General features: G+C 69.8%; 43 protein-coding genes and 1 tRNA gene (1 of these 44 only partly in view). 22 read left to right on the top strand and 22 right to left on the bottom strand.

Annotated features, from left to right (window positions below; genetic code table 11):
• Positions 1-150 precede the first annotated feature (150 nt).
• Both AB0H32_RS02780 and AB0H32_RS02775 read right to left on the bottom strand, forming a co-directional pair.
• Positions 151-486 (bottom strand): hypothetical protein, encoded by a 336-nt coding sequence (locus AB0H32_RS02780; RefSeq protein WP_361113140.1) that lies wholly within the window; start codon positions 484-486, stop codon positions 151-153.
• Position 487: 1 nt separating this feature from the next.
• On the bottom strand, positions 488-679 hold the full coding sequence (locus AB0H32_RS02775) for a hypothetical protein (protein WP_361113137.1): 192 nt from the start codon (positions 677-679) through the stop codon (positions 488-490).
• Positions 680-783: 104 nt separating this feature from the next.
• On the opposite strand from AB0H32_RS02775, the gene AB0H32_RS02770 reads away from it, so the two are divergent.
• The 5 genes from AB0H32_RS02770 to AB0H32_RS02750 are packed head-to-tail and all read left to right on the top strand — an operon-like array spanning position 784 to position 5,833.
• Positions 784-1,821: a helix-turn-helix transcriptional regulator gene (locus tag AB0H32_RS02770; protein ID WP_361113134.1), complete on the top strand. Its 1,038-nt coding sequence runs from the start codon at positions 784-786 to the stop codon at positions 1,819-1,821.
• 25 nt (positions 1,822-1,846) lie between these two features.
• Complete coding sequence (locus AB0H32_RS02765) at positions 1,847-2,863, top strand: helix-turn-helix transcriptional regulator (RefSeq protein WP_361113131.1); 1,017 nt, start codon at positions 1,847-1,849, stop codon at positions 2,861-2,863.
• Positions 2,860-3,864, top strand: a complete 1,005-nt coding sequence (locus AB0H32_RS02760) for a helix-turn-helix transcriptional regulator (protein ID WP_361113128.1) — start codon at positions 2,860-2,862, stop codon at positions 3,862-3,864. The genes AB0H32_RS02765 and AB0H32_RS02760 overlap by 4 nt, the downstream gene beginning before the upstream one ends.
• The gene (locus AB0H32_RS02755; protein WP_361113125.1) at positions 3,861-4,850 is read left to right on the top strand and encodes a helix-turn-helix transcriptional regulator; all 990 of its coding nucleotides are present in this window, start codon (positions 3,861-3,863) and stop codon (positions 4,848-4,850) included. Before AB0H32_RS02760 ends, AB0H32_RS02755 begins: the two co-directional genes overlap by 4 nt.
• Entirely contained in the window at positions 4,847-5,833 is a 987-nt protein-coding gene (locus AB0H32_RS02750; RefSeq protein WP_361113122.1) for a LuxR C-terminal-related transcriptional regulator, read from the top strand. Before AB0H32_RS02755 ends, AB0H32_RS02750 begins: the two co-directional genes overlap by 4 nt.
• Here AB0H32_RS02750 and AB0H32_RS02745 read toward each other — a convergent pair.
• Both AB0H32_RS02745 and AB0H32_RS02740 read right to left on the bottom strand, forming a co-directional pair.
• Positions 5,796-6,848 carry a LuxR C-terminal-related transcriptional regulator gene (locus AB0H32_RS02745; RefSeq protein WP_361113119.1) on the bottom strand — a complete coding sequence of 351 codons (1,053 nt, stop codon included), beginning with the start codon at positions 6,846-6,848 and terminating at the stop codon, positions 5,796-5,798. The genes AB0H32_RS02750 and AB0H32_RS02745 overlap by 38 nt on opposite strands.
• 627 nt (positions 6,849-7,475) lie before the next feature.
• A complete protein-coding gene (locus AB0H32_RS02740; protein ID WP_361113116.1) occupies positions 7,476-8,582 on the bottom strand; it encodes a substrate-binding domain-containing protein in 1,107 nt (368 codons plus the stop codon).
• 388 nt (positions 8,583-8,970) lie between these two features.
• Between AB0H32_RS02740 and AB0H32_RS02735 the strand changes: the two genes are divergently transcribed.
• Positions 8,971-9,114, top strand: coding sequence for a hypothetical protein (locus tag AB0H32_RS02735; RefSeq protein ID WP_361113113.1), 144 nt, complete (start codon positions 8,971-8,973; stop codon positions 9,112-9,114).
• 190 nt (positions 9,115-9,304) lie between these two features.
• On the opposite strand, the gene AB0H32_RS02730 is transcribed toward AB0H32_RS02735, so the two are convergent.
• From AB0H32_RS02730 to AB0H32_RS02710, 5 genes are all read right to left on the bottom strand, one after another.
• Entirely contained in the window at positions 9,305-9,757 is a 453-nt protein-coding gene (locus AB0H32_RS02730) for a helix-turn-helix domain-containing protein (RefSeq protein ID WP_361113110.1), read from the bottom strand.
• Between the two features lie 5 nt (positions 9,758-9,762).
• Complete coding sequence (dnaJ, locus tag AB0H32_RS02725) at positions 9,763-10,932, bottom strand: molecular chaperone DnaJ (protein ID WP_361113107.1); 1,170 nt, start codon at positions 10,930-10,932, stop codon at positions 9,763-9,765.
• 36 nt (positions 10,933-10,968) lie between these two features.
• Positions 10,969-11,631, bottom strand: coding sequence for a nucleotide exchange factor GrpE (gene grpE / locus AB0H32_RS02720; RefSeq protein WP_361113104.1), 663 nt, complete (start codon positions 11,629-11,631; stop codon positions 10,969-10,971).
• Positions 11,628-13,472, bottom strand: coding sequence for a molecular chaperone DnaK (gene dnaK, locus AB0H32_RS02715; protein ID WP_361113101.1), 1,845 nt, complete (start codon positions 13,470-13,472; stop codon positions 11,628-11,630). The genes grpE and dnaK overlap by 4 nt, the downstream gene beginning before the upstream one ends.
• Positions 13,473-13,566: 94 nt before the next feature.
• Positions 13,567-14,595: an MraY family glycosyltransferase gene (locus AB0H32_RS02710; protein ID WP_361113098.1), complete on the bottom strand. Its 1,029-nt coding sequence runs from the start codon at positions 14,593-14,595 to the stop codon at positions 13,567-13,569.
• A gap of 193 nt (positions 14,596-14,788) precedes the next feature.
• Between AB0H32_RS02710 and AB0H32_RS02705 the strand changes: the two genes are divergently transcribed.
• The 3 genes from AB0H32_RS02705 (at position 14,789) to AB0H32_RS02695 (ending at position 19,613) form a co-directional block, all read left to right on the top strand.
• Positions 14,789-17,071: a (Fe-S)-binding protein gene (locus AB0H32_RS02705; RefSeq protein ID WP_361113096.1), complete on the top strand. Its 2,283-nt coding sequence runs from the start codon at positions 14,789-14,791 to the stop codon at positions 17,069-17,071.
• Between the two features lie 236 nt (positions 17,072-17,307).
• Positions 17,308-17,739 carry a hypothetical protein gene (locus AB0H32_RS02700; RefSeq protein ID WP_361113093.1) on the top strand — a complete coding sequence of 144 codons (432 nt, stop codon included), beginning with the start codon at positions 17,308-17,310 and terminating at the stop codon, positions 17,737-17,739.
• 101 nt (positions 17,740-17,840) lie between these two features.
• A complete protein-coding gene (locus AB0H32_RS02695) occupies positions 17,841-19,613 on the top strand; it encodes a DUF4012 domain-containing protein (protein WP_361113090.1) in 1,773 nt (590 codons plus the stop codon).
• A 20-nt stretch (positions 19,614-19,633) separates the two neighbouring features.
• Here AB0H32_RS02695 and AB0H32_RS02690 read toward each other — a convergent pair whose 3' ends face one another.
• Complete coding sequence (locus tag AB0H32_RS02690; protein ID WP_361113086.1) at positions 19,634-20,173, bottom strand: low molecular weight phosphatase family protein; 540 nt, start codon at positions 20,171-20,173, stop codon at positions 19,634-19,636.
• Positions 20,174-20,180: 7 nt separating this feature from the next.
• The gene (locus AB0H32_RS02685; protein ID WP_361113083.1) at positions 20,181-21,632 is read right to left on the bottom strand and encodes a polysaccharide biosynthesis tyrosine autokinase; all 1,452 of its coding nucleotides are present in this window, start codon (positions 21,630-21,632) and stop codon (positions 20,181-20,183) included.
• A gap of 327 nt (positions 21,633-21,959) precedes the next feature.
• On the opposite strand from AB0H32_RS02685, the gene AB0H32_RS02680 reads away from it, so the two are divergent.
• The gene (locus AB0H32_RS02680) at positions 21,960-23,213 is read left to right on the top strand and encodes a glycosyltransferase family 4 protein (protein WP_361113080.1); all 1,254 of its coding nucleotides are present in this window, start codon (positions 21,960-21,962) and stop codon (positions 23,211-23,213) included.
• Between the two features lie 67 nt (positions 23,214-23,280).
• Here the strand turns inward: AB0H32_RS02680 and AB0H32_RS02675 are convergent, their stop codons facing one another.
• Positions 23,281-24,657, bottom strand: coding sequence for a UDP-glucose/GDP-mannose dehydrogenase family protein (locus AB0H32_RS02675; protein ID WP_361113077.1), 1,377 nt, complete (start codon positions 24,655-24,657; stop codon positions 23,281-23,283).
• A gap of 218 nt (positions 24,658-24,875) precedes the next feature.
• Positions 24,876-25,889, bottom strand: a complete 1,014-nt coding sequence (locus AB0H32_RS02670) for a UDP-glucuronic acid decarboxylase family protein (RefSeq protein WP_361113074.1) — start codon at positions 25,887-25,889, stop codon at positions 24,876-24,878.
• A 350-nt stretch (positions 25,890-26,239) separates the two neighbouring features.
• Between AB0H32_RS02670 and AB0H32_RS02665 the strand changes: the two genes are divergently transcribed.
• Positions 26,240-27,730, top strand: coding sequence for a lipopolysaccharide biosynthesis protein (locus AB0H32_RS02665; protein WP_361113071.1), 1,491 nt, complete (start codon positions 26,240-26,242; stop codon positions 27,728-27,730).
• A 47-nt stretch (positions 27,731-27,777) separates the two neighbouring features.
• Here the strand turns inward: AB0H32_RS02665 and AB0H32_RS02660 are convergent, their stop codons facing one another.
• On the bottom strand, positions 27,778-29,244 hold the full coding sequence (locus tag AB0H32_RS02660; RefSeq protein ID WP_361113068.1) for a sugar transferase: 1,467 nt from the start codon (positions 29,242-29,244) through the stop codon (positions 27,778-27,780).
• Between the two features lie 412 nt (positions 29,245-29,656).
• On the opposite strand from AB0H32_RS02660, the gene AB0H32_RS02655 reads away from it, so the two are divergent.
• The 4 genes from AB0H32_RS02655 to AB0H32_RS02640 all read left to right on the top strand — a co-directional run bounded on the left by AB0H32_RS02655 (position 29,657) and on the right by AB0H32_RS02640 (position 34,086).
• Positions 29,657-30,817, top strand: coding sequence for a glycosyltransferase family 4 protein (locus AB0H32_RS02655; protein WP_361113065.1), 1,161 nt, complete (start codon positions 29,657-29,659; stop codon positions 30,815-30,817).
• A gap of 148 nt (positions 30,818-30,965) precedes the next feature.
• Entirely contained in the window at positions 30,966-32,225 is a 1,260-nt protein-coding gene (locus AB0H32_RS02650) for an O-antigen ligase family protein (RefSeq protein ID WP_361113182.1), read from the top strand.
• A complete protein-coding gene (locus tag AB0H32_RS02645) occupies positions 32,222-33,295 on the top strand; it encodes an NAD-dependent epimerase/dehydratase family protein (protein ID WP_361113062.1) in 1,074 nt (357 codons plus the stop codon). The genes AB0H32_RS02650 and AB0H32_RS02645 overlap by 4 nt, the downstream gene beginning before the upstream one ends.
• Positions 33,292-34,086, top strand: coding sequence for a WecB/TagA/CpsF family glycosyltransferase (locus tag AB0H32_RS02640; RefSeq protein WP_361113059.1), 795 nt, complete (start codon positions 33,292-33,294; stop codon positions 34,084-34,086). Before AB0H32_RS02645 ends, AB0H32_RS02640 begins: the two co-directional genes overlap by 4 nt.
• A 14-nt stretch (positions 34,087-34,100) precedes the next feature.
• Here the strand turns inward: AB0H32_RS02640 and AB0H32_RS02635 are convergent, their stop codons facing one another.
• Positions 34,101-34,424: an antibiotic biosynthesis monooxygenase gene (locus tag AB0H32_RS02635; protein ID WP_361113056.1), complete on the bottom strand. Its 324-nt coding sequence runs from the start codon at positions 34,422-34,424 to the stop codon at positions 34,101-34,103.
• 428 nt (positions 34,425-34,852) lie between these two features.
• Between AB0H32_RS02635 and AB0H32_RS02630 the strand changes: the two genes are divergently transcribed.
• Both AB0H32_RS02630 and AB0H32_RS02625 read left to right on the top strand, forming a co-directional pair.
• On the top strand, positions 34,853-36,334 hold the full coding sequence (locus AB0H32_RS02630; RefSeq protein ID WP_361113053.1) for an FG-GAP and VCBS repeat-containing protein: 1,482 nt from the start codon (positions 34,853-34,855) through the stop codon (positions 36,332-36,334).
• A gap of 250 nt (positions 36,335-36,584) precedes the next feature.
• Entirely contained in the window at positions 36,585-37,655 is a 1,071-nt protein-coding gene (locus AB0H32_RS02625) for a YIP1 family protein (RefSeq protein WP_361113050.1), read from the top strand.
• A gap of 511 nt (positions 37,656-38,166) precedes the next feature.
• On the opposite strand, the gene AB0H32_RS02620 is transcribed toward AB0H32_RS02625, so the two are convergent.
• From AB0H32_RS02620 to dcd, 3 genes are all read right to left on the bottom strand, one after another.
• Positions 38,167-39,651 (bottom strand): protein kinase, encoded by a 1,485-nt coding sequence (locus AB0H32_RS02620; RefSeq protein ID WP_361113047.1) that lies wholly within the window; start codon positions 39,649-39,651, stop codon positions 38,167-38,169.
• A 288-nt stretch (positions 39,652-39,939) separates the two neighbouring features.
• A complete protein-coding gene (locus AB0H32_RS02615; protein WP_361113044.1) occupies positions 39,940-40,437 on the bottom strand; it encodes a phosphoribosyltransferase in 498 nt (165 codons plus the stop codon).
• 13 nt (positions 40,438-40,450) lie between these two features.
• Positions 40,451-41,026, bottom strand: coding sequence for a dCTP deaminase (gene dcd / locus AB0H32_RS02610; protein ID WP_067299435.1), 576 nt, complete (start codon positions 41,024-41,026; stop codon positions 40,451-40,453).
• 549 nt (positions 41,027-41,575) lie between these two features.
• Between dcd and AB0H32_RS02605 the strand changes: the two genes are divergently transcribed.
• Positions 41,576-41,649: transfer RNA gene (locus tag AB0H32_RS02605), tRNA-Gly, on the top strand.
• Between the two features lie 117 nt (positions 41,650-41,766).
• Here AB0H32_RS02605 and AB0H32_RS02600 read toward each other — a convergent pair.
• The gene (locus AB0H32_RS02600; protein WP_361113040.1) at positions 41,767-42,315 is read right to left on the bottom strand and encodes a DUF4232 domain-containing protein; all 549 of its coding nucleotides are present in this window, start codon (positions 42,313-42,315) and stop codon (positions 41,767-41,769) included.
• Between AB0H32_RS02600 and AB0H32_RS02595 the strand changes: the two genes are divergently transcribed.
• Together AB0H32_RS02595 and AB0H32_RS02590 are read left to right on the top strand one after the other, a co-directional pair.
• Positions 42,314-42,475, top strand: a complete 162-nt coding sequence (locus tag AB0H32_RS02595) for a hypothetical protein (RefSeq protein ID WP_361113037.1) — start codon at positions 42,314-42,316, stop codon at positions 42,473-42,475. The two genes, AB0H32_RS02600 and AB0H32_RS02595, sit on opposite strands and share 2 nt — an antisense overlap.
• A gap of 395 nt (positions 42,476-42,870) precedes the next feature.
• The gene (locus tag AB0H32_RS02590) at positions 42,871-45,012 is read left to right on the top strand and encodes a PQQ-binding-like beta-propeller repeat protein (protein ID WP_361113034.1); all 2,142 of its coding nucleotides are present in this window, start codon (positions 42,871-42,873) and stop codon (positions 45,010-45,012) included.
• Here the strand turns inward: AB0H32_RS02590 and AB0H32_RS02585 are convergent.
• Positions 44,922-45,707, bottom strand: coding sequence for a hypothetical protein (locus AB0H32_RS02585; protein ID WP_361113031.1), 786 nt, complete (start codon positions 45,705-45,707; stop codon positions 44,922-44,924). The two genes, AB0H32_RS02590 and AB0H32_RS02585, sit on opposite strands and share 91 nt — an antisense overlap.
• On the opposite strand from AB0H32_RS02585, the gene AB0H32_RS02580 reads away from it, so the two are divergent.
• Entirely contained in the window at positions 45,706-46,974 is a 1,269-nt protein-coding gene (locus AB0H32_RS02580) for a bifunctional GNAT family N-acetyltransferase/ATP-binding protein (RefSeq protein ID WP_361113029.1), read from the top strand. The two genes, AB0H32_RS02585 and AB0H32_RS02580, sit on opposite strands and share 2 nt — an antisense overlap.
• A 38-nt stretch (positions 46,975-47,012) precedes the next feature.
• On the opposite strand, the gene AB0H32_RS02575 is transcribed toward AB0H32_RS02580, so the two are convergent.
• Positions 47,013-47,510, bottom strand: coding sequence for a DUF5994 family protein (locus tag AB0H32_RS02575; RefSeq protein ID WP_361113027.1), 498 nt, complete (start codon positions 47,508-47,510; stop codon positions 47,013-47,015).
• A gap of 68 nt (positions 47,511-47,578) precedes the next feature.
• Entirely contained in the window at positions 47,579-47,851 is a 273-nt protein-coding gene (locus tag AB0H32_RS02570) for a hypothetical protein (RefSeq protein WP_361113179.1), read from the bottom strand.
• 922 nt (positions 47,852-48,773) lie between these two features.
• On the opposite strand from AB0H32_RS02570, the gene AB0H32_RS02565 reads away from it, so the two are divergent.
• Positions 48,774-49,604 carry the beginning of a SpoIIE family protein phosphatase gene (locus tag AB0H32_RS02565; RefSeq protein ID WP_361113025.1) on the top strand. It continues 951 nt past the right edge of the window, so only the first 831 of its 1,782 coding nucleotides appear in the window; it begins with the start codon at positions 48,774-48,776; its stop codon lies off the right edge, out of view.

Below are 49,604 nucleotides of genomic sequence, written 5' to 3'. Positions count from 1 at the left end.
GTGTTGTCTTTTTTTACCCTCCCCCGCCCCCCCCCCACCCCCCAACACCCCTCCCCCCCGCCCGGGCGCGGCCCCCCCCCCCCCCCCCCCCCCCCCCCCCCGCTGCGGGGGGAAGCACCTGAGCGATTTTTTTACGACGGGGGAATCGCGTCAGGCACTGCGGGGGGTGGCCGAGATGGTCGTCAGGTCCGGTTCCTCCGGCTCCGCAAGCCGATGGTCCCGTTGGTCCAGGTTCACAAAGATCATGCCGTAGCGGATGGCACACCGCACCGGCTGCGGAGCCCCGCGGGGCTTGCGCAGGCACCGGTACGCGCGCACGTCCTCGTCGTCGTCCCGGGTGACGACGACCGGCTCGCCGAACACCGTCACCATCAACGAGTCACCGCTGTGGGGGATGGCGGTGACCAGGTCGATGAAGTGCCAGCCCGAGCGGTAGGCAGTGGCCATTTCCCGTCGGAAGGAACGGTCGTCTGGAGGCGTCGTCATGTCAGCCCCACTGGGTGTCGTCCGGGGTGACCGCCACGTCCTTGTCGACAGCCCCACCGACCTTCACCACACCCCACTGGGTGTCGCCCGCCCGCACGTCGTCCTTCGCAGTGGAGAGGCCATTCAGCGTTCCGAAGGCCACAACGGCTGAGAAGGCGGCGACAAGCACCGAGCGAAGCATTCTCTTACGCATAGTCGGCTTCGTCCTCACTTGAAGGTCCCCTCTTCCCCCGTCGGATAAGACGATGGCTCATTCAGGCACGTCATGACCACACAATCAGTGCATCATGTTCCTGCATGTTCAGGACCCTGGGGGGTGGCGATTTGACAATAAATCCGACAGAAGCGACGCATCCCCACGCCATCACCGAACTGTGCGAGGAAGGAAGGCGTCTCTACGCCAACGCACTGCGCACCGGGCGTGTCGCCCGCGCGGACGTGGAGGCCGCTCCCTGCCTGATGGAGTTCGCTCTCCTGCACGCCGATCCCGATGACGCCAACTGGCTCCGCCCGGTTCCCCCTTCGGTGGCCCTGACCCAGCGGCTCATGCCGATCGAGCGCGAGATCTCCGAGCGCAGACACACGTCCATGGAGATCGCCAACGTCTTCGAGCCCTTCATGTCGCTCACCTCCGAGGTCGCGGCCCCCACCCACGCGATCACCGTGCTGGAGGGCCTGGACCGCATCAACGCGGCCCTCGACCTGGCCACGGCGCAGTGCCAGAACGAGGTGCTGACCATCCAGCCGAGCCACCGCCACGCCCAACGCAGGGTCATCGAGGGCCTGGAGCGCGACAGGACCCTGGTCGAGCGCGGCGTCCGGATCCGGACCCTGTACCAGCACACCGCCAGATACATCCCCGAGCGACTCGCCTACGTGGACCAGTTCGCCAACGGCAAGGCGGAGTACCGCACCATCGACGAACTGGTCGAACGCCTCATCATCTGCGACGAATCCGTCGCCTTCATCCCCATAAGGGACGACCGGCAGGTCGCCCTCGAGCTGCGCCACCCGGGTCTCGTGCGCTACCTGATCAAGGTCTTCGAGTTCATGTGGAGCCGCGCGGTCCCACTGAGCGCAGGCAGCCCCTACGAAACCGCCCCCGGCGGCATCACGGACATCCAGCACTCCATCGCCAAGCTCCTGATCGAGGGCCACGTCGACGAGGCCATCGCCCGCCGTCTGGGCATGAACGTCCGCACCTGCCGGGCGCACATCGCCAAGCTCGCCCAGGTCCTCGGCAGCGGCAGCCGCGCCCAGCTCGGCTACCTCATCGCCCAGTCGGGGATCCTGGACAAGGACACCTCGCGGCCGGTGCCGGACGACCGGCAGTGAACGGCATACCCAGGGGGCCGCGCCGATGACCTCGGCGCCGCACCCCGAGCACGGCACGCAGGGGGTGTGCCCGGCGGGATCGGAGCTGTACGAACATGCTCTGCGCGAGGGGTGGATCAGCAGCGCGGAGGCCGCGGCCGCACCCTGCCTGCTGGAGTTCGGGCTGCTGCAGCCCACCGTCGAGGACATGAACCGGCTGGAGCCCGTCGCCGCGGCCGTCGCCCTGCACGACCTGCTGCGGCGCTCGGCGGAGCACATCGCCGACGAGCGACGACGCGAGGCCCACGTCGCCAAGACCTTCGAACCGCTGCTGCGGGCGAGTGCCGGACTCGCCGGAACCGCCGGCGAAGAGCCGACGATCCGCGTGCACGGCGGCATCGACCGCATCAACCAGGCCGTTTCGCTCGCCCTGGCCGACGCCTCGGCGGAGTCCCTGACGATACAACCGCACGTCTCCCACACGCAGATCCACCCCGACCTGCATGCCCGGGCCATGGAACGCGACCAGGCCCTGCTCGACCGCGGCGGCCGCATCCGCGCCCTCTACCAGCACACCCTGCGCCACGCGCCCACCGTCCACTCCCGCTACGAGCAGCTACACGGCGACGTCGAGGCCCGCACCCTGGACGAGGTCACCGAACGACTCCTCGTCTTCGACCGGACCGTGGCCTTCATCCCCGCGAGCGAGGACCGCACCCTCGCCCTGGAGATCCGCCACCCCGCCATCGTCGGCCACCTGGCGACGGTCTTCGACCGGCTCTGGCGGCTGGCCACCCCCATGTACCCCGAGGCAGTCCACAAACCCTCGCTCGACGGCGTCACCCCCCGTCAGCGTGCCATCGCCGCCCTGCTCGTCGAGGGCCACACCGACTCCGCCATCGCCGACCGCCTCGGCATGAACGTCCGCACCGCCCGCGTCCACATCGCCAGACTCGCCGCCACCCTCGGCAGCGGGAGCCGCGCACAACTCGGCTATCTCATCGGCGAGTCCGGCATCCTGAAGAAGGAGGCGGAAGTGGACGAGGAGGAGGCGGCCAAGTGACGGCGGGCCCGCACCGGGAACACGCGGCCGACGAGCTGTGCACAGCCGGGGCGAAACTGTACGCAAAAGCCCTGCGGGACGGGCGCCTGCGCGCCGACCAGGCCGCCCAGGCGCCCTGCCTGACCGGCTCCGGCCTGCTGCACCCGGCCCCCGACGACCCCGCCCGCCTCGAACCCGTCACCCCCGCCGCCGCCCTCAACCGGCTGCTGCGCGGCTCCCGGACCCGGATCGCCGACGAGTACCGGCGCGAGGAACGGCTGGTGGAGCTGCTGGAACCGCTGATGCGGACGGCCGGGCCGCAGACCGCGGGCGCCACCACCGAGACCCCGATGCTGCGCCTGCACAGCGGCACCCAGCGCATCAACCAGGCCCTGACCGAGGCGATGGAGGAGGCCCACCAGGAAGTCCTGTGCATCCAGCCGCACTCCGGACTCGCCGGTGCGCGCGGCGAAGCCGCCCATGGGACCGCCTTCCGCCGTGACCAGGGACTGCTCGACCGCGGCGGCCGCATCCGGACGCTCTTCCAGCACACGGTGGTCCATCTCCCCGCCGTCCACGGCTACAACGAACGGCTCACCGGCGACACCCAGGCCCGCTGTCTGGACGAGCTGACCGACCGGCTCATCGTCATGGACCGGCAGGTGGCCTTCGTCCCGGCCGACGAGGACGGCACGCTCGCGCTGGAGGTCCGCCATCCCGCGCTGGTCGCCTACCTGGCGACGACGTTCGACCGGCTGTGGCGGCTGGCCACCCCGATGTACCCCGAGGCCGTCCAGCGCCCCACCCTGAACGGCGTCACCCCCCGCCAGCGCGCCATCGCCGCCCTCCTCGTCGAAGGCCACACCGACACCGCCATCGCCGACCGCCTCGGCATGAACGTCCGCACCGCCCGCGACCACATCGCCCGGCTGGCGGCCACACTGGGCAGTGAGAGCAGGGCCCAACTCGGCTACCTGATAGCGCGGTCCGGGATGCTCGAACCGGAGGAGGCGGGCACATGAGTCACTGCCGGCACGGGATCGAGGAGCTGTGCGACGCGGGTGCCAAGCGCTACGAACAGGCGCTGCGGGACGGCAGCCTGCGCACCGAGGACGCGGCGGACGCCCCCTGCCTGACCGACCTGGGGCTGCTGCACCCGGCCATCGACGACCTCGGCCGGCTCGAACCCGTCGCCCCCGCAGCCCTGCTGAGCCACCTCCTGCGCGGCTCCCGCGCCCGCATCGCCGAGGAACGCCGCCGCGAGGACCGCCTGTTGGCGCTGTTCGATCCCCTGCTGCACGGCGGGCCGGAGCACGGCCCGCACACCGACACCCCCACCCTGCGCATCCTCACCGGCACGGACCGCATCAACGGCGCCATCAGCGACGCCACGGCCGAGGCGACCCACGAAGTGCTCTGCGTCCAGCCCAACGTGCACTACCACAACGAGCGCGGCCGGGCCGCCCAGGCGGTCGCCATGGACCGCGACCAGGCGGTGCTCGACCGCGGCGCCCGCATCCGCACCCTCTACCAGCACACCCTGCGCCACGCACCGCTCGTCCTCGCCCGGTACGAGCAGCTGCGCGGGGACGCGCAGGCACGCACCCTGGACGAGCTGCCGGACCGGCTCATCCTGATCGACCGTACGGTCGCCTTCGTCCCGGCGGGCGAGGACGGACGGCTCGCCCTGGAGGTGCGCCACCCGGCGCTGCTCCGGTTCTTCGCGACGGCCTTCGACCGGCTGTGGCGGCTGGCCACGCCCATGTACCCCGAGGCCGTCCAGCGCCCCACCCTGAACGGCGTCACCCCCCGCCAGCGCGCCATCGCCGCCCTCCTCGTCGAAGGCCACACCGACACCGCCATCGCCGACCGGCTCGGCATGAACGTCCGCACCGCCCGCGTCCACATCGCCAAACTCGCCACCACCCTCGGCAGCGAGAGCCGCGCACAACTCGGCTACCTCATCGCCCGGTCGGGGATCCTCGACCCGGAGGAGACCGCCCGGTGAACCACTGCAGACACGGACCCGAGCAGCTGTGCCCGGCCGGCGCGAGACGGTACGAACAGGCGCTGCGCGAGGGCCGCATCAGCGCCGTGGAGGCCGCCGACGCCCCCTGCCTGACCGACCTGGGGCTGCTGCACCCGGCCCTCGACGACCCTGACCTGCTGGAGCCGGTCTCCCCCGCCGCGGCCCTGCACCGGCTGCTCAGCGGCTCGGCGGCGCGCATAGCCGACGAACGGCGGCGCGAGGAGCGGCTGGTGGAGCAGTTCGAGCCGCTCATGCGGATCGGCACACCGAGCGCCGCGGGCCCCGGCCCGGACAACCCGGTGCTGCGGCTGCACAGCGGGACCGAGCCGATCAACCGGGCCATCACCGAAGCCATGGCCGGGGCCGCCGAGGAGATTCTCAGCATCCAGCCGCACGCAGGGCTCACCGGCCCGCGCGGCGAGGCCGCCGCGGCGGCCGCCCTGGCCCGCGACCAGGCGGTGCTCGACCGCGGCGCCCGGATGCGCGGTCTCTACCACCACAGCCTGCGCCATCTGCCCGCCGTGTACGGCGGATTCGAGAAGCTGCGGGGCGACCTCCTGGCCCGGGGTCTGGACGAACTGCCGGACCGGCTGATCGTCATCGACCGCACGGTGGCGTTCCTGCCGGCGGGCGAGGACGGACGGCTCGCCCTGGAGGTACGGCACCCGGCGCTGCTCGCGTACTTCGTCACGACGTTCGACCGGCTGTGGCGGCTGGCCACCCCGATGTACCCCGAGGCCGTCCAGCGCCCCACCCTGAACGGCGTCACCCCCCGCCAGCGCGCCATCGCCGCCCTCCTCGTCGAAGGCCACACCGACACCGCCATCGCCGACCGCCTCGGCATGAACGTCCGCACCGCCCGCGTCCACATCGCCAAACTCGCCACCACCCTCGGCAGCGAGAGCAGGGCCCAACTCGGCTACCTCATCGCCCGGTCGGGGATTCTTGATCGGGAATCGTGAGCGCGGCGGGCGCGGTCGGCGGGCCGGCGTGCTGGAGCTGGTCCAGGCCCACCTGGGCGATGCGCACGCCCAGCTGGGTACGGCTCGCCGCGCCGAGGGTGTCCGACAGGCGGGCGATATGGGCCCGGCAGGTACGGACGCTGATCCCGAGCCGCTCGGCGATCACCGCGTCCTGGTGGCCCTCCGCGAGCAGCGCCGCGATGGACCGCTCACGGTGCGAGATGCCCTCGACGCCGCTGTCGGGGAGGGCGGCCGTCAACGGCAGTGCCAGGCGCCACAGACGTTCGAAGACGGTCACCAGGTACTCGACCAGGGCCGGGTGGCGCAGCTCCAGGGCCATCGTGCGCTCGGTGTTGGCGGGGATGAACGCGACGGTGCGGTCGAACAGGATCAGCCGGTCGATGACCTCGTCGAGGGTGCGCGCCTCGACCGTGTCACCCATCAGCTCCAGGTAGTTGAGGAGCCCCTGCCCGTGCCGGGCCACGTGGGTGTACAGGGCGCGCATGTGCACGCCCCGGCCGCGCAGGGCCACCGCGCGGTGCATTCCCTCGGTCAGCTCGGCCTCCCGCCGGATGCCGCCGGGCTGCACGATCAGCACCTCGCTGGTGCACGCCTCGGTCGCCTCGTCCATCGCGGCCTGGATGCGGGAGAGCCCGTCCAGTACGCGGATGGCCGCGCCCTCGCCCGGTGCGGACAGCGCCTGCAGCTGGCGGCCGAGGCCGGCGTACCACTCGAAGGCGGCCACCGCCGAGCCCACCCGCCGCTGGCTCTCGCGGACCTCGTCGTACACCCCGCGCAGCAGCCGGGTCATCACCTCCGCAGGGGAGGTCGGCACCAGCCAGTCCATGTCGTCGGGGTCGGGGTGCAACAGGGCCAGTTCCAGCAGGCAGGGCACCGGCTCCGCGTCCGTGCGCGGCACCCGTCCCCGACGCACGGCCCGGGAATACACACGATCCCCCGGCCCGCACAGCCGGTCGGCCCCGTGTGGATGCTCCTCCGTCCAGCGCCCGGCCATCGCCCATTCCACCCCCGGCTCGGTGCCACTTCCGCAGCGCAACTATGCGCGGCCGTGACCGGGTCCGCAACACGGCTCGCCCGACCATCGCCGCCGTTAACTGACGTTATGACCGGTTTTCTCCCGGCCTCCGCCCGTCGCATTGCAACAAGATGATGGTGGTGGCGCGATCGTCACCGGGGCATCGTTGTTCCCGCTTCCCCCGGGTGCATCAGCACCCGGAGCGGCCCCGGTCGGACTCCCCCCGTTCGGCCGGGGCCGTCGTATCGCGCTCACGGGGGTGGTGCGATACGAGAGGGCCGCTCAGGCACGTGACGCGGCGACCGTCGTAAACCCGCCGACGGTCGCCGCGTCTCGTGTTGTCTCCGGTTGTCCGCCGACCGCTCGCCGGCACGCCCGTCCCGCACGCGCGGGTGACGCCCGGCCCGCGCCCCGATCGACCGGGCCCGCGCCGCGATCGACCGGGCCCATGCGCGATCGGCCGGGCCGCGCCCGCCGCTTCGGCCCACCGCGCCGTCCGCCGAGCTCTTCAGCCCGCCGTCCGCATCGGACTGCGACGCGTATCGGCCCGTCGCCCGGTTCGGCCCGCCGCCCGCACCGGGCCGCGGCCCGGTGGAGGGCGGTCGCCTACTTCAGACCGGCCGTCGCGCAGGCGGCCTTGTACTTGGCGGTGCAGATGTCGCCGACGGTGTAGATCCCGTCCTCGAGGACCGTTTCCTTGATCCTGCTCTTGGTCAGCTCGGACACCTGGACCAGCTTGGAGGGGATGTCCTTGCTGGTCGGGCTGTCCACCTTGTCCTGAGTGAGGGCGTCGAACTGGATGTCCTTGCCCTGCACCTTGGTGACGGCCATCTGGGCGGCGGCCTCGGCCTCGTCCGGGTAGGACTTGTACACGCTCATGTACTGCTCGCCGGCGACGACCCGCTGCACCGCGTCCAGTTCGGCGTCCTGGCCGGTGATCGGGGGCAGCTTGGTGACACCGGCCGCCTCGAGGGCCTTGATGACGCCGCCGGCCATGCCGTCGTTGGCGGCGTAGACCGCGGCGATGTTGTTCTTGCCGATCTTGTTGATCGCCTCGGTCATTTCGGCCTCGGCGTTCTCCGGCTTCCAGTCCTTGGTGTCGAAGCTCGCCGCGATGTCCACCTTGCCGTTCAGCTCGGAGAGCGCGCCCTGCTTGAACTGCTTGGCGTTCGGGTCGGTGGGCGAGCCGTTCACCATGACGACCTTGTCGGAGGTGTCGACGCTCGACCCCAGGGCCGACAGCAGCGAGCGGCCCTGCACCTCGCCGACCAGCTCGTTGTCGAAGGAGATGTAGGCGTCGATCGGGCCCTCGGCCAGCCGGTCGTAGGCGATGACCGGAATGCCCGCGTCCTTGGCTTTCTTGACCTCGCCGGCGATGGCGTGCGAGTCGACCGCGTCGAGCAGGATGATGTCGGCCTTGTCGTCGATCATCTGCTGCATCTGGGCGGCCTGCCGGGCGGCGTCCGCGTTGGCGTTCGCGTACGCAACCTTGCCCTTCTGGTGGGTCAGCTCGGCGACCTTCTGCTTGATGATCGGGTAGTCGAACTTGTCGTAGCGCGTGTTCGCCTTCTCCGGCAGCAGCAGCCCGACGGTGACGTCGTTGCCCTTCGTCGGGCTCGCGCTCGCGCTGTCCCCCGTCGCGTCCAGCACGCCGCAGCCGGCGAGCGAGAGGGTCATCGTGGACGCGGCCACGGATATGGCGATACGACGCATTCGAGGGCTCACTTCAGGTGCGTTCCGGACGTGGGTGCAGCTTTACGACCCAGGTGTCTGAAAAGACAACTTGGAGCCACTACCCGGCGTCAAGACGAACTACTTAACGAGTGCGCAACAGCACGCTCCGCTGCACCTGTGAAGAAGCAACGGAATCGCCTCCAAACACTCTTTACGGACCCTCCATCCAAAGGGGAGTCCATGAGTTGGCAAAAGAGTCGACTCGATCGTGTGATCGAACAGACCTGGCCAACCGTGCGGCGCTCGGGAGCATGAACCCTCCGTCGTCCGTCTCCCTGGCGTACGACTCGTTCAGGGGCCGTGGCCGTGGCGTCCTGCGCCGCACCGCCGGTACGGACATGGCGGACCATCCGGGGGCGACGGGCGGGTGTTCGTCGAGTGGCACAGGGACGCGGCCCCGGACGCCACGGACGCGGCCGTCGGCCATGCGCCGGCCGCCGCGTCCGGCACCGGGGGCCGGCCGATGTGGATGATCGCGCTGGAGATGGCGGGCGACCTGCTCCCCGGCTGACCGCGCCCCCGCGGCAGGCCGGACGCCCGCACGGACGCGGCCCGGCGGACACCGGCCCCCCGCACAGGCAAGGGTCCGCAGACACCGGACCCTCACACAGGCAAGGGCCCGCAGACACCGGTACCCCCGCACAGGCAAGGGCCCGCGGACGGTGGACGTCCACGGGCCCTGTTGTTCGGCTGGGGTGCCGTCAGTCCGAGGACTGCTGCCGCTTCGGCCGCCACACCACCAGCGCGCTGGTCTGCTGCACCTCCTGGTACGGGACCAGGTCGCGCCGGTAGGAGGCGTGGACGGCGGCCTCGCGCTGCTGCATCGCGGCCGCCGCACCGTCCAGGGCCGACTGCATCTCCGCGACGCGGGACTGGAGCGCGGCGACCTGGTTCTCCAGTTCGATGATGCGCTTGATGCCGGCCAGGTTGATGCCCTCGGCCTGCGACAACTGCTGCACCTGACGGAGCAGTTCGATGTCGCGGGCCGAGTAGCGGCGGCCACGGCCGGCCGTGCGGTCCGGGGAGACCAGACCGAGGCGGTCGTACTGGCGCAGCGTCTGCGGGTGGAGTCCGGAGAGCTGGGCCGCCACCGAGATGACGTAGACCGGGGTCTCCTCGGTCAGTTCGTACGGGTTACGCCGACGGCCGTCCATCACCCTCAATCTCCCTTCGCGGCCTCGAACAGCTCCGCCCGCGGGTCCTCGCCCGCGGTCGCCTCGCGATACGCCTCCAGTGCGTCACGAGCCTTCCCCGACACGTCCTTCGGAACACTCACCTCGACGGTGACCAGCAGATCGCCGCGGGTGCCGTCCTTGCGGACCGCGCCCTTGCCCCGGGCGCGCATGGTGCGGCCGTTGGGCGTGCCGGGCGGGAGCTTCAGGGTGACGGCCGGGCCGCCGAGGGTCGGGACCCGCACCTCGCCGCCGAGACTCGCCTCCGCGAACGTCACCGGCACGGTGACGGTGAGGTTGTCGCCCTTGCGCCCGAACACCGGGTGCTCGCCGACGTGGACCATCACATACAGGTCGCCCGCCGGTCCGCCCCGCTCGCCGGGCGCTCCCTTGCCGCGCAGCCGGATGCGCTGGCCGTCGGTCACCCCCGCGGGGATACGGACCTGCATGGTCCGCGACGACTTGGCGCGCCCGCTGCCCTTGCACTCCAGGCAGGGGTGCTCGGCGATCAGGCCGCGGCCCTTGCAGTCGGGGCAGGGGTCGGTGAGCGAGAACCCGCCGCCCGAGCCCCGCGCCACCTGCCCGGTACCGACGCAGGTCGGGCACACCCGTGGGGTGCCGTTCTTGTCGCCGGTGCCCGAGCAGGCCTTGCAGGGCGCCTGGGAGGACATCCTCAGGGGCACCGTGGCGCCCTCGATGGCCTCCGTGAAACTCAGCGTGACCTCGGACTCGATGTCCTGGCCGCGCCGGGGCTGGGTACGGGTGCCCGAGCCACCGCCGCGGTTGAACAGGCCCCCGAAGACGTCACCGATGCCACCGCCGAAGCCTCCGCTCTGGGCGTTGCCCCCGCCTCCGAAGAGGTCGCCCAGGTCGAAGTTGTAGGAGCCGCCGGCGCCCGGCCCGGGGCGGAAGCCGCCGTTGCCGAACAGGGCGCGCGCCTCGTCGTACTCCTTGCGCTTCTTCGGGTCGCCGAGGACGTCGTTCGCCTCGGAGATCTCCTTGAAGCGCTCCTCGGCCTTGGCGTTGCCCTTGTTGGCGTCCGGGTGGAACTCGCGGGCGAGCTTCCGGTACGCCTTCTTGATCTCGGCCTCGGTGGCGTCCTTGGGGACGCCGAGGACCTTGTAGAAGTCCTTCTCGATGAAGTCCTTGGTGCTCATCCCCGACGTCCCTCCTTCCTGTCAGCGGTGATTACGTCAGCCCTCCTCCGGGCCACCGTTCTCCTTGTCGTCGGCGGCGCCGGTCGCCGAGCTCTCCTCGGCCTCCTCGGCCTTGACGGCCTGCGCGCCGGGCTGCGGCTCGGCGACGGCCACCCGCGCGGGGCGGATGGTGCGCTCGCCGATGCGATACCCGGGCTGCAGGATGGCCACGCACGTCGTCTCGGTGACGTCCGGCGCGTAGCTGTGCATCAGGGCCTCGTGGATCGTCGGGTCGAAGGGCTCGCCCTCCTTGCCGAACTGCTGCAGGCCCATCTTCGCCGCGACGGTCTCCAGCGACTCGGCCACCGACTTGAAGCCGCCGACCAGTTCCCCGTGCTCCCGCGCGCGGCCGATGTCGTCGAGCACGGGCAGGAGCTCGGTCAGGAGGTTCGCGATGGCGATCTCCTTGACCGCGATCCGGTCGCGCTCGACCCGGCGGCGGTAGTTCTGGTACTCGGCCTGGAGCCGCTGGAGGTCCAGGGTGCGCTCGTTGAGCGCCGTGCGTACCTGGTCCAGCTGGGCGACCAGGCCCGCGTCTGCTGCTACGTCCCCGGCCGGGGCCGCCCCCTCCTCGGGGGCGGCCTTCGGCTCGGCGTCGTCGGGGGTGGCGCCGGAGGGGACGTCGGGCTTCTCCTCGAAGCCCGGGGTCTCCTCCGTCACGCGGCACCGTCCTTGCGCTCGTCGTCCACGATCTCGGCGTCGACCACGTCGTCCTCGGCCTTCGGGGCCTCGGCACCGGCGGCACCGCCCGCGGCGGCCTGCCCGGCCTGGGCGTCGGCGTACATGGCCTGGCCCAGCTTCTGGGAGACGGCCGCGACCTTCTCGGTGGCGGTGCGGATCTCGGCGGTGTCCTCGCCCTTGAGCGCGGCCTTCAGCTCCTCGACGGAGGCCTCGACCTCGGTCTTGATCTCACCGGGGACCTTGTCCTCGTTGTCCTTGAGGAACTTCTCGGTCTGGTAGACCAGCTGCTCGCCCTGGTTGCGGGTCTCGGCGGCCTCGCGGCGGGCGTGGTCCTCCTCCGCGTACTTCTCGGCCTCCTGGCGCATCCGGTCGACCTCGTCCTTCGGCAGCGAGGAGCCGCCGGTGACGGTCATCTTCTGCTCCTTGCCCGTGCCGAGGTCCTTCGCGGTCACGTGCATGATGCCGTTGGCGTCGATGTCGAAGGCGACCTCGATCTGCGGGACACCACGCGGCGCCGGCGGCAGACCGGTCAGCTCGAACATCCCGAGCTTCTTGTTGTACGCCGCGATCTCGCGCTCGCCCTGGTAGACCTGGATCTGCACGGACGGCTGGTTGTCCTCGGCGGTGGTGAAGATCTCGGACCGCTTGGTCGGGATCGTCGTGTTCCGCTCGATGAGCTTGGTCATGATGCCGCCCTTGGTCTCGATACCGAGGGACAGCGGGGTCACGTCGAGGAGCAGGACGTCCTTGACCTCACCCTTGAGGACACCGGCCTGGAGGGCGGCGCCGATGGCGACGACCTCGTCCGGGTTCACTCCCTTGTTGGCCTCGTTGCCACCGGTCAGCTCCTTGACGAGCTCGGCGACGGCGGGCATACGGGTGGAGCCACCGACGAGGACGACGTGGTCGATCTCGCCGAGCGCGATGCCGGCGTCCTTGATGACGTTGTGGAACGGCGTCTTGCAGCGCTCCAGCAGGTCCGCGGTCAGCTGCTGGAACTGAGCGCGGGTCAGCTTCTCGTCCAGGTGCAGCGGGCCCTCGGCGGACGCCGTGATGTAGGGCAGGTTGATCGAGGTCTCGCTGGACGAGGACAGCTCGATCTTGGCCTTCTCGGCGGCCTCGCGCAGACGCTGCAGGGCCATCTTGTCCTTGGACAGGTCCACGCCGTGACCGGACTGGAACTGCTTGACCAGGTAGTCGACGACGCGCTGGTCCCAGTCGTCACCACCGAGGTGGTTGTCACCGTTGGTGGCCTTCACCTCGACGACGCCGTCGCCGATCTCCAGGAGGGACACGTCGAAGGTGCCGCCACCGAGGTCGAAGACGAGGATCGTCTGGTCGTCCTTGTCGAGGCCGTAGGCGAGCGCGGCCGCGGTGGGCTCGTTGACGATGCGCAGGACGTTCAGACCGGCGATCTCGCCGGCCTCCTTCGTCGCCTGGCGCTCGGAGTCGTTGAAGTAGGCCGGGACGGTGATGACCGCGTCCGTGACCTTCTCGCCCAGGTAGGCCTCGGCGTCCCGCTTCAGCTTCTGCAGGATGAACGCGGAGATCTGCTGCGGGTTGAAGTCCTTCCCGTCCAGCTGGATCTTCCAGTCGGTGCCCATGTGACGCTTGACGGACCGGATGGTCCGGTCCACGTTCGTGACCGCCTGGCGCTTGGCGACCTCGCCGACGAGCACCTCACCGTTCTTGGCGAAGGCGACGACGGACGGCGTGGTCCTGGCACCCTCGGCGTTGGTGATGACGGTGGGCTCGCCGCCCTCCAGAACGCTGACGACGGAGTTAGTCGTGCCCAGGTCGATGCCGACCGCACGTGCCATTTTTGATTCCTCCAGCTGACTTGAGTGGAACAGGCTCAAGTGTGCACGAGAGGATTCGTCCGGTCAACAGACCTGAGTCAGACAGACTCAACTCTTATCCGTTCCTTACACGCAACTGGCCGCTGACCTGCGTAGATGTATCCCGGCGAGGCGGTTGCGGCGGTTGAACAGGCACCCGAATGAGTACGAGCACGGCGAAGAGCGCCCCGCCGGCCACCCACAGCACGGCTCCCTTCGCCGTCCACCCGGTGTGCACGAGCACCCCCACGAGCACCGCGGAGAAGGAACCGGCCCCGAGCAGCACGACGGCCCCCTGGGGCGTGAGCCCGAGCCGCCGCAGCCGGTGCGCGAGATGGTCCGGGCCGCGCCTGAGCAGCGGCCGGCGGGCCGCCCCGCGCGCGACGACGACCAGCAGGAAGTCGGCGGCGGCCACGGCGCCGAGGCAGAACAGCACGCCCACGGTGGGCCCCAGTGCATAGCCCGCGCGCGTGAAGACGGCGGCCGAGGAGAGCAGGAACCCGGTGAACAGCGAGCCGCAGGCCCCGAGCCCGACCCGGGCGGGATGCCAGTTGTGCATCAGGAAGCCGGTGAGGGCGGCGGCGAAGACGCTGAGCAGCACGGCGAGCCCGTCCATCACCTCGGCGGCGGCGCAGACCCCCGCACCGAAGGCGGTGATCACCCCGACCGTGCCGGCCAGCCCGTCGGCATGGTCGAGCCCCTTGAAGGCGAGCGAGACGAAGACGATCCAGCCCACGGCCAGGATCCCGCCCCAGATGCCCGTCTCGTCGTACGGCACCACGCAGGCCGCCGCGACGGCCGTACCGGCGACCAGGACCCGCGCCCGCAGCCGCCACACGTCGGCGACCAGTCCGAGCAGGGCGATCCCGGCGCCGGCGACGAGCAGCCGCCCGACCCCGTCACCCAGCCGGGCCACCTTCGTCCACTCGCCCGCCCAGGAGACCAGACAGGTGACGGCCACGACGGCGAGCCCCCCGACGACCGGCACCGGCCGCTGCCGCCGCCGGTCGACGAGCCCCGCCCGCCGGGCGGGCACCCTGAGCAGCGCCGCGAGCACGGCGGTCAGAAGCAGGGCGGCGGTGGCGGCTGCGATCCCGTAGAGCACGGCTCTAAGTTAGGCGCGAATGTAGCAATTCGGTACGAATAACACGATCGGAATGCCCACCCCCTCAGGCTCCCCTCAGCGATCCAGATCACCCCGCTCCTGGCTACAGTGCGAGGAGGGATGCGGGTAGTCTCGAACGGACTGCATAAGTTACCGCTTAGTAATGTCCCTCGCAGGCCCGAGGAGCCCCGAAATGCAACTCGCCGCGATCATCGTGTCGCTGGTTCTGATCGTGGTCGGCGTGGCCCTGTTCGCCCGCGCCCTCCTGCAGATCTACAACTTCATGCGGCTCGGCCAGAGCGTGCCCGCGGGCACCCGCACCGACGAGCCCGTCCAGCGCACCCTCACCGTGGCCAGGGAGTTCCTCGGCCACACCCGGATGAACCGCTGGGGCATCGTCGGCGTCGCGCACTGGTTCGTGGCGGTGGGCTTCTTCTCGCTGCTGCTGACGATCGTCAACGCCATCGGCCAGCTGTTCCAGGCCGACTGGATCCTGCCGGTCATCGGCGACTGGGCGCCGTACAACATCTTCGTCGAGTTCATCGGCACGATGACCGTGCTCGGCATCCTGACGCTGATCGTGATCCGCCAGCTGAGCAAGCCGAACAAGCCGGGCCGCAAGTCCCGCTTCGCCGGCTCCAACTTCGGCCAGGCGTACTTCGTCGAGGCCGTCATCCTCATCGTCGGCGTCTGCATCTTCATGCTGCACGCGCTGGAGGGCGCCCAGCACCACGTGGACGGCTACGAGTCCTCGTTCTTCATCTCGTACCCGGTGGTCAACTGGCTCGAGGGCGTGGACGTCTCCACGCTCCAGAACCTCACGTACTTCTTCGCGGGCCTGAAGATCGCGACCTCCTTCATCTGGATGATCACGGTCGCCCTGAAGACCGACATGGGTGTCGCCTGGCACCGCTTCCTCGCCTTCCCCAACATCTGGTTCAAGCGGAACGCGGACGGCGGGACCTCCCTGGGCGCCCTGCTCCCGATGACCTCCGGCGGCAAGCCGATCAACTTCGAGGACCCGGGCGAGGACGACGTCTTCGGCGTCTCCCAGGTCGAGCAGTTCTCCTGGAAGGGCCTCCTCGACTTCTCCACCTGCACCGAGTGCGGCCGCTGCCAGTCGCAGTGCCCCGCCTGGAACACGGGCAAGCCGCTCTCCCCGAAGCTGCTGATCATGTCGCTGCGCGACAACGCCCACGCCAAGGCGCCCTACCTGCTCGCGGGTGGCGGCAAGACCGTGGAGGGCGAGGAGAAGGCGTCCGAGGAGCAGCTGAAGGACGTTCCCGCGGCCGCCCTCGCCGAGGCCGAGCGCCCGCTGATCGGCACCGCCGAGGAGAACGGCGTCATCGACCCGGACGTCCTGTGGTCCTGCACCACCTGCGGCGCCTGTGTCGAGCAGTGCCCCGTCGACATCGAGCACGTCGACCACATCGTCGACATGCGCCGCTACCAGGTGATGATCGAGTCCGCGTTCCCGTCCGAGGCGGGCACGATGCTCAAGAACCTGGAGAAGAAGGGCAACCCCTGGGGCCTGGCGAAGAAGCAGCGCCTGGAGTGGCTGAAGGAGGTCGAGTTCGAGGTCCCGGTCGTCGGCAAGGACATCGAGGACCTCACCGAGGTCGAGTACCTCTACTGGGTCGGCTGCGCCGGCGCCCTGGAGGACCGCGCCAAGAAGACCACCAAGGCCTTCGCCGAGCTGCTGCACATCGCGGGCGTGAAGTTCGCGATCATGGGCGGCGACGAGAAGTGCACCGGTGACTCCGCCCGCCGTCTCGGCAACGAGCCCCTGTTCCAGGAGCTCGGCATGGAGAACGTCATGGCCCTGAACACGGCGTTCGGCGAGGAGCTGGACGACGAGGGCAAGGTCACGGCGGAGTCGAAGAAGCCGAGGTCGGCGAAGAAGATCGTCGCCACCTGCCCGCACTGCCTGAACACCCTGGGCAACGAGTACCCGCAGCTCGGCGGCGACTACGAGGTCATCCACCACACCCAGCTGCTCCAGCACCTGGTGGACGAGGGCAAGCTGATCCCGGTCACGCCGGTCGAGGGCATCATCACCTACCACGACCCGTGCTACCTGGGCCGCCACAACAAGATCTACACGCCTCCGCGCGAGATCATCGGCAAGGTCCCGGGCCTGCGCAACGAGGAGATGCACCGCCACAAGGAGCGCGGCTTCTGCTGCGGCGCCGGCGGCGCCCGGATGTGGATGGAGGAGCGGATCGGCAAGCGCATCAACAACGAGCGCGTCGACGAGGCCCTCTCCCTCAACCCGGACATCGTCTCCACCGCCTGCCCGTTCTGCCTCGTCATGCTGACCGACTCGGTCAACGGCAAGAAGAACGACGGCAAGGCGAAGGAGTCCATCCAGGTCGTGGACGTGGCCCAGCTGCTCCTCGACTCCGTCAGGACGCCGGTCGACCCGGCGGGCGAGGCGCAGGCCGAGAGCGAGCCGGAGCCGGAGCCGGTGAAGTAACCGGAACCACGCGAGACCGCCGACGCCTCCATGCCCAGCCCGGGCATGGAGGCGTCGGCGTCCTGTTGGCACTACACCATCCGGTGACTAATACACGCCTCTGTGTGATTTGTGCCGATAAATTCCTATTTATTCCATTATCCAGGACCTGGAGTCTGCCCACATCGCATTCGGGCCTCCTACTCAAGTCGAGGAGAGTGGAAAAGATGACGACATCGCCGAGATGGCGATCTGTTGTGGCGTCAGCCGCCGCAGCAGCTGCACTCTTTGCAGCACCCCTGGCAGGCGCAGCGACCGCTCACGCCCAGGGCACCCCGTATCCCCCGCATCCGACGCACACGCCCTACCCGCCCTACCCGCCGAAGCCGCCCTACCCGCCGAAGCCGCCGCACTGCGACCACGACGACTACGGCTACGGCCACGACTGCGACTACGGCCACGACGACGGCCAGGACGGCAGTCACGACAGCGGCCACGACAGCGGCCACAACGACAGCCACGACGACAGCCACGACGGCGGCTACGGGCACCACGTGACCAAGCCGCACCTCGCGGACACCGGTGCCAACGACCACACGAAGGAACTGGTCCTGGGTGGTGTGGCGGCCACTTTGGTCACCGCCGGTGCCGGCACCCTGCTCGTCATGCGCCGTCGCGGCAACTCATGACGGTGCCCAAAGTACGTCTGTCCTTCCCGCTGCGGCGTCCCGGGCACCCCCGGGACGGCCGCCGGGCAGGTCGGCGCTTTCTCGGCCCTCGGGCCAGGAACATGCTGATCGCCGCCGCCGCTGTTCCCGCGGCGGCGGTCGCCTGGATCGGTGTCACGGGCGTCCTCGCCCACCACGAACTCCTCGCCGCTCAGGACGACTTGAACGCACTGCGGGACTCGCTCGCGGCATCGGCCGGGTCCCGCCCCGCCGATGCCGTCGCTGCGGGGCCCCCGGCGCCGTCCGAGCCGGAACGACTGCTGCGTTCCGCGGCCGAACACGCCGTGAGCGCACACGGCCTGACCACCGGTCCTGCCTGGTACACGGCCGCCCGGCTGCCCTTCGTCGGCGGCCCCCTGGAGACCGTGCGCGGCATTGCGGAGGCCTCGGACCGACTGGCCGGCGACGTGCTGCCGCCGCTCGTACGGGCCGTACCCCGGCTCTCGGCGGGCGCTCGCGCGGGCGGCGTCCCGCATGCTCTCACCGAGTTGGACGGCCAGGCGTCCGCGTTCGCCCGGGCCGCGCAGGTCGCGGCCGAGGTACGGGACGACACCCACCGTCTGCCCACGTCCACCTGGCTGTCCGCGGCCGACCACGCCCGGGCGAAGCTGTCGGACCGACTCGACCGTCTCGTCCCGCAGACCCGCGACGCCGCTGTCGCGGCCCGTGTGGCACCGTCCCTGCTCGGAGCGCACGGGCGACGGCGCTACATCCTCGCTTTCCAGAACACGGCCGAGGCACGGGGCACGGGCGGTCTCCCGGGAGCCTTCGCCGTGCTGCGGGCCGACCGGGGCCGCCTGTCCTTCGAGCACTTCGGCAACAACACGGAGATGGACGGCAGCCACGCAGACGTCGACCTCGGAGCCGAGTTCAGAGCCCAGTACGGGAACAACGGCCCAGAGAGCCTCTGGGCCAACTCCAACATGAGCCCGCACTTCCCCTATGCGGCCCGCATCTGGACCGCGGACTGGCACAGCCTCAAAGGTCAGCGCCTCGACGGTGCGATCGCCATCGATCCCAGTGCGCTCGGCCTTCTGCTCCGTGCCACCGGCCCCGCCCGGCTGCCCGACGGCACGGCGCTCAGCGCCGACAACGCCGTGGACATCACCGAGCGGGCCGCGTATGCGAAGTACGACGACGTCGCCAAGCGCAAGGCGTACTTTGTGGAGGCTGCCCGTGCGGCCGCCGGACGAATGATGACGGCGGCCAACGACGCGCGCCTGGTCCCCGCGTTGCTGGGCGCCCTGCGCGACGTACAGCGCGAAGGCCGACTGCAGGTGTGGAGCGCGCACACGGACGAGCAGCGGCTGCTGGAGTCACGGCCGTTCTCGGGCGTGCTTCCCGACGCTCCGGGCCCCTTCGCAGGGCTCGTCGTGAACAACGCGGCCGGCACCAAGCTGGACTACTACCTCGACCGCAGCCTGGTCTGGGCACCGGGTGCCTGCTCCGGCTCCGGCCGTTCCGTCACCGCGACCGTGACCTTCACCAACCGGGCGCCGGCGTCGGGCCTGCCCGAGTACGTCACCCAGAGAGTCGACGCCCCGCCCTACCGGACCCGCCCGGGCGACAACCGGCTGCTCGTGACCTACTACGCCGGCGCGGGAGCGAGGCTGACGGGTGCCACTCTGGACGGCCGACCGGTCGAGACGTTCCCGGGCGCGGAACGCGGCCACCCGGCGTACACCGTCGACCTGGAGCTTCCCCGGCAGTCCAGCCGCACACTCGTGCTGCATCTGCGCGAGCCGGAGGCCGACCACGCCCCGACGATTTGGCGGCAGGCTCTGGTGACACCGCTGCGGGCCACGGTGAAGGCCTCGGCTCCTTGCCGTACCTGAGCCCGAGCGAAAGCCATGTCTCAGGGAGTCAGTGTCCCGGCCAGCGTACGGACCGCCTCGCGGACCTCGCGGGCCCGCTGCCTGTGCACATCGGGGGATGCGCCGACCGGGTCGGCGATGCCGTCCGACTCCTCCGACGGGGGAACCACCGCGCCACGCCGGGACGCGGCCAGCCGGACCACCTCGTACGGCGTGGCGGCCTTCGTCCCGTCCGACAGCCGGACGAACTCCCGGAGGGTGAAGCAGCGGCGCAGCGCCACCGGAAACAGCCGCACCGCGGCCTCCCGGTGGCATCGCTCCATACCCAGCACCAGGTCGGCCTGCTCCACCTGTGCGGCGTCCAGCCGTCGGGAGGTGAAGTCCCCCGCCTCCCCGCCAAGTTCACCGATGATGGCGCGCGTCACGGCATCCAGCGGTGCCGGCCGGGCCTCGGTGCCCGCGCTGCGGACCCTGAAGTGCGGTTCCGGCAGCGCGGCGGCCAGCAGCCGTTCCGCCACCGGCGAACGGTGCCGGTTGCCGGTGCAGATGAACAGCACTTCGAAGCCGCTCGGTGCACTCATGCCGGGCTCATTTCTCACCGTCGGGGGCTCGGGAGGCCGCCACGGCGGGCACCTCGACGCCGGCCGGCGGACGGGGCACGGGCACCTCGGCCGGTGCGTAGCCGTAGCCGTATTCCTTACCCTTGAAGGCGGAGGACATGCTGAAGACGGTGCCGAGGATGCGTACGCCCGTCCGACTCAGCGACTCGGCGGCGTTGCGGATCTGGTCCCGGCCGGTCTTGGAGGCGCGCACCACAAGCAGCACTCCATCGGCGAGCGGGGCGAGGCCGATGGTGTCGGCGACCGGCAGCAGGGGCGCACTGTCCACGATGACCACGTCGTAGCCGTCGGCAAGTTCGCGCAGCACCTCGGCCATCCGGCCGCAGGAGAGCAGCTCGGTGGGGTTGGGCGGCAACGGACCACTGGTGAGCACCGTCAGCCGGCCTCCGGCCTGCTGCGCCACGTCCTCGACACCGGCCTGGCCGATCAGCACCGTGGTCAGGCCGGCCTCCTCGACCAGCCCGAAGGTACGGGCGACGGACGGGCGGCGCAGGTCTGCGTCGATCAGACAGGTCCGCATACCCGCGTCGGCGAGGGAGAGCGCCAGATTGACGGATGTGGTGGTCTTTCCCTCGCCGGGCACCGGGCTCGTCACGACGATCACCTTCGGCGGGTCGTCGACCTGCGCGAACTGCAGATTGGCACGCAGTTTGCGGAAGGCCTCGGCACGCACGGACGTGCCCGCGCTGTCCATCGCGATCCGCCGCTGGGTCGCGCTCTTGTCGAACGGGATGGACCCGAGAACCGGCAACGAGGTGAGCTCTCCGAGGGCGTCACTCGTCTTGATCGTGGTGTCGAGCGCCTCGCGCAGTGCGACGATCGCGGCGGCGAGCAGCAGCCCGGCGAGGACTCCGGCTGCGGTGTCGAGCAGTTTCTTCGGCGACACGGGGCGTTTCGGGACGATCGCCTGCTCGGTGATGCCGAGTGAGACGGGCGAAGCGAGGTGGGCGGACCCGTCCTTGGACGAGGCGTGGGGTGTCTTCGGTGTCTCCAGCTTCTCGACCACGGTGGCGAAGCGCTTCGCGACAGCGTCGGCAATACGCGCCGCACGTGCCGGAGCCCTGTCACGTACCGTGATGTTGATGAGCACGGTGTTGAGCGGAGCCTCGGCGGTGATGCGGGAGGCGAGTTGCTCCGGCGTGTACCTCAGCCCCAGCTCGCGCACCACGGGTCCGGTCACCTGGCGAGTTGCGACGATCGCCGCATACGACTGGACACGCGCCTGGGAGAAGGACTGCCCCTGGTTCAGTTCGGCGGTGTCCGCACCGGACCGGGTGGCCACGAAGATCTGGGTACGGGCCGCGTAGACCGGCGTGCTCACGGCGATCGCCGTCTCCGCCGAGCCGATACCGAGCAGAAGGCAGATCAGGATGGTCGGCCAGCGCCTGGCCAGCACTTTGAGATATCCACGAAGGTCCAATGTGTACCTCTCACAGGACTGAAGACGCCCTGCTTTTGTAAATTCTGCGCCGAATACCCCGGCTCAGAGTAGGCGCAACCTCCTCATACGTCCGGCAGCCACGACAGGAGAAGGGGCCACAAGATCCGAGAATCCATGAGCCAATCGAGGGAAAACAACCTCGGAAACGCGGCAAGGAAAACGTTTCTTCAGAGAATCGCACCCGGCGCCGAAGCAATATGCCTGGCGGCAGGCCGGCGCGGTGTCTGAAGTAGGGGTTTTATGCGTACGAAAATCGGAACTGAAGCCGATCCTGCATCGGGAACAGGGTCACGCACACTGCGTATCGTGCTGGTCTCGTTCGCCTGCGACCCCACACGCGGCAGTGAGCCGGCCATCGGCTGGGGATGGGCCGAAACACTGGCGAGACGCGGGCACACGGTGGAGGTCCTGACGCATCACGAGTTCGACAACGTTCGGCAGATCGCGCGCCGGGTGGAGGACCTGGGGCCGGTGGGCGAACGCATCAAGGTGCACGTCGTACCACCACCGCCCGCCCCTTCATGGACCGCGCTGCTGCCCGGCTTCCTGCGCGGCATGGCCGAGGAGGTCAAACGCTATGACGGCTGGCAGCGTCGGGCCTTGGCCTATGCCCGCAGCCACGGACTCGATGCGGCCGACCTCGTGCACCACGTCTCCTACGGATCGCTGCAGGGCGGCAGCGCGCTGCGCCGTCTGGGACCACCGTTGGTGTTCGGTCCCGTCGGAGGCGGGCAGACCGCACCGCACAGTCATCGGCGCTTCATGGGCACTGCCTACTGGCAGGAGGCGGTGCGGACCGTGCTGTGGGTGCACTGCCTCAGCCGTCGGCCGTCGTGCCGCAAGACGCTCCGCAAGGCCTCGGTGGTCCTGGCAACCAACCGGGACACCGAACGACTGGTCGGACGCCTGAGCCGTACCGCCACGCATCTCATGCTCGCCGACGGCATCCAGGAGTCGCTGATCCGCGAGTCGGTGCAGGCCCGGCAGGACCGCCCCGGTCACCCGCCCACCGTTCTGTGGGTCGGCAGGCTGCACCCGCGCAAGACGCCCGAACTCGCCCTGCGGGCGATCGCGCATCTCCGGTCGGACATCCCGGACGCCCGCCTCGTGATCCTCGGCGACGGGCCGCTGCGGCGGCCGCTGGAACGACTCGCCGGCCATCTGGGCGTGAGCGAATCCGTCGAATTCCGCGGCCTGCTGCCCCGCGAGCAGGTTTTCCAGGCATGTGACGAAGCCGATGCATTTCTGATGACCAGCCTGCGGGACTCCTCCAGCACACAGACCCTGGAAGCGTGGGCCAGAGGTCTCCCCGTCGTCCATCTCGGCCACCACGGCATCAGTGATTTCTCGGCGCCGGGCGGGGCGATCTCCGTGCCGCTCGGCAACCCCGCGGATCTGCCGCGGCGCATCGCCTGGGCGCTCAGCGGCGTACTCAAGGAGCAGCAGGCACGGCAGTGCATGGAACGAGCCGCACTGTCATGGGCGCGGAAGCACACCTACACGGCGAAGGCAGAAATCGCGGAAGACCTCTACCACTCCATCCTGCCCGTCAAGCGATGAGGATGCCCGGCCGCGGCGGGACCGATGCGGTGAACACCCCGGTCCCGTGGCCGCGGCCGGCCCGGGCTCAGCACAGATCAGCGTCGGCCAAGTGGTCGACGGCCGCCTGCTGGCTCGGCAGGGCGGGGGCATTCGGTCGGCCGAGTGCCCGCAGGGTCCATCCGGCAGACCGCCACAGCAGCGTGTCGAGGGCGTTGCGCGCGTCCAGGATCTTCCGTGCCGGTGCCACGGCGGCGAGTGCGGTGGGGTCGATCCGCCGGTAGTCCCTCCACTCCGTCAGATGAAGGACGAGATCGGCGCCCAGGCATGCCTTGTCCACGTCCGGGGCGTAATCGAGCATGGGCAGAACGGCCCGGGCGTTGTCCATTCCCTCCGGGTCGTGGAGCCGTACGTCCGCGCCCTCGTGGTGGACCGCGGCCGCGACGGCCAAGGCGGGCGAGTCACGGACATCGTCGCTGTCGGGCTTGAACGTGGCGCCGAGGACGGCGATGCGGCGGCCGGCGAATGCTCCGCCCACCATGTCCCGGGCGATGTCGACGGTACGCCGTCGCTGCCGCGCGTTGATCTCGTCGATCTCTCGGAGAAACGACACCGCGCCGCCGACGCCGAGTTCGTCGGCGCGGGCCGTGAACGCCCTGATGTCCTTGGGGAGGCATCCGCCGCCGAAACCGAGGCCTGCGCAGAGGAAGCGGCGGCCGATACGGGAGTCGTACCCGAGGGCGTCGGCGAGCGTCGTGACATCGGCGCCCGTGGCATCGCAGACCTCGGCCATGGCGTTGATGAAGGAGATCTTCGTGGCGAGGAAGGAGTTCGCCGCGACCTTCACCAGCTCGGCCGTCGCGGGATCCGTGCTGATGTAGGGCACGCCGTCGCTCAGCATCGGTGCGTACACCGCACGCAGGGTCCGGTCGGCCCACCGCGACGGGACGCCGGCCACCAGCCGCTCCGGGCGCAGCGTGTCCCGGACGGCGAAACCTTCCCGCAGGAACTCGGGATTCCAGGCGACCTCGACGTCCAAGCCGTCCGGGGCAAGCTCCTGGACGCGCAGGCCGAGCCGGGCCGTCGTCCCCGCGGGAACCGTGGACTTGCCCACGATCAGGCAGCGCCGGCGCAGCCGGGGCGCCAACTCTTCGATGACGGCGTCGACCGCCCGCAGGTCGCACGCCGGAGAGTCCTGACGCTGCGGGGTGTTCACACAGACGAAGTGCACATCGCCGAACTCGGCCGCCTCGCCCAGGGAGGTGGTGAAGCGGAGTTTCCCCGAGCCGACGGCTCTGCCGAGGACATCCTGCAGACCTGGTTCGAAGAATGGGACCCTGCCCTCGGTGAGAGCCGCGATCTTCTCGGCGTCGATGTCGACGCCGAGCACCTCGTGCCCGATGTCTGCCATGCATGCGGCATGCACGGCACCGAGGTATCCCGTTCCGATGACGGTCAGTCGCATCTCTCTCGCCCCTTTCTGTGCCGGTTCGGATAGCCGAACGGGTTGAGTTCCTGGAATCTGCGTGCGTCCTTGCACATCGCGGTGAGGTCCCTCGTCGTGGTCCGGTTCCAGGCCCGGTTCACGGCCCAGTACTCGATGGGCAGTGCCCCGGACTCCCCGACAGCCTTCTTCTCGTCGAAGTGGACGGCGGCCTCGGTCCCTGGGTCGCCTCTCCGGCGTCAGACCACGGGGTCCGCGACGGTCAGCAGCGGCCTGTCGCCGTACGGGCGCGGGACCTGGTGCTCTCTGACGGAGTCCTCCTGCTGCTGCCGGTCCCTGAACCACTCCACCGTCCGGCGCACTCCGTCCGCGACCGGTACCTCCGGGCACCAGCCGAGGTGTCCACGGGCACGAGTGATCACCGGGCGGCGGCGGACCGGATCGTCGGTGGGCAGCGGGTGGTACTGGATCTCCGAGTCGGAACCCGTGATGTCCCGGACGAGCTCGGCGAGGTCGGACACGGTCCACTCCTCCGGGTTGCCCAGGTTGAACGGGCCGGTCTCGGACGAGTCCAGCATCGCGACCAGGCCGCGGACCAGATCGTCCACGTAACAGAAACTGCGGGTCTGCTTGCCGTCGCCGTAGATGGTCAGGGGTTCGCCGCCGAGGGCCTGGGCGATGAAGCTGGAGACGACCCGGCCGTCGCGCCGACGCATGCGCGGGCCGTACGTGTTGAAGATCCGGACGATTCCCACGTCGACACCCAGACTGCGCCGATAGGCCAGGGAGACGGCCTCCCCGTACCGCTTGGCCTCGTCGTACACGCTGCGGGGCCCTACGGGATTGACATTCCCCCAGTACTCCTCGTCCTGAGGATGAACCAGCGGATCGCCGTAGACCTCACTCGTCGAAGCGAGCAGGAACCGGGCGTTGTTGCGCCGGGCCAGTTCGAGGGCGTTCTCGGTGCCCCGGCTTCCCACGGCGAGGGTCTGCAGGGGCAGCCGCAGATAGTCCGGCGGTGACGCGGGACTCGCGAGATGGGCGACGGCGTCCACCGGACCGGGGACTTCCGCCGTGACGCTCACGTCGGCGCGGATGATTTCGAAGCCGGAGTATTTCCGCAAGTGTGCGATGTTCTTCGGCCGGCCCGTGCTGAAGTTGTCCAGGCATACGACGGCGTCTCCGCGCCGCAGCAATGCCTCACACAGGTGTGACCCAAGAAAGCCGCCCCCACCGGTCACGGCAACGCGCATGACTTTCTCCAGTAATTCGGGAAGGGGTGGAGATGTTTCTCCAAAACATCGGAAGGATATGGAGCGACTGCCTGTTTCCCCTCGCGTGCGCAACTTGAGCCGTGCACTGTTTGGCGGTACGCCGGAAGAAGACGGTAATCGTGCAATACGGCGAAAGGGGTTCCTGCCGTGCGGAATGCGGCCCGGGCGGACCGCGGTCAAGGCGTGCGGACCGTCACTCTCATGTGTGAACGCGGCACCTCGCGCGTCGCCAGCACCTCTGCCACGGCCAGGGCTTGTCGGGCTACTTCGCCCCGGCCCTTGCGTGCCTGGCCGGGCGGCCCTCGGACACCGTGAGAAGGTCCTGATCCATGACCCAGCTGACCTCCACCACCGTCAGGGGCGTGCGCTGGACCTATCTCGCCGCCGCGGCCGGCGTCGTCGTCCAGATCCCCTACGCGGCCGCGATGGCCCGGCTGCTCACCCCCAAGGACTTCGGGCTGATGGCACTGGCCCACCTGGTCCTGCGTTTCGCCCACAACTTCGCACAGGGCGGGCTGCGCTCCGCAGTGGTACAGCGTCCCTCGCTCACCGACCGAGACGTACGGGTCGTCTTCACGCTCGGCCTCACCGTCGGCACCTGCTCCTTCACGACGGTCTGGTTCATCGCCCCCTACGGCACCGAATTGGTCGGCGGTCCCACCGAATTGACCGGCATGATCCGGGCCAGCGCGCTGATCCTGCTGTTCATGGCCCTGGGCGCCCCCGCCACCGGACTGCTGGGCCGCGGCATGCGGTACCGGGCCGTCGCCTTCACCGACTTCTTCTCCTTCGCCGTCGGCTACTGCGCCGTCGGAATCTCGTCCGCACTGCTCGGCGCAGGGGTGTGGAGCCTCGTCTACGGCACCCTCGGGTGGTACTTCCTGCAGGCACTGCTGCCCTATCTGCTGGTCCGCCACTCACTGCGTCCCCTGCTCGACATGCAGGCCATGCGTGACGTCATGCGTTTTGGCGCCAAGGTGTCGGCCAACGGGTTCCTGGAATACCTGACCGAGGACTTCGGCAAGCTCGTCATCGGCCGTTACGTGGGAGTCACCGCCGCCGGGCTCTACGACCGCGCCGCACTGCTGGCATCGCTTCCGCTGCAGCAGATCCAAGCGGCGGCGGGCAAGGTTCTCCTTCCCGCTTTCAGCCGCATCCAGTACGAGAAGAGCCGGCTCTGCGCCTCCCACGCCGACTGCACCGCACTGACCGCACTGATCCTGTTCCCCCTGTGGGCGGTGATCGGCGCGAGCAGCGAGCAGCTGGTGGCACTCCTCCTCGGCGACCAGTGGCGGGGCAGCGCAGCACTGGTCCCGGTGCTCGGCCTGGCCAGCGCGCTCATGCTGATGGCGCAGTTCTCAGGCACGCTCGTGGAAGCCATCGGCGCAGTGGGGCGCAAGGTGGTCATCTCCCTGGTACAGCTGACGGTTCTCGTCGCCGGAACGGCCGTCGCGCTGTTCCTCGGCTGCGGAGTTCGCGGACTGATGGTGGTGGTACTCATCGGTCAGCTCGTCAAGCAGGCCCTGTTCCACGCCTGGCTGAGCCGCCTCTTCCCCTCCGCCCGGCGGCGGGTCGCGGAGGCGTACGCGCAGGCTGCCGGTCTCACCGTCCTGATCTGGTCGGCGCTCTGGTCCGTTCAGCAGGCACTGGGGGGCCGTTGCCCCATGGCATTGATCCTCGCGGCCAAGGTGGCGGCCGCGGGCGCGCTGCTACTGGGCTGTGTGCGGTACGGGACGGGTCTGCATGGCGTGCGTGTCGCTCGGGAGCGCGGCCTGCTGCCCGGGAGACTGTCCCGCGAGGACCTCAAAGAGGCTTGCTGACCCGCTTCTTTCACCGGCTGCCCCTTTGACGGTCGGGACATCAGGTGTCAGTAGGCACCGTTGCCCTCGACGACGGCCCGCAGCGTCCGGCCCAGGATGCCGAAGTCGACAGCGGGAGACCAGTTGTCGACGTAGCGCAGGTCCAGGGCGACGGTCTCGTCCCAGGACAGGTCGGAGCGCCCACTGACCTGCCACAATCCGGTGAGCCCCGGCTTGACCCTCAGCCGTCGCAGCTCCACCTCGTTGTACTTCGCCACCTCGTCGGGCAGCGGCGGCCTGGGACCGACGAGGGACATGTGCCCCTGCAGCACATTGATCAGCTGGGGAAGCTCGTCCAGCGAGAAGCGGCGCAGCACACCGCCCACGCGCGTGATCCGGGGATCGCGGCGGATCTTGAACATCAGCCCGTCGTGCTCGTTGGTCCGGGCGAGCTCGTTCTGCAGCTGCTCGGCGTTGGCAACCATGGTGCGGAACTTCGCCAGGTTGAACAGGCGGCCGCCCTGCCCGACGCGGATCTGGCGATGCAGGACCGCTCCCGGGGAATCCAGCAGCACGGCGATGGCCACCGCGGCGAACACGGGGGCGAGCAGCAGCAACAGCAACGCGGCGCCCACACGGTCCGTCACCGCCTTCAGCAGCAGGGCGGCGCCGCGGCGCACGGGCGGGGCCACGCGCAGCATCGTCAGACCGGCCACGGACGACACCTTGACCCTGCGTTGCGCCACCTCGGTCAGACCGGGCACGACGACCAGCGGACGCCCGTCCTCGTGGACGGTCCAGGACAACCGTCGCAGGCGATCACCGGCCATGCTCGGCCCGGAGATGACGAAGACCACGTCCACGTCCAGTCGTCGGGCCGCCGCCAGCACCGGGGCGGAGTCACCGGACAGCTGCGCCGGGGCCTGCTTGTCCAGCCGAGCCGCGACGGGGCACACCGGATCGGGGGTGCCTTCGCCGATGGGGCACACGCCGACCACGACGAACTCGTGGTCGGTGCGACGCGCCAGTCGGCTCATCAGAGCGTCGAGAGCGGTGGCCTCGCCGATCACCAGGGCACGGCTGACGGCTCGTCCGTCACGGCGTCCCGCCGCAAGATGACGGTTCATCAGGCCGTCGCACGCGACGGTGCTCGCCAGGCACGCGACCACGCCGACCAGTGCGAGATGAAGCGGGGAATCCTCACCGGTCGTCGCTCTGACCGCAGTGAGCAACCCCACCAGAATCAGCCAGTCCCGCAGGACGGGGACGGCGTTGCCGTTCTCTCCCAGGCTGGGCCACGCGTACCGGGTGCGTGAAGACCGCACGAGCACCCAGGCCACGGCCATCACCACCGCGTACCACAGCGCGTGCGCCTCGCCGGCCAGGCGGAAAGCCGTGTACACCGGCAAGGCCGCCCCCGTGACATCGACGGCCACGGCGGTCGGCAGGTACCAGGCGGGCTTGCTGTGACGTCTTCGTCCGGTGCGAGGCGGCTCCCGGTCGGACTGCACCTGCGTGCGCCCTGGCAGGGGCACATAACGTAGATCTCCCCGTACAGTCACGGTCACCCTCTCCAACCGGCTCCAACGATCACTTCGGGGTCCGTGCGCCTGGCCACGGGATGAAGCCGACGAAGGTAACCGTCAGGGCCAGAGCATCACTCGGGGTGCGGCAGGCTGCGGACGCGATCGAGTGTGTCCGACGGGCACGCGGTGGGTCGGCTGGCGAGGCTCGTCCGCGCGGAAGTCTCACCCGATAAGCAGCATGGGCGGGAGCACGCCGATACGAGCCCGGGTCGGGCCAGATGGCGATCCTCGCTCCGCCAGACGGGTGGGCTTGGCACAGCGCCTTTCCCAAAGCAGGGGCACGAACCACCGGTTGCGCGAATTTAGCTCTTGCCCGTGGAGCGTGCCGGCTCCGGCTGACGACGACCGAAGGCGCCCTGTCATGAAGATCGCGGTAGTACACAGCTTCTACACCGCCGCAAAGCCCAGCGGGGAAAACGCGCTCGTACTGGACCAGGTGCGCGCGTTGGGCGCGGCGGGCCACACGGTGGAACTCTTCTCCGCCCGCACCGACGAACTGGCGCAGGATCCGTTCTACCCGCTGCGGGCAGCGGCGCGCGTGGCGACCGGCCGGGGCAACAGCCCGCTCGCGCGGCTGCGCTCGTACGCCCCCGACGTGGTGCACGTGCACAATCTGTTTCCGAACTTCGGGCGTTCCTGGGTTCGGCACTGGGACGGCCCGCTCGTGGCGACCCTGCACAACTACCGGCCCATGTGTGCTGCGGCGACTCTCTATCGCGCAGGCGCCGTGTGCACACGGTGTCCGGACGGCGACCCCTGGGCGGCCCTGCGGTACGGCTGCTACCGCGACTCCCGGGCCGCGACGCTTCCGTTGGCCTGGGCCGGACGGCACGGCCTCGCGCGGGACCCGCTGGTGGGCCGTGCGGACCGGCTCGTCGTGAACTCCCGACTGAGCGAGCGGACGTACCGACAGGCCGGCGTGCCGGCCTCGCGCCTGATGCTCGTACCCAATTTCGTCGACGCACCGCGGTCCGACGAAGCACCGGGCGACGACACCGGCCGCTGGCTCGTCGCCGGGCGCCTCTCGGCCGAGAAGGGCGTCCTGGAACTGCTCCGCCAGTGGCCGGACCACGAACCCCTGGACGTCGTCGGCGACGGCGAACTGCTCGCCGACTGCCGGACGGCCGCCCCTTCCTCCGTCCGCTTCCTCGGGCAGATCGGCCGGGCGGAACTGTGCCGGCGGATGCCCACCTGGCGCGGCCTGGTCTTCCCCAGCCGCTGGTACGAGGTCCAGCCCTGCGTGCAGGTCGAAGCCCTGGCGGCCGGGCTTCCGACCCTGGCGTTCGAGGGCTCCTCGGTTGCCGAGGCGGTACGGGAGCACGGTACCGGCTTGGTCACACGGTGGGACAAGCCGCTCGCCCCGGTTCTGGCGGAGGCGGCCACCCGCTTCCCGTCACTGCGCGCGCACTGCCGGCAGGTGTACTCCGACCACTTCACGGAGGGGGCCTGGCTCAGCCGCATCGCCAGGGCGTACCAGGAGGCGACCCGTGTCGCCGGCGGCCACATCGCGGTGCCCACCTAGGAAGGGCGAGTGATTCGTGGAAACGGGAGTGCACAGGGTGTACCCGAAGACCGAGGTGGCCCTCCGTACCGGCACGGGCCCCCGTCCATCGGGGTATGGGACATCGGGCCGTGAACCCGTCGGTGACCACCGGATGGTCGCCGGAGTGATGGTGGTCGCCGTTCTGCTCACCGGCGGCCGTTGGATTTCCCACGTGCATGTGGGGCCCCTCTACATCGGGGACGCGCTGCTGGGCGCCGCCTTCCTGCAGGCCGCCTGGCTGAGCGCGCTCTCCGGGAAACGGAAAGACCGCGTCTACGGGCCCGGAATCCTGATCGGGTTGCTGCTGCTCCTGACCGGGTTCCGGCTGCTTGCCGTAGAGGACGACATGCGCACGGCCGCCCGCGACGCAGCGCCTTTCGCCTATGCCGCAATCGCTTATCTCTCCGCGGGCAGCTACCAGAGGGTGAGCGATCGTGGCAGGGCACGAACGGTCCGTGTGATCCATGCCGGGCTGCTGCTGCACCTCGGATGGGTGATGGTGGCGACACTCGCTCCGGAATTCACCGCGACGCTGCCCGAGGTGGGCAATACGCGCATCTTCGAGATCCGGACGGATTTCGACGTGGCTGTGCTCGGTGTACTGGCCGGTGTGTCGGTCCTGCTGCTCAGACGAGGCCGGATCTGGCTGCACGCGTCCGTGGCGACCACCGCGCTCGCGACGGCTCTGGCACAGGTGAACAGAGCAGGCATCATCGCGTGCTGTGCATGCGTCCTGCTGGCGGTCATGTTCCGGGCGGGCAGGAACGGCCGTGTCACCGCTCGCTCGGTGCTGCTCGGAGCGATCGCGGTCCTCGCCGTGGTCGTGGTGCTTCCCATGTCCCCGGCCGGCCAGCGCCTCCTCGCGCTCAACTCCCCCGGGACGGCCTCTTCGGAACTCGTCGAAAACGCTCAAGGCACCAAGCGGGCACGGCTGATCGCATGGGAGCGGGTCGTGACGTACACCCTGGACGATCCGGTGCGGACGGCCTTCGGTGTGGGCTTCGGCCCGGACTTTCTCCAACTGTCCAACGGTGACCTTCCGATCGGTCGGGGAATGGGTGTGCGCTCACCCCACAATTACCTGGTCACCTCGTTCGCCCGGCTGGGCTTCGTCGGTCTCACCCTCGTCGTCGGCCTGCTGGCCGGCCTTCTGACGATTGCGATTCGGACCATCCGCGGTGGACCGCCCGACGAACTGACCTCCCTGTGTGTGCTGCTGGTGATCTCTCTCCTCGTCGTGGCCCTGCTGGGCGTCATCCTGGAGTCACCCTTCGGCGCCGCTCCCTTCTTCTGGGCGGCTGGAATCCTGCTCGCCGGCGATCGGTCACGGCGAGCGGCAACTCTTCGGCAAGGCACGGTCAATTCTCCTCAGGAGGCGATGGTATGAGCGTCGCGGTGGTCACGGGGTCAGCTGGCCTGATCGGGTCCCAGGCAGTACGGCACTTCGCCGGCCTGGGACTTGATGTCATCGGCATCGACAACGACATGCGCTCGCGGTTCTTCGGACCGGAAGCATCGACCGCGTGGAACGTGGATCGTCTGTCCGCGGACCTCGGCAAGGCCTATGCCCACCACGGCGTGGACATCCGTGACCGTGACGCGCTGGCGTCCGTGTTCCGCAGGTACGGCCGGGACATCGCCGTCGTCATCCACACCGCGGCGCAGCCGTCCCACGACTGGGCGGCACGCGACCCCTTCCTGGACTTCGACATCAACGCGGCGGGCACGCTCAATGTGCTGCAGAACGTTCGCGAACACTGCATCGAGGCCCCACTGATCCACTGTTCCACCAACAAGGTGTACGGCGACCGCCCCAACTCCCTTCCGCTGGTGGAGCAGGAGACACGCTGGGAGATCGACCCCAGCCATCCCTGCTTCGGCGGCATCGGCGAGGACATGTCCATCGATGCCTGCCTGCACTCGGTCTTCGGCGCCTCGAAGGTGGCGGCGGACGTCATGGTCCAGGAGTACGGCCGCTATTTCGGACTCAGGACGGCGTGCTTCCGTGGGGGGACCCTCACCGGACCGGGCCATTCCGCCACGGAACTGCACGGTTTCCTCGCCTACGTGATGCGCTGCGCCATGGAGCGGCGCACGTACAAACTCATCGGTTACAAGGGCAAGCAGGTGCGGGACGCCATCCACAGTCATGACGTGGTGAGGGCGTTCGAGTCGTTCTTCCGCAACCCTCGCAGCGCGGAGGTGTACAACCTGGGCGGCGGCCGGCACTCCAACGCCTCCAACCTCGAAGCGATTGCGCTGGCCGAGAAGCTCTCCGGAGAGGAGATGCTCGTCGAGCACGTCGGCACACCCCGGACCGGCGACCACATCTGGTGGATCAGCTCCAACGCGCGTTTCGAGCAGCACTATCCGCAGTGGCAGGTGACGTACGACGTGCCCATGATCATGAACGAGATCTACGAAGCCAACGTGGACAGGTGGACGCCGGGCCGGTGAAGAGGAATGTTCTTGGCGTCTTCGTCGACGCGACAAGTTACGCCGAGGCGGTCGACGACGTGCTCGCCGCGGCGCGGGAACGCCGTCCGTTCGCGGTCACCGCGCTGGCCGTCCACGGCGTGATGACGGGCGTGCTGGACCGGGAGCACGGCGGCCGCCTCAACTCCTTCGACCTGGTGACCCCGGACGGACAGCCCGTACGCTGGGCACTGAACATGCTGCACGGCGCGGCCCTCGCCGACCGTGTGTGCGGCCCGACCCTGACGCTGCACGTCGTGCGCGCAGCGGCGGAAGAGGGCTTGCCGGTGTATTTGTACGGTTCGACGGAGCAGACGCTGGACCGGCTGATGCTGAACCTGCAAAACACCCTTCCGGCTCTGAAGATCGCCGGTCACGAGCCGTCCAAGTTCCGCGTGGCACGTCCTGGTGAGGACGTGGAGCTGGCCGCCCGGATCGCCGCGTCCGGGGCACGTATCGTCCTGGTCGGGCTGGGCTGCCCGCGCCAGGAGGTCTTCGTGCACGCCATGCGTCCGCTGCTGCCGATGCCGCTGCTCGCGGTCGGTGCCGCGTTCGACTACCACGCGGGGATCCTGCGCAGGCCACCCGAGTGGATGCAGAAGCACGGACTGGAGTGGCTGGGGCGGCTCGCCATGGAGCCGGGCCGGTTGTGGCGGAGGTACCTCATCCTCAACCCGCACTACCTGGCGCTTCTGGCCGCACAGTGGACCCGGCTTCGGCCGGCCGGCCCGCCGCCTCCCGTGACGGACAGGCCGGCCGTGTTTCCCGTGTGAGCCGGTGACCGCGGCTACGCGTCCTTCGGCCCCGCCTGCTGCACCACCTCGAAGGACCACAGGGTGGAACCCGAGGCGGCCGGGCGCGGCCGTTCGCCCTCCCCGCCGCCCTGGTGCGCCGCCTTCATCGGCCCCTCCATCCACGCCTGGAACGACTCCTCGTCCCGCCAGCGCGTGTAGACGAGGTAGGTGTCGGTGCCCTCGACGGGCCGCAGCAGCTCGAACCACTCGAAGCCGTCGGAGTTCTCCACGGCGTGGGCCCGCGAGGCGAACCGCTTCTCCAGCGTCTCCCGCTGCTCGGCGGGCACGGTCAGCACGTTGATCTTGACTACGCTCATGCCCCCATCCTGCCCCGGCCCCTGCGCTCCGGCTCGGGCGGCCTGCCGGTGCCGTGCGGGACGGGAAGCCCGGCGGGGTGTCCGTCGGCCCCGTCGTACACACGTACCGGGGCGGGACGAAGGACTCCGTCGCCGTGTGCCGCGGGGCGACGAAAGGGCTGCTGGAGGACAAACCGGCGGTGCTCTTCTCCACGTCGGAGTTCCTGGCGCCCCGGGCGGACGGTCACATCGGCCCCAGGGGCTCAGCCCCGCACCAGCACTCTCGAAAAATAACCGAACTCACGTACAACCCTTACGTGCCGACGCCGGTCTCCTGTTCGCCGACCGTTTGGTTAACCGTTGGACAACTTACGGCGAACACGGACGGTCCGCACCCCATCGACTGCGGATGCCCGCCAGGCATCCCCCGCATGCCGCAGGAGAACAGCATGCACACGCACCGCCGACTCGCCCTCGCGACGGCCACCGCGGCCGCGCTGACGGGCGGTCTGCTCACGTTCACCGCCTCGCCCGCCACGGCCGCCGACTCCTTCAAGGTCGCCAAGGCCGACTTCAACGGCGACGGCATCGGCGACGTCGCCACCAGCGCGGCCACCGCCTACGTCAGCGGCCACAAGGGCGCCGGCCAGATCGTCGTCCTCTACGGCACGGCCACCGGCGTCACCTCCGCCTCGCGCACCACCATCAGCCAGAACACCTCCGGCGTCCCGGGAACCGCCGAGGCCGGCGACAGCTTCGGCGCCGAGCTGGCGTACGCCGACTTCAACGGCGACGGCTACGACGACCTCGTCGTCGGCACCCCGGACGAGAAGGTCGGCACCGACACCAACGGCGGCGGCGTCGCGATCCTCTGGGGCTCCAAGAGCGGCCTCACCGGCAAGGCCTCCGACGTGCCCGACCCCGCCGCCTCCTCCCACGACTTCTGGGGCAAGGACCTGGCCGCCGGCGACTTCGACGGCGACGGCAAGGCCGACCTGGTCGTGGGCAGCTCGTCCGCCACCCTCTACCTCTACAAGGGCGGCTTCAGCACCACCGGCGCCTACGGCAGCCGCACCACCGTCAAGCCGCCCATCCAGCCGGGCACCAACGACTACCCGTTCGGCCCGATGAGCCTGACCGCCGGTGACGTCAACGGCGACGGCCGCACCGACCTGGTCGTGGACGGCTACGAGACCACGACGAAGTACGGCTGGAACACCAACTACTGGCTGCCCGGCACCGCGAGCGGCCTGAGCGGCTCCTCGGCCAAGGCCCTCAAGCCCGGCATCGTCACCGCCATCGGCGACATCAACGGCGACGGCTTCGGCGACATCGTCAGCGGCGCCGGCTGGGACGCCACCACCGAGGACGGCACCCCCGTCCCGGACGCCTCCAACGGCGGCCGGGTGAACGTCACCTACGGCTCCGCGTCCGGTCCCGCCTCCACCACCGGCATCAGCCAGGACACCGGCAACGTGCCCGGCACCTCCGAGAAGGGCGACGCCTTCGGCTGGGACCTCGACCTCGGTGACGTCAACGGCGACGGCTACCAGGACCTCGTCGTCAGCAGCCCGGACGAGGACATCGACGGCATCAGCAACACCGGCATGGTCACCGTCCTGTACGGCTCGGCCTCCGGCGTGAACACCTCCACCGCCGTCCAGTCCTTCGAGCAGAACACCCCGGGCGTCCCCGGCAGCAGCGAGCAGAGCGACCTGTTCGGCGCCGACGTCAAGCTGGACGACGTCAACGGCGACGGCAAGGCCGACCTGGTCGTGGGATCGTACGAAAACAGCGCCAACGGCGCGGTCACCTACCTGCCGTCCGACGGCACGAAGATCACCGCGACCGGTTCGCGTTCCTTCGGCCCGAGCGCCGTGGGCGTCTCGACGACCGGCACCCCGCAGTTCGGCGCCCTGTTCGCCGACTGACCCGCCGCACCCCCCGCCACCCCGTACGGCCGGACCCGCACCCCGCGGGCCCGGCCGTACACCCATTCCGCGGCCCCGGCGGCCGGTGCCGACCACGGGCTACCCCGTCCGACAGGTGGTCCGGGCCCGCCCGAGAGACAGCGGTACGAGAGACGGCGTGACCGTACGAGGGGCGGCGTGACCGTACGAGGGGCGGCGAAGGTAAAACGGGGGGATGTCCCGGACCGTTCCCCTGACGGTCCCTTAGGGGATGTCACAGGTCGGCCGCAAAGCCCGGCCCGGACGCCCGGGCCGGGCACGTCGCTCCGCGGGACCGGGTACGTTCGTTGACGTGGCTGGATTCAGGATCGGACGCGGGGGGCGGGACAACCGCACCCCCCAAGGACAGCAGGCGCCGCAGGGACCGTCGTCGGGACGCGGGCGACCCGCGGGGCCGTCGTACGGGCAGGGACAGCCCGGGGGACCGTCGTACGGGCAGCGGGGACCGTCGTACGGTCATCCGCAGGCGCCGCAGCCGCCGTACCCGCACCAGGGCCCGCCCCGACAGCAGGGGGGCTACCCGCAGCCCGGGCCGTCCTACGGCTACCCGGGCCCGGCCGACGACGGACCGGAGTACTTCGGCGACGGCGGCTACCCGGCCCAGGGGCCCGGCGGCGGCCACGACCCGTACGCGGCGAACAACCCGGGCCACACCCAGGCGTTCTCGATCGACGAGGCCGCCGGCTACACCCAGGGCGAGACCTACCACGCCGGCTCCTCCGCGCCCTCCGGCCCCACCGGCCCGCCCCTGCACTGGAAGGAACTCCTGCGGGGCGTCGTCCTCGCCCCCAACCAGACCTTCCTGCGCATGCGGGACTACACGATGTGGGCCCCGGCCCTGATCGTCACCTTCCTCTACGGCCTGCTCGCCGTCTTCGGCTTCGACAACGCCCGCTCGGACGCGATCCACGCGACCCTCTCCAACGCGGTCCCGATCGTCCTGATCACGGCCGTCGCGATGGTGCTGAGCGCCTTCATCCTGGGCGTGGTCACCCATACCCTGGCCCGCCAGCTCGGCGGCGACGGCGCCTGGCAGCCCACGGTGGGCCTGTCCATGCTGATCACGTCCCTCACGGACGCCCCCCGTCTGCTCTTCGCCATGTTCTTCGGCGGCGACGCCGGCTTCGTCCAGCTGCTCGGCTGGGCCACCTGGATCGGCGCGGGCGCGCTGCTGACCCTGATGGTCTCCCGCTCCCACGACCTGCCCTGGCCGAAGGCGCTGGGCGCGTCGGCGATCCAGCTGGTCGCACTGCTGTCGATCGTGAAGCTGGGCACCTTCTGAGACCGGCACGGCAACAGAAGGAAGGGCCCCCGGCGCAGTGCCGGGGGCCCTTCTGCATCCGCTCTCGTCAGTCTGTCGGCGGTGATCAGCCACCCGCTGGGGAGAGAAAGGACACTAATTCCTCCGCTTTACCCAGCCGAGCGCAAAGAAGACAGCCCCCGCGACAAAGGCAGCCGCTCCGAAGAGCTTCGCGCAGTTCCCCGAGGAGTTCAGTTGAGCGAAGAAAGAGATCAGAGCGAGCAGGGCCAGAACCCCGACGGTCGTCGCGGCCACGACCTGCTTCGTTGCTGGACTCATCAGGGTTTCTCCATGCTGGTCAAATGGGTTGCACACGAACCCGGTGGGGCCGATTGGGCAGAGAAAGCAAAGGATTGTCCAGCCGCGGCTCCGGAGCCGGTCCAGGCGCCGCATTCCACTGTGCTGGTCACCCAACTGTCCAGTCCCACCTCTACGCCGTACCAGTGACACTTGATGTACGCGTGACGCTCGGACTCTGTTTTTCAGGACCGGCTCAGCGGGCGGCCTGCTTCGGGGCCGAGACGGCGGGGCTGCGGGACTCGGCGAGACGGGTCTTCAGGGTCTGGGCGCCGAGGGCGAGGCAGACCCCGAGCAGCAGGACGTAGAACACGCCGATCTTGCGCAGGTCGTCGAGGAAGTACCACACCGACGTCAGCCCCGTGAACCAGAACGCCACCAGCGCGAACCCGCCCGAGCGCTCGTCCCGGTAGCCGGCGGTCAGACACAACCCGGCGACGAGCCCCAGCAGCAGGGCGATGACGACGTACCGCGTCTCCCAGCCCGTCTCGGCGCGGGAGAACGCCGACCACACCGCCACGGCCTCCGCGACCGGAGCCCAGGCCACGGCACACGCCAGGCGCGCCGACCACAGCAGCAGTACACACCCCGCAAGGCCACTGAGCAGCGCGACCAGAGGGAAGTGCTCGGTGGCGATCATCTCGGTCCGCGACACGACCACCGCGAGGGTGCTGCCGAGGAGCGCGACCATCCCTTCCGGCGTGGGCTGGAACACCACCCGGCCCAGGGAACGGATCCGGTCCCGTCCCGTCGCAGACCGGTCCTGTCGCGGAGCCTCTACCGGCTCGGGCTGGACCGCCTGAGCACGGGGATCCGCGGCGGTCGGGGTCGGTATCGCGGGCGCCATGGGTATCTGCGCGGCCCGGTCCAGTTCCGCCTTCATCTCCGCCGCGTCGGAGAACCGGTCCTCCCGGCGCTTGCGCAGCGCCCGCAGCACGACCGCGTCCACGCCCGGCGGCAGTCCCGGGCGCAGCCGCGACGGCGGCACGGGCTCCTGCACCAAGTGCTGGTGCATCACCGAGAACGGCGACTCCCCGGTGTACGGAGGGCGGCCGGTCAGCAGCTCGTACAGCAGGCAGCCCACCGCGTACAGGTCCGTCCGGTGGTCCGTGTCGCGGCCTTCGATCTGCTCCGGCGCCAGATAGGCGGGCGTACCGACTGCCACGCCCGTCCCGGTCAGTCGGGTCGCCATCTCGCTGAGCGCCTTCGCGATGCCGAAGTCGAGGACCTTGGCCGTCCCGGCCCGGGTGAGCATGACGTTCGCCGGCTTGATGTCCCGGTGCACTATGCCGTGGCCGTGGCTGTGCCGCAGGGCCTCGAGCACCTGCCCCGCCGCGTCCACCGCCTGCCCGGCCGACAGCGGTCCGTCCCCCACCGCCTGGGCGAGGGTCCGACCCTCGACGTACTCCATGACGAGGTACGGCACGGCGAAACCGTCCACCGCGTCCTCGCCCACGTCGTACACGGTCGCCACGCCGGGGTGGTTGAGCGCGGCGGCCGCGTGTGCCTCGCGCTGGAACCGGGCGAGGAACTGCGGCTGCTGCACCAGCTCGGCGGAGAGCGTCTTGACCGCGACGGTACGGCGCAGGCGGTGGTCGACGGCCCGGTACACCGTGCCCATCCCACCGTGTCCAAGCTGCTCCACCAGCTCGTACCGCTGCCCCAGCGTCCTGTGCTCCACCGCGTTCCCCCAACGGGCCGTCCACGTCTTCGTACGTGTCGACGCCGGCAGTCCGCGGTTCGCAGATCGCGTTCGACACACGGAAGGAGACCCTAGACGCCGGGCCCCGTTCCCATCGGATGAAGTGATCAGAGCCTCATACGCATGCGGCCACGAGGCGCAGGGCTCCTGCAGCGCATCTGTCGACGGTGTGAACGGCGTGCCGGACTTACGGCATGGAGGAGACACGGACAACAGGTGAGGGCCCCTGGCGCAGTGCCGGGGGCCCTCACCTGTTGTCGTGCCGGACTAGGCGTCGAGAACCTGGCCCTCGCGCTTCACCACGGGAGGCAGGACGCTCCACGGGAAGTTGATCCATTCATCGGTCCGCTTCCACACGTACTCGCACTTCACGAGGGAGTGGGACTTCTCGTAGATCACGGCGGAGCGCACCTCGGCGACGGTGTCGAGGCAGAAGTCGCGCACCAGCTTGAGCGTCTTGCCGGTGTCCGCGACGTCGTCGGTGATGAGCACCTTCTTGTCGGAGAAGTCGATCGCGTTGGGGACGGGCGCGAGCATGACGGGCATCTCCAGCGTCGTCCCGACCCCCGTGTAGAACTCGACGTTCACCAGGTGGATGTTCTTGCAGTCCAGGGCGTAGGCGAGCCCACCGGCGACGAACACGCCCCCACGCGCGATGCTCAGCACGATGTCGGGCTCGTAGCCGTCGTCGGCGATGGTCTGCGCCAGCTCACGGACGGCGGCGCCGAACCGCTCGTAGGTCAGGTTCTCCCGTACGTCACTCATGTCGTCGTAACTCTCACACCTGGGTCCGATGGAAGTTCTGGAAGGACCGCGACGCGGTCGGCCCGCGCTGCCCCTGGTACCGGGAGCCGTAGCGCTCGCTGCCGTACGGGAACTCGGCGGGCGAGCTGAGCCGGAACATGCACAGCTGGCCGATCTTCATCCCCGGCCAGAGCTTGATCGGCAGTGTGGCGAGGTTGGACAGCTCAAGGGTCACGTGACCGCTGAACCCCGGGTCGATGAACCCGGCGGTGGAGTGCGTGACGAGCCCGAGCCGCCCGAGCGAGCTCTTGCCCTCCAGCCGCGAGGCGAGATCGTCAGGAAGGGAGATGACCTCGTAGGTGCTGGCCAGCACGAACTCACCGGGGTGCAGGATGAACGGCTCGTCCCCCTCGGGCTCGACCAGCCTGGTCAGGTCGGCCTGCTCGATCGAGGGGTCGATGTGCGGGTACCGGTGGTTCTCGAACACCCGGAAGTACCGGTCCAGCCGGACGTCGATGCTCGACGGCTGCACCATGGTTTCGTCGTAGGGATCGATCCGTACCCGCCCGGCGTCGATCTCGGCCCGGATGTCCTTGTCTGAGAGAAGCACGACCCGAGGATACGCAAGGCGCGCGGAGCCGTGACAATCGTGACGACCCGCGCGCCTTTCGATCTTCCTGGTCCGGTCCCGCCGGTGCGGTCGACCGTCCCGCCCGCTACCGCTTCTCCAGGGTGACCGGCACCACACTGCGGAGCCGGGCACACCGGGGACACCTCACCAGCCGGCCGGGGCCGAGCCGCTCGGCCTGCTGCATCGGGAACGAAGCGGTGCTGAAGACGTGCCCGTCCGCACAGCGAACGACGGTGCGTTGCATCAAATCCCTCAAGTCCCTTCCCCAAGAGCCGCGTCCGGCTTACTGCCCTGACGACAAAAGCCACATTACGGGATCAAAGAGACGACTCTCCAGGAGGCTCTCCGGCCCCGCCCGGACCCTCTCCCATCCCTCCACGGTACGCCCCAACTCCACTGCCCCGCACGGGGATCCCCCCGTCCCCACCCGACCCGGCTCTCGTGGTCCACACACGGGGGGTCGGCGATGAGGTACAGTGAGCGAGCGTTCGGACATCAACTCCCCCGGAGTCCATTTGTCCGTATTACGCGGGTGTAGTTTAATGGTAGAACATCAGCTTCCCAAGCTGAGAGCGCGAGTTCGATTCTCGTCACCCGCTCCAGAGAGAAACCCCAGGTCGGCGGCCTGGGGTTTCCTTGTTGTCCGGTCCAAGTCGGGGGTCGCCCGCCGTGTCACCGCCGTCGTCGGCGGTGTGGACCGGCTGTGAGCGCCAGGGCGGCTACCAGGAGAGGGCGTCCTCGGCGTTGTCCTGCCAGTAGGTGACGGTGGCAGCGCTGTTGAAGAAGACACCGCCGTTCGGCAGCTTCAGGGTCGTCTCCTTGTCGGTCGCGTTGCCCTTCCTGTCGGTGAAGATCACGCCCAGGGTCTTCTCCCTGGCTCCGCCTTCGCCTTCGGGGGTGGACGTCGTGATGCCCGCGTACGCGGACTGCCCGTGCTCGAGTGTCACCACGGCCTGCGGCGTGGTCTCCTCGGCCCACGCCAGGGGGGCCTGGGCGTCGGCGCCGGCCCTCAGGAAGGGGGCGATGTAGGCGTAGCAGGGCTTGGTGCCGGTGTTGGTCGCCTTGAGCAACAGGTGGTTGATCGGGCGGGACACCTCGGTGACCGTCAGCTTGGTGTTCGCCGCGGTGCAGGTGACGACCGAGGTGGCCTTCTCGGTGGCGGCCGAGGCGGTCTGCTCGGTGGCCTGGAAGCCGACGAGCGCGAGGGCGGCGGCGACGACCATGGAGGAGGCGGCCGCGCGGGAGACGGAACGAGTGGCGATACGCATGAGTGAGCTGCTTTCTCCGAATATCCGGAAGGTGATCTTCTGGTTGTGGGCCGTGCCGGTCGGTCTTGTCTTGGTCGTGCTACGTGTGGTGTGCGTGGGCGCGCCGGAAGTGCGTGCCGTGAACGCGGGGTTGAACGAGGACGATCGCCATGCCCGGTGAGGCGCCGTGCTCGGACGACCCGAGCCTGTGCCATACGGCGTTCCATCCGCCATGACCTTCGGGAGTTCCGGGATGCTGGAATACTCGCACCAGCTCTGAACTGCAGAAACGCGGCCTTCCTGGGATGCCGAATGGAATGGAGGACCGTGGGGGCACCCTGCCGAGACCGCCGGCTCCGGCGAAACGGGCACACACGAACACCTCGACGCACTTCGGCATCGGCATCGACATCGGCTTGGCTGACCCGGAGTTGAGCCCTCGTCCGGACGGATGACCCATCGCACGGTCAGGGGCACAGGGACACCGACGCGCGATATGTGCGGCTCCGTTTCCGGGGCGGCAGGCCCTAATCTGATCCCCGTGAGGCAGGCAGGCGCTGGGAAGGACGATCGGCGATGACGCCCCTGAGCACCGGGGACCCGGAGTCCATAGGCGGGTACACCCTTCTCGGACGGCTCGGGGCGGGCGGCATGGGAGTCGTCTATCTGGGAGTCTCCGCCTCGGGACGGCAGGTCGCGGTCAAGCTCGTACGCGGGCCGTATGCCCAGGAAGAGGAGTTCCGGACGCGCTTCCGGCAGGAGATCGCGGCAGCGCGCAGAGTGAGCGGTGCCTTCACCGCGCCTGTCGTGGACGCCGACCCGGACGCCGACCGGCCGTGGATGGCGACGCTCTACGTGCCGGGGCTCAACCTTGCCGAAGTCGTGGAGAAGGACGGCCCGCTGAGCCAGCGGGAACTGCGCGCGCTGGGGCTGGGGCTCACCGAGGCGCTGCGCGACATCCACCGGGCGGGCCTGGTGCACCGGGACCTCAAACCGCGCAACGTCCTGATGACCGAGGACGGGCCGCGCGTCATCGACTTCGGCATATCGCGCGCTGCCGACAACCAGAGCCTCACCACGACGGGGCGGATGATCGGCACTCCGCCCTTCATGTCGCCGGAACAACTGGCCGCTCCCCGAGACGTCACCCCGGCCTCGGACGTGTTCTCGCTGGGGTCACTGCTGGTGTTCGCGGCCGTCGGCACGGGACCGTTCGACGCCGACAGCCCGTACATAACCGGCTATCAGGTGGTGCACGGGACCCCGGACCTCGGCGGGGTACCCGAAGCGCTCCTGGGCATTGTCGAGCGCTGCCTGGACAAGGACCCGGCCGCACGGCCGGAACTGACGGACATACACCGCATGCTCCAGGCGCTGCCGGAGTCCGACGTCACAGCGTCCCCGAAGACCGGGCAGTCCGCGAAACCCCGGCGCCGCCCCACTTCCCGGAGCGCGCCCACCAGCTCCGCGGGTGCCGCGACCGGCACCGGCAAGCGCCGCCGAGCACGGATGCTGCTCACCGGCCTCGGCGCGGCGCTGGCCGTCACGGGGCTGTGCGTCGGGGTGGGTGTCTTCGTGTCCGATGCGGACACCACCGCCGCCTCCAAGACCACCGCCACCGCCCGTGCCGCGTCACTGCCCGACGGCTGGCGGCCGTGGCGCACGGAGCTGCGGCACGACGTGAAGGGTGTCCCCCTCGACTACGGCAGCTCCGGATGCGTGGCGGAGGGAAGCGCCCTGTTCTGCGGCGGTACGGGCTTCACGGTCGCCAGGATCGACGCGGCCTCCGGCCGCACCCTGTGGCGGACCGGCACCCGCCCTCAGGGGGCACAGCCGATCGGCGTTCGCGACGGGCTGGTCTATGTGTACGAGGATCCGGACGACAGGACCAGGCGCGTGGTGGCCCTCGACGCCACTACCGGGCACCGGCGGTGGCAACGCGACATCAACAAGTCCGAGGACGCGGTCCTGTACGACGGCGGGCTGCTGACCCTGTCTCCCGACCACTCGTCGTTCGTGGCCTACGGGCCTTCCGGCAAGGAACTGTGGCGGGCGCCCTCGCTGGACGAGTACTGCACTCCGTCGGTGCTGGGAGGCGTCCCCCATGCCCTGTGCTCGCAGGGCATCGAGCCCGGCCAGGCCCCGGTCGAGCTGATGAAGCTCGGACCCGGCAGCCTGAGCGGAACCGCCAGACTGCCCAAGAAGGCGGAAGCGCTCGGCACTGTCGGCGGGCAACCCCTGTTCCTCGCCCCGCAGACCGCGAAGGACGTGTACGAAGCCGGCTACGAACGGCCGTACAACGCGCTGCTGCGGGTGGCCTCGGAGACCGGGAAGGTCGAACGGATACCGCTGGCACGTCCGCTGACCGGCGCGGCCACCCTGGTGGACGGCGTCGTCTACTTCGTCCGGTCCGACGGGTCGGTCACCGCGGTGTCGGCGGACAGCGGCAGACAACTGTGGCAGAAGGTGACGGACGTGGAGAGTCTGTCCGCGCCCGCGGTGTCAGCGACGTACGGGCGGGTCTATTTCTCCAACCGTTTCGGCCGTCTGCTGGCTTTGGACAGTCGCACCGGAGCGCAGGTCTGGCGCACCTCCGCACTGGACGCCCCCGGGGACAAAGCGCAGGACTACCCGCCGCGAGTGCTGCTCGTCAAGGACGCGATCGTGGCGATGGCCGGCGACACTGCCTTCTCCCGGAGCCCGGACGGGCCCACCTGACCGGCCGAGGCGAATCGCCGCGCACCGTGCGGATCATCCCTCGGACCGCCTGCGCTGCCAGCAGCGCGAAACCAGCCCTTCAAACGGCACCCCCGGCGGCGTACCCACAGGTCAGAAGCTGTGCCGCCATCCAAGCGCCGTCCTTCCCAGGCTGAGAGCGCGCGGCGCCGGGAGCCGTGGGACGGGCGCCGGTGCGCCGGCGTTGGCGACCGGGTGCCCAGCGAACCGTGAGTTTCGGACGGTCGGTGTCGGGGAGCCGGCCACGGTGCGGTGTGTGGTCCAGCCAGCGCCGGGTACGGCCGGCTTCGGTGAAGCCTCGTAGCAAGGTGCCGAGGAGGGGGTGGCGGGAGGGACGTCGTGTCCACCCGCCGTACGCCGATCGCTGGCAGACAGTCGCTGTTCTCCACCGTCTCGCGGACCTCGGGCCTGCTGCCCGCCCCCGCGTAGAGGTCGAGGAAGTACGGACTGGTCTCGTCGATGAGCACCTTGACTGTGTTGACGGCGGCGATCGGCAGCTGCATCCTGCCCGCCAACTCCAGCAGCTCGCCGGTCACATCGAAGCGGTCTGCATCGATGTCGCCAAGGATCGCAGGCGAGTGCGCGCCGGTGAGCCGGGCGACGATCGCGGCGGTCGTGCGCGTACTCCGTGCGTCGGCTGATGATGGGAGTACGGCCGAACACGCGGAGCTGATCATGACGGGTTGGCGTGTCAGGGACTACTCCCCGGACGATCTCGAAGCGGTGATCCGCGTCGATGCGGAGAGCGGGACGACCGAGGAGCCGCCGCTCTTCCCGCTCTCGGACGCCGTGGCGGCCCTCCAGGCCCTCCATCCGGCGGTGGTGGCCACGGCCGACGACGTGGTGGTCGGCGCCGCGGTGAGCAGAGTGGAGGGTGACCGGGCATGGATCCTGCGCATCTGCATGGCCCCTGCCTGGCGGCAGCGGGGGCTCGGCAGTGCCCTGATCACAGCCCTGGAGCAGCGGCTCTTCGCCGACGGCGTCCGAGCGGTGTACGCGGGTCTGCCCGAGGGCGAGACAGGTGCCGCCGCTCTGCACAACTGCGGCTTCGGCGCCCGCTCGGGCCTGGTCCTCTTCTCGAAACGCGGACCGGTGACCTCACAGTCGGCCGGGGTGCTGTCCTCGCTCGGAGCGGAGCTGCCGCCCGGGGGACTGTGGCAGAAGGTCGCGGGCATGCAAAGGGAGAAACACCTCATCGAACGCCGTCTCGTCCTGCCCCTGGCCCATCCCGAACTGGCCGCCCGGCACGGAGTGGAACTGCCACGGGCGGTCATGCTGTTCGGCCCGCCCGGAACCGGCAAGAGCACGTTCGCACACGCGATCGCCAGCCGCCTGGGATGGCCCTTCCTCGAACTGTTCCCCGCACGTCTGGCCGCCGAGTACGGCCTGGCGAGCGGCCTGAGCCGTCGCTTCGACGAGATCGCCCAGCTCGACCACGTGCTTGTCTTCATCGACGAGGTCGAGGAGGTCGCCGGGACACGCAGCGGTGCGGACGCGACCGCGGTCGGCGTCGTCAACGAGCTGCTCAAGGCGATCGTCCGGTTCCGGGGCCAGGACGGGCGGCTGCTCGTCTGTGCCACGAACAACGTGACCACGCTCGACTCCGCGTTCCTTCGGCACGGCCGCTTCGACTATGTACTGCCCATTGGCCCACCCGACCACAGCGCCAGGACGGCACTGTGGGAGAGCTACCTGGCTCGAGCGGACGCCGAAGCCGACAGCGCGGCACTGGCGTCCGCCAGCGAGGGGTTCACCCCGGCCGACATCGCCCACGTGGCACGAACCGTCTCCCAGACCCAGTTCGAGCGCACCTTCGACACCGGAACCCGCACCCACCCCACCACCGACGACTACCTGGGCACCATCCGCGACACCCAGCCCACGGTCAGCAGCGCCATGGCCCAGGAGTTCGCTCACCAGACCGAGAAGTTCGCCCGCATCTAGCGTCCTGGCTCGCGGGGATCCCGTCTGCACCGGAGGTGTCAGGCCGGCGGAGACGGCATGACGCTGCCGACGTCGATGGCCATGTCGATGAGGATCTGTTCGGCCTCGGTGACGTTGTCGGCCCGAACGGCCCTGGCCATCGCGGCGCGTGCCGCGTCGGGCTCCGTGTCCGGTGGGACCACCAGCAGGGAGAAATGGTCCCGGTCTCCGCGGGTGATGAGGACGGTGTCGTCACCGATCGGGAAGGAGTCGATGTGCACGACCCGACCGTCGACCGTCAGCCGTGTCGGCAGTTCGTCCCAGGTGCCGGCGTCGAGTCCGACGCGGGTGACAGGTCCGAGGTGTTCGGTCAACGCGGTGATCAGCGAGGGAAGCTCGGCACCGATGTCCCGGGACCGCGGCCACCAGGCACCGTCCAGGATTCCCTCGCGTGCGTGTGTCGTCTCCAGCCTCAGCAGGGCCGTCCCGGGTCTCACCGGCTGGTGGACGGTGTCCGGCAGGAACCGGGGAGTGCCGGGGATGTCGGAGTCGGTCATGGTGTCCGCCCGTCCTTCGTATGCCGGTTGCACGCCCTCGGCGGCCGCACTGCCTCGGTGGACGCGGCTCAGCCACGTTCTTCCTCTGCTGTCTCCATCCGTCGGATCCCCTGGTGCGTCAGCGTGATCATCGCGGGCGTGTTGCCCCTCGCCCAGTCGACGACGACCCAGCCTTCGCCCGCCAGATACGTACAGGCGGCGGCCAGATCCTGCTCAGGGATACCGAGGTCGTTGCGGAGCTCCATCCCGTCGACGCCCAGGAGCCGATTGCCCTCGGCAGCTTCGTACACAGCCCGCATGATCTTCTCGCGGTACGTCTTCCGCTCGCGCAGTGTCGCCATGACGCGCCGTCCTTCACCGTCCCCAGTCGTGCCGAAGTCGATGTCATCGGCGGTCGCTGTCGTGGTGGGGCGGGTCGGAACAATCGCCACCGCCACCCGGCGGTGCCTCCGGGGCCGACGGCCGATCCCCGGCAGGGCATCGCCGTAGTGGAAGGCAGCGATCCGTTCGTCGTGCTGGGCATTGAGCCGGTGGATCAGAACGACTCCGATGGCGATCACGACGAGCAACACAGCCACGGCGCCAAGAGTCATGGCTCTTTCACATCTCCTGGCCGGAGGGCGGACGGTCGCCCTGGCAGGCCGATGCGCCACGGCAGGGTCGACGGCCGAGACGCCCCGCCATCGGTCTCCCACACTTCTTCCCGGCACCGGGCATCGACACTGTCTGCCTCTTCCCGGCCGCCGGCGCCTTCCAACCGGCCCGGAACCGGGCGCGCCAGTGTCAGCGAGAAGCGGGCCGGCGGCGAGGGTGCGCGCTCACTCGGTGTCGTACGGCCGATGGTCACGTTCATGGCGCGGACCTGCCCCCGGGCTCGTCTGCGACAGCCCGGCGTTGTCGATCACCGGGAACGACACCCGCGTAGAAGCCGGCGTGCGAAAAACTCCCGGTACGTTCAGCCTACTCCGCTCCCGAGCCCGAAAATGTGCGCATGACCAGCTACTTTCCTGGCTCGGGGGCGACTGGTCACAGCCACTCCTCGGCGCGTGCGGCCCGAGGACTGGTGGTCGGTCCACAGCCATGTCCTGCCCGCGGCGACGGCAAGCCGTACAGCGGTGTCGTGGAGGCGCGCCGTCGTGTCGACCGTGCGGCCGGGTACTCGCAGAGGGACCATCGGGGCACGGACGTCTCCGTGGCCCCGGCGGCCGGGGCCACGGTGGCAGGGCGGTCTGTGCAGGGAAGGGCGGCGGCGTGGTGGACGGCGTGAGGCCCGACGGAGAGCGGGAGCGGCGGCTGTCGGCGGCGGAGCCAGGTTTGTGGCGACAGGTGGTCGAGCAGCTGGGCACGGCCGTTGCAGTGATCGACCCGGCCGGGCGGATCGTCGCGGTCAATCCGGCCGCCGAGCGGCTGGTGGGGCGCGCCGCAGCGGTGATGCACGGGAAGGACCTGCATGACCTGTGCCATCGGGACCCGGGAGGTGCCCTCATCCCGCGAGAGCAGTGTCCGCTGCTGCGGGCACTGGCCGAGGGACGTTCGGCACGCGGGGACGACGACAGGTGCCTGCGCGGTGACGGACGGCTGATCCCGATCTCCTGGTCGGCCACGCCTCTGACGGACGGCGTCTCCGGCGTCTACCGGGGCATGGTCGTACTGATCGTCGAGACCGCGGCGGACCGACGTGCCCGCAGGGAACACGCGGAACGCGCAGAGCAGGTGGAACGGGCGGAACGGGCGGAACGAGCCGCCCATGCGAGCGCTCTGGAGAGTCTCGCCGAGCGGTTGACACTCGTCGCGGAGATCACCGACGTGCTCGGTCAGACCCTGGAGGTGGACGAGGCCCTCGCCCGGTTGAGCCGGCTTCTGGTTCCCCGCCTTGCCGACTGGGCGGCGGTGGACCTGCGGGTCGGCTCCCGCCAGGTGCACCGGGTGGCGGTGACCGGCCCCGGGGGCCGTGACGCCGGACAGGAGGACTGGCGCGGTCATCTGCCCCCGGCCGGGGAGGCGGCTCACTCGCCCCTGGTCCAGGTACTGAACGGAGGCGATCCCGTCCTGCAGGACCGGGCGGACATGGACGCACCGCCCGACTCCCCCCTG

The sequence above is a fragment of the Streptomyces sp. NPDC020362 genome (assembly GCF_040642095.1).
Lineage (GTDB): Bacteria > Actinomycetota > Actinomycetes > Streptomycetales > Streptomycetaceae > Streptomyces.
Note: the sequence above shows the minus strand (reverse complement) of the source record. Positions and strands in the feature narration are given on the sequence as shown.

Excerpts from the sequence above, each read along its gene's own strand:
- AB0H32_RS02780 (WP_361113140.1), bottom strand. The coding sequence starts at position 486 with ATGACGACGCCTCCAGACGACCGTTCCTTCCGACGGGAAATGGCCACT.
- AB0H32_RS02650 (WP_361113182.1), top strand. The coding sequence starts at position 30,966 with ATGGTGGTCGCCGTTCTGCTCACCGGCGGCCGTTGGATTTCCCACGTG.
- AB0H32_RS02580 (WP_361113029.1), top strand. The coding sequence starts at position 45,706 with ATGACGGGTTGGCGTGTCAGGGACTACTCCCCGGACGATCTCGAAGCG.
- AB0H32_RS02745 (WP_361113119.1), bottom strand. The coding sequence starts at position 6,848 with ATGGCCGGGCGCTGGACGGAGGAGCATCCACACGGGGCCGACCGGCTG.
- AB0H32_RS02770 (WP_361113134.1), top strand. The coding sequence starts at position 784 with ATGTTCAGGACCCTGGGGGGTGGCGATTTGACAATAAATCCGACAGAA.
- AB0H32_RS02570 (WP_361113179.1), bottom strand. The coding sequence starts at position 47,851 with ATGGCGACACTGCGCGAGCGGAAGACGTACCGCGAGAAGATCATGCGG.
- dnaJ (WP_361113107.1), bottom strand. The coding sequence starts at position 10,932 with ATGAGCACCAAGGACTTCATCGAGAAGGACTTCTACAAGGTCCTCGGC.
- AB0H32_RS02615 (WP_361113044.1), bottom strand. The coding sequence starts at position 40,437 with ATGAGTGACGTACGGGAGAACCTGACCTACGAGCGGTTCGGCGCCGCC.
- AB0H32_RS02670 (WP_361113074.1), bottom strand. The coding sequence starts at position 25,889 with ATGCGCGTTGCCGTGACCGGTGGGGGCGGCTTTCTTGGGTCACACCTG.
- AB0H32_RS02765 (WP_361113131.1), top strand. The coding sequence starts at position 1,847 with ATGACCTCGGCGCCGCACCCCGAGCACGGCACGCAGGGGGTGTGCCCG.
- AB0H32_RS02630 (WP_361113053.1), top strand. The coding sequence starts at position 34,853 with ATGCACACGCACCGCCGACTCGCCCTCGCGACGGCCACCGCGGCCGCG.
- AB0H32_RS02590 (WP_361113034.1), top strand. The coding sequence starts at position 42,871 with ATGACGCCCCTGAGCACCGGGGACCCGGAGTCCATAGGCGGGTACACC.
- AB0H32_RS02665 (WP_361113071.1), top strand. The coding sequence starts at position 26,240 with ATGACCCAGCTGACCTCCACCACCGTCAGGGGCGTGCGCTGGACCTAT.
- dnaK (WP_361113101.1), bottom strand. The coding sequence starts at position 13,472 with ATGGCACGTGCGGTCGGCATCGACCTGGGCACGACTAACTCCGTCGTC.
- AB0H32_RS02730 (WP_361113110.1), bottom strand. The coding sequence starts at position 9,757 with ATGGACGGCCGTCGGCGTAACCCGTACGAACTGACCGAGGAGACCCCG.
- AB0H32_RS02740 (WP_361113116.1), bottom strand. The coding sequence starts at position 8,582 with ATGCGTCGTATCGCCATATCCGTGGCCGCGTCCACGATGACCCTCTCG.
- AB0H32_RS02705 (WP_361113096.1), top strand. The coding sequence starts at position 14,789 with ATGCAACTCGCCGCGATCATCGTGTCGCTGGTTCTGATCGTGGTCGGC.
- AB0H32_RS02585 (WP_361113031.1), bottom strand. The coding sequence starts at position 45,707 with ATGATCAGCTCCGCGTGTTCGGCCGTACTCCCATCATCAGCCGACGCA.
- AB0H32_RS02635 (WP_361113056.1), bottom strand. The coding sequence starts at position 34,424 with ATGAGCGTAGTCAAGATCAACGTGCTGACCGTGCCCGCCGAGCAGCGG.
- AB0H32_RS02600 (WP_361113040.1), bottom strand. The coding sequence starts at position 42,315 with ATGCGTATCGCCACTCGTTCCGTCTCCCGCGCGGCCGCCTCCTCCATG.
- AB0H32_RS02695 (WP_361113090.1), top strand. The coding sequence starts at position 17,841 with ATGCTGATCGCCGCCGCCGCTGTTCCCGCGGCGGCGGTCGCCTGGATC.
- AB0H32_RS02675 (WP_361113077.1), bottom strand. The coding sequence starts at position 24,657 with ATGCGACTGACCGTCATCGGAACGGGATACCTCGGTGCCGTGCATGCC.
- AB0H32_RS02625 (WP_361113050.1), top strand. The coding sequence starts at position 36,585 with ATGTCACAGGTCGGCCGCAAAGCCCGGCCCGGACGCCCGGGCCGGGCA.
- AB0H32_RS02690 (WP_361113086.1), bottom strand. The coding sequence starts at position 20,173 with ATGAGTGCACCGAGCGGCTTCGAAGTGCTGTTCATCTGCACCGGCAAC.
- AB0H32_RS02655 (WP_361113065.1), top strand. The coding sequence starts at position 29,657 with ATGAAGATCGCGGTAGTACACAGCTTCTACACCGCCGCAAAGCCCAGC.
- AB0H32_RS02575 (WP_361113027.1), bottom strand. The coding sequence starts at position 47,510 with ATGACCGACTCCGACATCCCCGGCACTCCCCGGTTCCTGCCGGACACC.
- AB0H32_RS02645 (WP_361113062.1), top strand. The coding sequence starts at position 32,222 with ATGAGCGTCGCGGTGGTCACGGGGTCAGCTGGCCTGATCGGGTCCCAG.
- AB0H32_RS02775 (WP_361113137.1), bottom strand. The coding sequence starts at position 679 with ATGCGTAAGAGAATGCTTCGCTCGGTGCTTGTCGCCGCCTTCTCAGCC.
- AB0H32_RS02595 (WP_361113037.1), top strand. The coding sequence starts at position 42,314 with ATGAGTGAGCTGCTTTCTCCGAATATCCGGAAGGTGATCTTCTGGTTG.
- AB0H32_RS02755 (WP_361113125.1), top strand. The coding sequence starts at position 3,861 with ATGAGTCACTGCCGGCACGGGATCGAGGAGCTGTGCGACGCGGGTGCC.